Origin of the sequence: Brenneria sp. g21c3 (assembly GCF_040240345.1) — a bacterium.
Lineage (GTDB): Bacteria > Pseudomonadota > Gammaproteobacteria > Enterobacterales > Enterobacteriaceae > Brenneria.
This window is the reverse complement of the sequence record NZ_JBEIAB010000004.1, coordinates 288,358-346,028: the sequence shown is the minus strand read 5'-3', so window position 1 is coordinate 346,028 and position 57,671 is coordinate 288,358. Positions and strand designations below refer to the sequence as shown.

Below are 57,671 nucleotides of genomic sequence, written 5' to 3'. Positions count from 1 at the left end.
GGGACGATCCGCCGCCCGAACCCTTGCGCCGACGGATCGTCGAAGTTAACCAGCGCCAGCGGCGCGGGCAAATCGGCATGGCGCAAAATGGCGTGACGGGCATCGTCGACAAACACCAGCCGCACCTGCGCATCCGCCAGCAGATAGCTCAGCGTGTCCGTCGGCACTTTGATATTCAGCGGCACCGCCACCAGACCGGCGCGCATAATGCCGAAATACGCCGCCAGATATTCGGCCCGGTTCAGCGAGGCGATGCCCACCGCGCTGCCGCGCGGCAAACCGAGATCGGTGAGAAAACGCGCCACGCCGCCCGCCAGCAAATCGATTTGCCGATGGCTCCAGGTGCGCGGCGCGGCCTCGTCACGTAAATCGATGATGGCGTCACGTTGCAAATCGCTTTGACGATCGATAAGGTCGCCAAGATTTTTAATATCGGAAGTCATGATAATTCCTTACCCGGCCGTGGCCTGAAGCTTAAGCATGAATGTCAATGAGCGGGAAATGACAGGCGACCCGACGCCGATCGCCGCAATCGCGCAGTGGCGGCCGCTCCGAGCGGCAACGCTCGCCGGCATGGGAACAACGGGTGTGAAACGGGCATCCGCCCGGAGGCGACAGCGGACTGGGCAATTCGCCCGTCAGCAGATTTTGCGCCCGCGCGGCGCGGGGATCGGCCACCGGCGCGGCGGAGAGCAAGGCAAAGGTGTAAGGATGCGCCGGATTGGCCCAAATTTGCCCGGTGGGGCCGCTTTCCACAATCCGACCCAGATACATCACCAGAATACGATCGGCGATGTACTCCACCACCGACAGGTCGTGGGAAATAAACAGGTAGGCCACGCCGGTTCGCTGTTGCAGGTCGCGCATCAGATTGATGACCTGGGCGCGCACCGACACATCCAGCGCCGAGACCGGCTCGTCGCAGATGATCACTTTAGGTTCCAGAATCAGCGCCCGGGCAATGCCGATACGCTGGCGCTGCCCGCCGGAAAATTCATGCGGATAACGCGATGCCGCCGCGGCCGGCAGCCCTACCAGTTCCAACAGCTCGCCGACCCGCCGGCGAATGGCCGCCTTATCCCAGCCGGCCACCTCCAGCGGCCGGCCGATGCTTTTACCGATGCGCTGACGCGGATTCAACGAACCTTGCGGATCCTGAAACATCATCTGAATGTCCGCGCGATACGGCAGCAGCGCCTTGCGGCTCAGATGGGTGATATCGTCGCCGTTGACCCTGATCTGTCCGCCGCTGCTGGCGATAAGCCGCATCACCGCTTTACCCAACGTGGATTTGCCGCAACCGGACTCGCCCACCAGCCCGACGGTTTCGCCGGGCCACAGAGACAGATCGACCCCCGCGAGGGCGTAAACCAATCCCTGACCGGTGGGATAACTCACCTGTAAATTTTGTACCTCAAGCACCGCATTCACGCGCGCCGTCCTCCATTCGCCAGACGAAGCACCGCCGTCGAAGCGTCCTGTTGCGCCGCCCAGCAGGACGCCTGATGATCGCGGCGTAAAGTTTCCAGCGCCGGCCGTTGCCGCCGACACTGGGCCGAAACGTGCAGGCAGCGATCGGCGAAAGCGCATCCCGCCGGCAGTTCGCTCAACGCCGGCACTCTGCCGGGAATATCCAGCAGCCGCTGGTTCGGCTGGCCGGATGTGGGCGTGGCGCGCAACAATCCCTGGGTATAGGGATGCAGAGGATGGTCGAACAGCTCCAGCACCGGCGCTTCTTCGACTTTTTTCCCGGCATACATCACCGCCACGCGCTGGGCCATCGCCGCCACCACGCCTAAATCATGAGTAATCAACATTAACGCCATGCCGGTATCGGCCTGAAGTTCACGCAGCAGCGCGAGGATCTGCGCCTGAATGGTGACATCCAGCGCCGTGGTCGGCTCATCGGCAATCAGGACGGCCGGTTTACAGGCAATGGCGATGGCAATCATCACCCGCTGCGACATCCCGCCGGAAAGACGGTGAGGATATTCGAGCATGCGTCGGGACGCATCCGGGATATGCACCTGTTCCAGTAATTCAGTGCCGCGCCGCCACGCCTCGCGCCGCGACAACCCCAGATGCACCCGCAACACTTCGCTCAATTGGTCGCCGACGGTTTTCACCGGATTAAGCGAACTCATCGGATCCTGAAAAATCATCGCCAGCCGACGGCCGCGCAGCCGCCGCATTTTCCCCTCGCTCAACGTCGCGAGATTCTGCCGTTCAAACCAGATCTCTCCCCCGCCGATGCAGACCGCCGGCGCGGGCAGCAAACGCATCAGCGCCAGCGCGGTCAGCGATTTGCCGCAGCCGGACTCGCCGACCACCGCCAGCGTTTCGCCCGCATGCAGCGTGAGCGACACATCGTCCAGCGCCGTGACGCGCTGCCGTCTGTCGACGATATCCACCGTCAGATTATTGACTTCCAGCACCGTATTCATGGGCGGTCCCGCAGCTTCGGGTTCAGCGCATCGTTCAGCCCGTCGCCCAACAGGTTCAGCGCCAGCACCGCCAGCATAATCGCCACGCCGGGTACCGCGCAGATATACCAGGAAGAGCGGATAAGCGTGCGGCCTTCGCCCACCAGCCGTCCCCAACTGGCCAGATTAGGGTCGCCGAGGCCGAGAAATGAGATGACCGACTCATAAAGAATCGCGCCGGCGACCACCAGCGAGGAAAGCACGATCACCGGCGGCATCACGTTGGGCAGGATTTCGCCCACAATGATTCGGCTGTTGCTCATGCCGCAGGCGCGGCAGGCCTGCACAAACTCGCGCTCCTTCACCGAGAGGAATTCGGCGCGGGTCAGTCGGGCAATGGGTTGCCAGGAAACCAGACCGACCGCGACGATAATATTGGCGAGATGGGGACCGAGGATCGCCACCACCGTCAGCACGAATACCACGTTGGGAATGATCTGGAATAACTCGGCGATACGCATCAGCACTTCATCCACCCAACCGCCGAACCAGGCGGCGCTGGCGCCGACCGCCACGCCGAGGGTGGTCGCCACCAGACTGGCCGTCAGGCCGATCATCAGCGTGGCGCGGCTGCCGTGGACAATCAGCGCGGCGATGTCGCGGCCGAGGGAATCGGTACCCAGCGGATAGCGGGCATCGGTGAACGGCCAGATTTCCGGCATCGCGACGATGCGCAACGGCGCGACCGGATAGATCCAGTCGGCGATCAGGGCGGCGACCAGAATCGCCAGCACGATAAACGCCCCGAAGACCGCGCCCCGGTTGCGGCAAAAATGGCGCAGAAATTGCCGGCTCGGCGCGCCTTCGGCGGCTAATGGCGTACTCACAGACATTATCATTCAGCTCCGAATCCGCGGATCCAGACGGAAATAAATCGCGTCGACCAGGATATTAATCACAATCACCACCAGCGAACTGAGCACCAGAACCCCCAGCACCACGGGATAGTTGCGGCTCATCACGCTGTCGAACAGCACCTGACCGATGCCGGGCCAACTGAACACCGACTCCACCACAATGCTGCCGCCCAGCACGGTGCCAAGCTGTAACCCGAACAGCGTCACCACCGGCAGCAGCGCGTTGCGCATGATATGCCCGACCACGACCCGCAGGCGGCCCAATCCCCGGCCGCGCGCCGAGCGCACAAAATCCATCTGCGCCACTTCCAGCATTGAGGCCCGCATGACGCGCGCGTAAGTCGCCGCGTAAAACAGGCCGAGCGTCAGCGCGGGCAGCACCAGATGGTGGAGAATATCAAGGCAATGCCCCCAGAGCGTCTCGTCCGTGCCGATCTCCTCCATACCGCCCACCGGAAACCAGCCGAGCTTAACGGCAAACAGGATAATCATCATGATGCCGAGCCAGAAACTCGGCGCGGCGAAGCACAGGACCGACAGCGCGGAAATAAGCGAATCCCACAGGCTGTTCACCCGCACCGCCGCCAACACGCCGGCGCTGATGCCCACCAGCAACGCCACGGCAATACTGGCCAGCATCAGGATCAGCGTCGCCGGCAAATGCGCGAGGATCACCTCCAGCACCGGCAAGTTCTGACGATAGGAAAAGCCCAGATCCAGGCGCGCCACCGCGCCGATATATTTCAACAGTTGCAGCCAGGCCGGCTGGTCGAGGCCGTAAAGCGCGCGCAAACGTTCGATCATCGCCGGGTCGGTGACCTGCTGCTCGGCGGTCATCACATCCAGCAGATCGCCGGGAACCGACTTCATCAGGATGAAATTGATGATAATCACCCCGAGCAACAGCGGAATGCCCTGTAACAAACGACGAAAAATCATCCGCGCCATACCGCTACTCCGCCAGCCAGACGTCATTGAGCGAGTGGCCCTGCACATTGGCCGCGGTGGTGAAATTACGCACGTTTTTACGCGCCAGCGTATAGGACTGCATTTCCACCAACGGCACGATCGGCACTTCGGTACTGGCCAGACGGGCAAACTGCTGGATCAGCGTCCGCCGCCGGTTTTCATCGGTTTCGATGGTGATATTCTCGACCAGCGCGTCCATCTCCGGGTTGCTATAACCGGTAGCGTTGCGGAACGCCCCGCCCTTGACGATGCCGTCGGTGGTGAAAAATTGGGTTACCGTCGGCACCGGCTCTATCGGCGCGGTAAAGTTGGAAACGGCGATATCGTAATCGTAATCGTTGTAAATGCGTTTTAACGCCGTCGCACGGTCGACGGAGTCCAGACGCACGGTGATATTGATGTCTTCCAGCGCCTGTTTAAGGTACTGGCCGATTTTGGCGTTCTCCTCGAACCAGGCCGCCGCCAGCAAATTGACGGTAAAGCGGCTGCCGTTCCTGACCGGCAGTCCGGCGGCGTCGAGCAGCGCGGCGGCCTTTTTGACGTCGAACTCATATTTCGGCACGTCTTCGGTGTAAAACAGGGCGTTGCTGCTGAAAATCGGCGCCAGCGCCGGTTTGCCGCGGCCGAAATAGATGGTGTTGACGATAAACTGGCGATCGATGGCGTGCAGAATGGCCTGGCGGACTTCACGGCGCTTAACATGTTCGCGACGCTGATTAAATTCAACCGTCGCCGCCCAGGCGCTGTTTTCGTAACCGCGGGTATCCAGCACCACCTGTCCGCCCTTGACCAGACGATCGACTTCGCGCGCCGGCACCGGATTGGAATAGCCCAGCCCCAGTTGTCCGGTTTCCAGCGCCGCGGTACGCGACGCCGCATCTCCCCACCAGCGCACCAGCAGCTTATCCAGATAGGGTTGGTTGGGCGACCAGTAATTGTCGTTGCGGCGGTAGGCCACGTAGCTGCCGCGCTCCCATTTATCAAATATCCAGGGGCCGGTACCCACCGGGCGGTTATTGAGCGGATTGGTCAGTATGTCCTTGCCGGCATAGAGATGTTTAGGCACCACCAGTTGATACTGTCCCGCCAGAATCGACTTGAGGAAAAACGCCGGCACCGGGGTAGTAAAGTTAAGCGTAACGGTGAACGGATCGACGGCCGTGGCGCCGCTCAACGATTTCAGCGCGATACCGGCCGAAATGGCTTTCCAGTGTTCCAGCACGTTAAACACCACGTCGTCAGCGGTAAAATCGGCGCCGTCATGCCATTTCACGCCCTGTCGTAGTTTAATCTCATAGCTTTTGAAATCGGCGGACGGCGTCACCGATTCGGCCAGCTCCGGCTGAAAATTCAGATCGTTGTCGAGTTTGAGCAGTCGTTCCAGAATTTTGGTGGAGGTCTGGAAAGGCGAAGACCCGCCGCCGCCGGGTACAAACAGCGCCTGCGGCTCCAGTCCGCCCCAGGAGATCACCAGCGTGCCGCCGCGGCGCGGCGCAAGCGCGGCGCTTTCTTCGGCAAAGGCGTCGCCGATCAGGCGAAAACCCGTCACCTGCGACGACAGCGCGGCGAAAGAGCCGCCCACCCCGAGGATACGCAGGAAATTACGGCGGGAAAAACGGTCGGTCATGATAACACTCCTGTTGATGCGGTTCCGGTGGCGTAACTTGCCCGACCGATGGCCAGCAAGATATTTTGTTCGTTATAAACATCCACATCGGCGACGCCGACGCTGCGGCCATGACGCCGCACGCGCGCGACCACCCGCAGCGAGGTATGCACCGCCGGGCGCAGATAATCCACGCGAAAATTAATGGTGGGCAGCCCGCTACCGACGATCATGGCCAGCGCGAAGTCGCCGACGGTATCGATAATCGACGCCAGCGGGCCGCCGTGCCACTGCCCGCTGCCCGCGATGCGTTCAAATTCGGCGCGCATCGGCACCGTGACCGTCAGCGTTTGCTGGTCGTAATCCACCGATTCGATCTGTAAATTCAGCCAATCGATGAAAGGCGAGGCGCGAAATTTCTCTTCAATTTGCGCCTGACTGAGTCTTGTGCTCATACCACCACCACCTTGCCGATAACCCGACGCTGTTCCAGCGAGGCCAGCGCCTCCGCCCCCTGCTCCAGCGGCCATTGACGATCGATCGGCACCTGGAGTTTTTTCTCCCGCACCAGCGTCAGCAGGCGGTGCAGATCCTCGCGTTCCCAGCCGTTGGAGCCGCGAATTTGCAATTCATAGGTCCAGATGTAGCGAATATCTTCGGCGGGATTGAAACCGGCGGTGGCGCCGCAGGTCAGCAAACGCCCGCCCACGCGCAGGCAACGCAGCGATTTCACCCAGGTGTCGCCGCCGGTGAAATTCACCACCACATCGACGCCGCCGGGGTGCGGCGCATTGCGCTGACGCGCCGGTTTGCCGTAGTGCTGGAACACATGCTTCATAAAATCCTCTTCGGTATAGAGAATGGTATGATCCGCCCCCAGTCGGCGCAGACGTTCGGCCTTTTCCTCACTGCCGACGCAAGCTATCACCTCCGCGCCCGCCAGCTTCGCCAACTGTACGCAGCAGACGCCCACGCCGCCGCTGGCGCCCAGAATCAAGACCTTCTCTCCCGGCCCGACCTGGCCGATGGTGGCGATCAGACGTAACGCGGTGCCATAGGCCACCGGCAACGCGGCCGCTTCGGCAAAGCCGATATCGTCGGGCAAGGCGATCAGTTGGTGGGCCGGCACCCGGCATAATTCAGCCAGACCGCCGTGCGTGGTTTCCCCGATCAGCCCGCCGTCAACCCGATTGATCGGATCCACCACCACCCGATCGCCGATCCGCCAGTCCTGTACCTCTTCGCCCAGCGCGATAATTTCCCCGGCGACATCCAGGCCGATAATAATCGGGAACGGCAAATGAATCCCCGGCATGCCGCGGCGGGTAAAAACATCATGATAATTCAGCGAAGAGGCCCGAACGCGCAATAACACCTCGTTCTTAGCGGGAATGGGATCAGGGAAATCGTATTCAACACGCAACTTATCGTTGTCGCCGTGTTCACGTAACACGATGGCTTTCATAGATTTTTATCCGACAATAGCAGCGATAAATTCAAACCGTCCGTAAGCGCGGCGCGCCGTTAAACGCATCCCGCGCTGCGACCCAACAGCTATCGTTCGAACGGGCCTCGGGGAAAACCCCCGGTTGTTGCAGGCAACGGGAACGGGCGGTCGGCGCGGCAGGGATAGCAAGCGGCCGGAGCGCAGAGCGCGATGCCCTCCGAACGTTAACGGAAAACCCAAACCTTGAAACCGGGGAGAAGCTGCATCGGGTTGTCGTGCGGCATGAATAACAACATGATCGACTACCGGGGTTAAACCACGCATAGACTTATCTCTTACTCGTCCGTCTCCTGTGAACAGGTAATCAACCTAGCGAATATCACCGACGATCCAAAACGACAATTAGTGAATAGTTTGTGCGCTAATTGTATATAGTGAATTAAATACGGAGGTTATCGTCACAATAGAAATAATTTCGTATGTTAGTAACAGCGTAGCGCCGCCAGGCAACCGGCGCGGCGCTATTGAATTGATAACCCCCTCTTCCGCTTTCCGGGCGCCGGCAAGCGATAATGAAGGCTGTCGCGGACTAGCGCTTATGCTGTTCACTGGCGGCAATACGCCAGTTGAGCAACGGCGTTACCGACATGCCATGCACCACGACGCTGGCGACGATCAAGGTAAAGGCCATATCGGCCATTCTTGTGACCTCGGCGCCGGCCAGCCCGTGCGTATAGCCCCAGGCGATGTAGTTAATGCTGCCGATTCCGCGAATGCCCAGCCACCCCAGCATCAGGCGCTGTTCAAGCGGCGCCTTTACGCCGAGAGTGGCAATCCATACCGACAGCGGGCGGATAACCAGAAACAGCAAAGCCGCGATCAGCAAACCGGCCGGCTCCCAATGTTGCGCCAGCGTAATGCCCAGTACGATAATGATGGCCGCGGCGAACAGTCTTTCCACCATATCGCCAAACGACAGCGCATCGCCCACCACCAACCCCACCGAACTGGTGGGATTGGCGGCGCCCGACTCGTGGCGGACATGGAAATTGACCAGCACCTCAGCCGGAGGCCGGTTATCGCTGTCGTCAAATTGATCGGCGGGCTGACGATTGACCGCACGCACTTCCGCCCGCCGCAGCCCGACGCCGGCGGCGAACGCCGCAAGAAAACCCGACGCATCCAGCGACTGCGCCGCGGCATAGCTCAGGGCAATCAGCGCCAGCGCCAGAAAGTCGTTCGGCGTAACATCCTGATGGGTATGCCGCAGATGCATGGCATACTGGCCGACAAAGCGCCCCATGGCAAAACCGATGCCCAGCCCCGCGCCGACGGCCCACAGCACATCCACCAGCGCCCAGCGGCCGAACGCCGCCAGTGATATCTCGCCATTGCCGGCCAGCAGCATAACCGCCAGCATCAGCAGCGGCAGCGCGCTGCCGTCGTTCATGCCCGCCTCGCTGGACAGCGAAACGCGCAGGTTGTCATTATCGTTGGCGTCGTTGACCGAGATTAAGCTGGCCAGCACCGGGTCGGTCGGCGCGACGATGGCGCCGAACGCCAGCGACAGCGGCCAGGCGAAGCCGGCCAAAAAATGCGCCGCCAGCGTCACGCCGGCCACCGTCAGCAGCATGCCGGGAAACGCCAGCCGCAAACCGATGCGCCACCCCTGGCTTTTTAGCGGCAACCTGAGCTTGAGGCCGGTAATAAACAGCGAAGCCGCCATGGCGATTTCAGTGATATTTTTTGCCAGCTCCGCATGCGCGGCGATATCCACCTGAAGCAGATTCAACACCCATGGCCCGCACGCCACCCCCACCAGCAGGTAGATGGCGAACACCGTTATCGGGCCGCGCTTAATCCAACCCGACGCCAGCGAGATTAATAGTAATAAACCGCCCGTCACAGCCGTCCAGCCAAGAAAATCCATTCTTACTCCTCTTTTTTATCTATCTACTCTGGTATGTAGGATAGCTAACGGAGGAGAGTTCTGTGCTAAAGCCGTGCTCGCATCACAGGCAGGGGCTCATGCCGCCATCCACACGCAGGATAGTACCGGTGATAAACGCAGCCTGCTGACTGGCGAGAAACGCCGCCGCTGCGCCAAACTCCGCCGGTTGTCCATAACGTCCGAGCGGAATGGCCGCCTGGCTCTTCGCTTTCACCGTCGCTACCGGTATGCCCTCGCGCTCGGCGCGGGCGGCATCCAGTTGATCAACGCGGGCGGTGGCGATACGCCCCGGCACCAGTACGTTAACGGTAATACCGCTGGCGGCCACTTCGCCGGCCAGCGTCTTCGACCAACCCGACAGCGCCATTCGCAGCGTATTGGAAACAGCCAGATTGGCGATCGGCGTTACTACGCCCGACGATGAACTGGTGATAATGCGTCCCCAGCCCGCAGCGCGCATATCCGGCAGCACGCTATCCGTCAGGTGAATCAGCGATCCCACCATGGCGGTGAATTCCTCCTGCCACCTGGCCGGCGCTACGCCGCTGGCGCCCGACGGCGCCGGCCCGCCGGAGTTATTGATCAGTATGCCGATCGGCCCCAGCGTCCGACGGATATCCGTCAGCACCGCATCAAAGGACGCCGGCCGGGTTAAATCCAGCGGCCAGGCCCGCGCCTTGCCGCCCGCTTGTTCAATCAGCCTGACCGTTTCCGCCAGTTTCTGCGGCGTGCGGCCGGTCACCGCCACCATCACGCCTTCGGCGGCGAGCGCCTGAGCAATTGCCCGTCCCAATCCGCTGCCGGCGCCGCATACCAGCGCCACTTTGCCTGCAATCATTAAATCCATACCGCTCCCCTTTTTGACATTCCGTGGCGTACAGCTCTTTGCCAAAACGCTTGCGCTCAGCGCAGCTCATGTTGAATAACGTTTTTTATCTGTTCGATGAAATCGACCACCAGGCGATTTTGCGTTCCCTGTTTACGCGTCACGATGCAGATGGAAACCGGCACCGCTATCTCGAACGGGACGACGGCGACGTCTTTCCATTCCTGATGCAACGCCGTCACCGAATCCACAATCGCCATCCCCACCCCCGCCTGGCTGAGCATGGCGGCGCTGTTGGTATAGCGAACCTCCACGTCGGGCTCGTAGTTGACGCCGCACTGGCGAAACGCATATGCCAGCAGCAATCCCAGCGCCGACTCAATGTTCAGGCCGATGTAGCCATGCTTGCGGACATGCTCCACCCGGATGGTCGGCATGCCGTACAGCGGATGACCCCGAGGCACCAGACACATCATATTGCCGTGCTTGATCGTCTCTACATTCACCGCCGGGTGGTCGTCCAGCCCCAGAACCAGCCCGACGTCGGCGACGCCGATCTCCACCGCCTGTAAAACCTGATCAAGCCCCACCACATCAAAATGTACTTTTACCCCGCGCCGGTTGACCAGCAGTTGGCGCAGCGCATGCGGCACCAGCGAAAACCCCAGCGGCGGCGTCCCCAAAATGCGCAAAATGCCCGCATTGCCGCTGCGCAGAGAGCGGATTCGACTCTCCGTCGAACGGATCATCATAAAAATCGGCCCCACCTCTTTATAAAGCAGGTGCGCATCCTCCGTCGGCTGCAAACGGCGGTTGATGCGATCGAAAAGCGGAAAACCGAGCTGCCCCTCCAGCTGTTTGATGCCGCCGGAAACGGCAGGCTGCGAAATACCCAGTTCGCAGGCGGCGTCCACCGTCGTCTGGGTGCGCATCACCGCGCCGAAAATCTCCAGCAAACGCAGATTGATATCGTTTTTACGCTCAATTTTCACCGCATTCCCCGTCGGACAGTATGGCCGTCAACGCCAACCCCACCGCCGCCTGCGTCGGGTCGATCACCGGCACGCCAAGCCGCTCCTGGAGAAAACGGCGCTGACGCGACAAACCGGCGCAGCCGAGAATCAGTACGTCAGCGCCATCCTGCTCGATCAACTGGCGGCCGACGGCGACCAGTTTGCGGCTTACATCCTGACCCGACGCCGATTCGGCCACGCTGATATTCAGCGGGCGTTCCCCGGCCAGCCGCGCCTCCAGCCCCAGTCGGCGGATATACGCCAGATGACGGGCGACCGATTGCGACTGAATCGCCAGTACGCCAAAACGGCGTCCCAGCGTCAGCGCCACCGACAGCGCCGACGCCTGAATGCCCCACACCGGTACCTCGGCCGCGCGGCGACAGGCGTCGATGGCCGGGTCCGAATAACAGGCCAGCACCACGGCGGAAACCTCGCGCCGGGCGGCGATTTCCGCCAGCAACAGCGGCGCCACCGCATCAATATCCGCCTGACTTTCGATGCCGGCGGGCGCCTGCGCCAGGGTTATGCACTCAATCTCCGGCCCGGCGGGCAGGCGGAAGGCCGCGGTGGCGGCGCGCAGTCCTGCGGTCACCGCGGGATTGCTGTTGGGATTAATGACAAGAATCGGTAAAGGCCGCGTCATGCGCCCTCCCGCTTTAACACCGGCGCCAGATCGGCGCCGAAGTTGAGCGCCGGATCCAGCTCCGGCGTATAGACGCCGGGCATGCCGGTGCAATCCGGCGGACGCCGGTGAACAAAGCGGCCGCGGCCGGCGGCGGCGCGCAGTTCACCGTCGACGACCACCGTTTCGCCGCGGCTGATGACCCGGACCGGGCAGCCGCGCAGGGTCATGCCCTCAAACGGCGTGTAGTCCATGTTGTCATGCTGATCGGCGAGCGTCACACGGCGCGTCACATTCGGATCCCACAGCGCCAGATCCGCATCCGCGCCGATGGCGATGGCGCCTTTTTGCGGAAACATCCCCAGCGTTTTCGCGGCGTTAGTCGAGGTCAGCGCGACGAACTGCTGCGGCGTGATCCGCCCTTTCATCACCCCCTCGCTGAACAACAGCGGCATCCTGAGGCCAATGCCGGGCATACCGTTGGCGATCTGGCGGAAGGTGGCGTCCGGGCCGTGGAAAAATTTACCGCTGGCGTCAAAACGGTAAGGCGCGTGATCGGAGGAAAAGAAGTCAAAGGTGCCGGCCTGCAAATGACGCCATAGCCCCTGCTGGGCGGCCGTATCGCGCACCGGCGGGCTGCACATGAATTTCGCGCCTTCCCGCCCTTCCCGATCGAGATCCTGCCGGGTCAGGAAGAGATACTGCGGGCAGGTTTCGCTGTAAATCCTGGCGCCGGCAAGACGCGCGCGGGCGATAATATCCGCGCCTTCGACGGTGGACACATGCACCACCAGCAGCGGGGCGCCGACGAACGCCGCCAGTTGGGTCACCCGGCCGATCGCCTCGATTTCCGCCGCCGCCGGATGGCTGATCGCGTGATAGCGCGGCGCCGTATAGCCGCGATCCAGCAGGCGTCGGCTCATCCATTTTATGATGTCGTTGTTTTCCGCATGCACCATCGCCAGCGCGCCGTGCTCCGCCGCCAGCGTAAGCAGGTTGAGAATGTCGCCGTCATTCATTTTCACCGCGTCATAGGTCATAAAAAACTTAAACGACGGCACGCCGCGCGCCACCGCCCTGGGTAAATCATCCGCCAGCGGCACCGACGGGTCGGTGATGATCAGGTGCCACGAGTAATCCAGCACCGCCTTCGGCGCGGCGCGATCGTGGTAAACCTCCAGCACATCCTCCAGCCGCTGCCCCTTCATCTGAGCGGCGAAAGGCACGATGGTGGTATTGCCCCCGAACGCCGCCGACACCGTACCGCTGTAATAATCATCGGCGCTCATCAGCCCTGACGAGGACTCCTGCGCGATATGGCAATGTCCTTCAATGCCGCCGGGCATCACCCACAGACCGTCGGCATCAATCGTCTCGCGCCCCTCGCTCAGGGCGCCCAGCGCCGCAATGCGGCCGTCTTTGATGCCGATATCGGCCGTGTAGTCGTCGGCGGCGGTAATGATGCGTCCGCCGCGGATAATCAAATCAAACATCGGAGACCTCCTTCACTATTCCGCACGTCCGTCGGCAAGCGGGATGGACGATCGCCGCCGCGCCGCCAGACGCCGCATCAAACGCTGCAACTGTTGTTCATCTTCCGGCGAAAGCCGCGCGCCCGGCGCGCGCAGACGCGCCGAGGCAAAGATGCCGCGCCGGCGGAGAATCCCTTTGCGGATGGCTAAACCGACGCCCGGCTGCTGCTCATAACTGAGCAGCGGCAAATGGTCGTCAAACAGATCCTGCGCGCCGTCCACGTCGCCCTGCTGGTGACGCCGCACCACCTCCACCAGCATTTCCGGCCAGGCGTAGCCGGTCATGGCGCCGTCCGCGCCGCGCTGTAGCTCAAGGGGTAAATAGAGTCCGCCGTTGCCGGTCAGGATGGAGAGCGCGGTATCGTCCGCCGCCAGTTGACGGCGGATAGCGCTGATTTTGTTCAGGCCGGGGCAATCTTCATGTTTAAGCATCACAATCTGCGGCAGTTCGCGCGTCAGACGGACGATCAGCTCGGCGCTGACGTGTACGCCGGTCATCTGCGGAAAATCCTGAAAACAGATCGGGATATCCGGCCCCAGCGCCGCGCACGCCTGCTTCATGTAACCGAATACCGCCTCATCGGTTTTCAATCCCGCCGCCGGTGCCACCATGACCCCGGCGCATCCGCGCGCCATGGCGGCCTCGGCCAGAACCGCCATATTGGCGATGCCCGCGGCGGAAACGCCGGCGATCACCGGCAGCGCACCCGCCACCCCGTCAAGAAAGGCGTCGATAACGCTCAATTTTTCGGCCTGCGTGAGTTTCTGCGCTTCCCCCATCATGCCAAGCACCGTGATGCCGCTGACCTGCGCATGTTGATACAGTGCGATCAGCCGCGACAGACTCGGGTAATCGATTCGCTCCTGCTCGTCGAACGGCGTCGGCGCGATCGCGAACACCCCCGCCATATGCCGGTTTATACGATGTTGCATTTCGCCAGCTCCTTTTCCACTTCGGCCGGAATTTCGACGCCGGTTTGTTCGACGATCAGCCGATAATGCTCGGTGCGGCGATGGCGTTTAAAATCGAATACCGTCTCTTTACCGAAACGGCTTTCATCGAAATCGCACGCCGCGACGATCAGTTCATCGCCCTGGGTTTTCGCCTCGGCCAGCACAAAACCGTTGGGGTCGATAATCACGCTGCCGCCAATCAGCTCGTGGCCGTCCTCAACGCCGGCCTTGGCCACCCCCACCACATAGGTGCTGTTCTGATAGGCGCCGGCCTGCATCGACAGCAGGGAATGAAACAACCGCTTGTCATCGGCCTCATCCTGGCGCTGCGCGTTGAACGCCGGCGTGTTGTAGCCGATGGTCACCAGCTCTACGCCCTGTAGCCCCAGTACGCGATAAGTTTCCGGCCAGCGCCGATCGTTGCAAATCGCCATCCCCATAATGCCGCCAAGATTGGAAAAGACGTTGAATCCGAGATCTCCCGGTTCGAAATAGTATTTTTCCAGATGCTGAAACGCGCGTTCGGGATCGTAGGCGTCGTGGCCCGGCAGATGCACCTTGCGGTATTTGGCGATGATGTCGCCGTTACGGTCGGTCATCAGCGAGGTGTTGAAGTGCCTGCCATCCGGCGTGGACTCCGCATAACCGAAAGTGATGGCCATCTGGTAGTCCCGCGCGCGCTCAAACAGCGGCAGCGTCGCCCGGTTGGGCATCTCCGATTCAAACCAGCGCGCGATTTCCCCCGGCTCTTCGCTGTACCAGCGCGGGAAAAAGGTGGTTAACGCCAGTTCCGGAAAGACCAGCAGATCGCAAGAGGCCGCCTGCGCCTGATCCATCAGCGCCAGCATTCTTTCCACTACCGACTCGCGGCTGTCCTTTTTCTGGATCGCGCCCAATTGCGCGCCGCCGACAATACATTTTCTCATATTCGTTTCCTGTCCTATTCTTCAACACGCCGCTCAAAGCGGCTGATCAACCTGACCAGAGGCCAAATCATTACCAGATAGAATCCCGCCGCCAGCACCAGCGGCGAGGCGTTATACGTCAGGGAACGCGCCATATCGGCGGCGTACAGTATTTCCGCAAGCGATACCACGCTGGCCAGCGAGGTTAACTTGATCACTTCGATGGTGTTGGATATCAGGTCCGGCAGAACGTTACGCACCGCCTGCGGCAACACCACCCACAGCAGCGTCTGCACGGCATTGAGCCCGGTGCTGCGCGCGGCTTCGCGCTGACCGCGCCCCACCGACTGAATGCCGGCGCGCAATACTTCGCCGTAGTAGGCGGCGTTATTGAGCATGAAGGCCAGCGCGACCGCCTGCATTGGCGATAAATGCAGGCCGGCGAACGGCAGACCGGAATAAATAAGAATCAGCAGCACCAGCGGCGGTACGGCGCGGAACAGATCGGTGAAAATCATCGCGGCGATGCGCAGCGGGCGGCATGACGACAGGCTGGCCAATGCGGTCAGCAAACCGGCCGCACAGCCAACCGGGATCACCAGCAGGCAAAGCTGAAGCGTCACCCACAGGCCAGCAAGCAGCATCGGAAAACAGGCCTGCATCACCTCGATATTCAGGAATTGCTCCAACAATATCTCCATTAACGCGTCCCCCAGGCGAAACGTTGTTCAAGCCAGCGGCCGAAAATCACCACCGGCACAAACAGCAGCAGATAGGCCAGAGTACCCAGCAGCAACGGGGTGGCGCTGCCGGTGACCGACTGCGCCGACGTGGCTTGATAAAGGATTTCCGGCACGCTGACCGCCGACCCCAGCGCGGTATTTTTGCTGATGGCGATGGCCCGGTTGGTCAACGGCGGGATCGTCAGGCGGATGGCCTGCGGCAGAACAATGTGCCAAAGCGTGGCGCCGAAACCGAAACCGGTGGCGCGCGCCGCCTGCCACTGCCCTTTATGCACCGACAGCAGGCCGGCCCAGAAAATCTCTTCCGCAAACGCGCCCAGCACCAGCGATAACACCAGCCAGACCGTGATAAAACCGGGCAGATCGACGCCGACGTTCGGCAGACCGAAATAGACCAGCAGGATCAGCACCAGCGGCGGCAGCGAGCGCAGCAGGTCGGCATACAGCACAATCAATACATTCAGCGTACGCACCCGACAGATGCGCAGACAGGCCAATGCCAGCCCGAGCAGAATGCCGCTTATCACCACCAGTACCGCCAACTGCAAAGTCACCAGCATGCCCTGAGCAACCAGCGGCGCATACTCGCGCATGATCGGCGCGTTGAAAAACACCGAGAGAAAACGATCCAACGCAGAAACCGGCGTATCCATCGTTCATCCTCCCAGACGGTTGACGAAAGCGCGCAGCCGCTCGTGGCGCGGATAGTGGAAAATTTGCGCCGGCGGCCCCTGTTCGACGATCACGCCGCCGTCCATAAAGACCACCCGATCCGCCGCTTCGGCGGCAAAGCGCATTTCATGGCTAACCACCAGCATGGTCATGCCGTCGCGTTTCAGTTCGAGCATCACGTTCAGTACGTCCGCCACCAATTCAGGATCCAGCGCGCTGGTCGGCTCATCAAACAGCATGACTTCCGGTTTCAGCGCCAATGCGCGGGCGATAGCGACGCGCTGCTGCTGACCGCCGGACAGATCCGTGGCGCGGCTGGACGCTTTATGCCCCAGCCCCACCTGCTCCAGATGGTGCATAGCGATTTGCCGCGCCTCGGCGGCGGATTTTTTTTGCACCTTGCGCAACGCCAACGTGACGTTATTCAACACATCCAAATGCGGATACAGATTGAACGACTGAAAAACCATGCCGATACGCTGACGAACGTGGTTGATTTGCCGGGCGCGCAGCGCGATATCGTCGCCGCGCAGCAATATCGCGCCGGATTCAGGCCGCTCCAGCAAATTACAGCAGCGCAGCAGCGTGCTCTTACCCGAGCCGGAAGGCCCAATCAGAAACACCAGCTCTTTCTCCGCCACTTTCAGATCGATGCCTTTCAGCACCTCGGTGTCGCCGTACGATTTATATAACCCGGCAATCTCGAGTATCGGCCGTCGAATCATGGCCGCGTGCCCCCGGTCCCGGCGTCGGCGGCCTGACACGCCAACGGATGAGGCGTATCTTCATAACCCGGCAGTCCCGGCGGTCCATAGCCCGGCATGGGCGTCACCGCCGCGCTGCCCGCCGCGGGCGTCAGGCCGAACCATTTTTCAGACAGACGGCTGATGGTGCCGTCGATTTTCAGGCATTCGATAATGCTATCCACCTGATTGCGGGTTGCCGAATCATCCTTTCTGAATGCCATGCCCCAGACATTATTGGTGGAATAGGTATAGGAAAGCGCGATGCGCGGATTCTTTTTTACCGCCCAGGCACCGGGGGTAATGCCGGTTATCGCGGCGAAAGCTTTATTAGAAACAACAGCCTGAATCGCATCGGTATTGGTACCGTAATTGACAACCCGCCATTGATATTCATCGGCCAGTTTACGCGCCCATATATCATATTCAGCGCCCTTATTTACCGCTAACGTTTTATTTCTGAATCCATCGAGAGAAGTAATTTTCGGCGTGTCTTTTTTGACTACAAATTGAAAGTCACTATTATAATACCCCTCGCTAAACAGTACGTTTTCAGCGCGTTCACGAGTAACAGTGACTGGCGCGACAATAAAATCATATGTTCCAGCCTGCATCGCGGGAATAAGACCGGAAAACTGCGCGGCAATAATATTTATTTGCCGCCCCATTTTTTTGGCCACCTCATTGGCCAAATCCACATTGAATCCTTCTATCCCCCCGCCCATTTTCGGCATAGCATGCGGCGCAAAAGTCCCATCCAGAGCGACTTTGAGAGGAGGCAGCTCATCTGCCTTCGCATAAGAAAAGAAACATACGCCAGCCATCATCAGACTCACTATTTTTATATTTATTTTCATTATTCCGCCCTCAGTGAATGTTCATCGCCCTGGTTTTTCATCTGGTGAAAGCATTGTCCAACAGATGAGTTATCAGTTATAAAGCAAAAAAAAACAGAAACAATATCAGAACTTATTAAAAATAACGCATTAATATAACCTGTATTTATAGTCAGGAACAAAAATACAGCGCCGACTGCACTATCGGGAATCAAATGTTTTACTCTTGCACCAGAAATAAAAAATAGCCTTGAATTAAAGCGGAGGAATGCAACAAAAAAGTGCATATCGATAAAAAACGACAAGAGAAATTAAATAAAAAAAACGAAATCCATTAATATTTCATATGGCTCGAAAGATCGTCAATTATCGTTAATATATTTCAATCCTTGGACAAATAGACAGGAAAAATATGACCTTAAACGTTAATATTTCAGCATCTGGCCCGCGCTGATTTCCTGCATGCCAATCGCCCGGCCGACAGAGGCAACGCCGCCCGGCACTAATGAGAATCATTTGCAACTTAAGCCCAAGCTTCTATCATTAGATTTTCCCTGTCTGACGAAATGCCATGACCGATAAGATCCTGGAAACGCCCTGCTGCATTGTCGGCGGCGGCCCGGCCGGACTGATGCTCGGCTATCTGCTGGCGCGCGCCGACATTCCCGTGCTGGTGCTGGAAAAGCATGCCGATTTTCTGCGGGATTTCCGCGGCGATACCATCCATCCGTCAACATTGGAGATTATGGCGCGCCTGGGGCTGCTTGAAGCATTGCTGCGACTGCCGCATCAACGGGTCGAGACGCTTGTTGGGGAATTTAACGGCCGGAAGATCACCCTGGCCGACTTCCGGCGCCTGCCCTCCCCGTGTCGATTTATGGCGCTGATGCCGCAGTGGGATTTCCTCAATTTTCTGGCGGAACAGGGCCAATCGTTAGCGGGATTCCAGCTGTTGCGCGCCACGCAGGTCGTGAACACGATTCGGGAAAATGGCGCGGTAACGGGCGTGGAAGCGTTGGACGTCAATGGCGACAAGCTGCTGATCCGCGCCGGACTGGTTATCGCCGCCGACGGCCGCCAGTCGGTGGTGCGCCAGACGGCGGGCCTGACCGGCCGCAGCTTCGGCATGCCGCGGGACGTGGTATGGATGAAATTGCCGAAAGCGGCCGACGACGAAAACTGGGCCAGCGGACACGGCGGCCCCAGGAACAACGTTATCATGCTGGATCGGGGCGACTACTGGCAATGCGGCTACAGTATCGCCAAAGGCGCCTTTCCCGCTATCAGACGGCAAGGTCTGCCTGCGCTGTTGCAACAGGTCGCGGCGGTCTCCCCATTCGGCGTCGAACGGCTGGCGCGGGCCGTTGCCGACTGGACGCAAGTTAAATTGCTGGATATTCGCATCGACCGGCTGGATCGCTGGGCGGCGGCGGGCGTTTTGTGCATCGGCGATGCGGCTCACGCCATGTCCCCCATCGGCGGCGTCGGCGTAAATCTGGCTATTCAGGATGCGGTGGCCGCCGCCAATATTCTGGCCGAACCGCTGGCGCGCGGGCCGGTCGGCCTGCATATATTGAATCGTGTGCAACGGCGACGCGAATTTCCCACCCGCGTTATCCAGCGGCTGCAAATCATGATGACCGGCAAAGGGAAAACCTCATCCCGCGCCGCACGACGGCCGCCGGCGTTCGCGCGCTGGCTGATTCGCCAGCCCTGGCTGCCGCACCTGAGCGGCCGCATCATCGGCCTGGGCGTGCGCCGCGAGCTACCTCGCCAGCCGCGTTGATTCAGGCGGCCGTTTTTCACGCATTCTGACGCTCATACGCTACGGCGCTAAAAGAGATTTAGCGCCGCCTAAACTTTGCTATTTAAATAATTTTTGCACAAATTCGATATAGGCCGGGCGCCAGACATCCATTTCATGCCCCAGATTCGGATATTGGGTATAGCTGAAGCGTACCCCCTTCTCTTCCAGCAGGGTTTTAAGCCCGGCAATGTCTTTACCCGTGATGTTGTCGGTTTCGCCAATCACCACCGTAAAGTCGCGCAACTGCTGATTAATCTGTTGCGGGCGATCGAGCTGCGCCGATACGGCGGCATTCGGCACCGTTTCCGTCGTCACGCCGCTGAACGTCGCCAGCCAGCCGAAATGATCCAGATGGGTGATACCCGACACCAGCGCCTGATAACCGCCTTGCGACAATCCGGCCAGCGCCCTGCCGTCCGCATCCTGTCGGACATTAAAATGCTGATTAATCGTGGGAATAATGTCATGGATAAGCTCCCTGTCCGCCGCCAGCGCATTACGGGGATAGAAGACTTTACGTCTTTCCTGAGGAGGAAAATCCTCCGGCACGGCATCCGCGATATCCGTTTCAGTATCGGGGATCACGACCAGCATCGGCGCAATTTTTTTCTCCGCCAGCAGGTTATCCATAATCTGCGGGATCCGGCCCTGTACGACCGCCGATGCGCCGGTATCGCCAAAGCCGTGATAGAAATAGAGAACAGGCAATGGTTTCGATGATTCGCTATATCCCGGCGGCGTCCAGACGTACATTTGCCGCTCAGACTTAAGCGCGGCCGCATGATATGTCACTGTGCGCAAATCGCCATGAGGAACGGCGCGCACATCGAGAATGCTGCCCGGAACCAGAATCAGACTGGTATTCACCTGACGTTGCGGCTTGGTGAACGCACTGCCGGTATCAATCGAGCGAAAACCATCAACGCTGAAAAAATACTCATACAAATTAGGTTGTTGCGGCGGCAACTGGAAAGACCAGATCCCCGACTCATCTTTAGTCATGGCGTGAGAGACCAGGCTCTCCGGCGTCGCGCCGGTGAAGACGCTGACTTTATTTGCCGCCGGCGCGAACAAACGAAACGTAATGCTATTATCGGGATTTACCGCCGTCACGTACTGCTTAACCGGCACATTGGCTGTAGGAACGGCGGGAAAATCAGCAGGCAACGCAGATACGCGCAGGGATACCGCTGCGAATATCCCTGCGGCGAGTAACGATAGATTGGTTTTTTTCATTTTTATCTGTCCGCTTTAATCGGTGAGAGGGTAACGCGGTCAACGTCAGGTCAAAACCTACAACGCCGAATGCCCAATTGACCAAACATTCAGCATCTGGAAGAGTATGATATATAAAGGTCTTGCCATCCATGCCGGACAAGTCCATAATAGCGCCCATCCCAACCGCTGGGATAAAAAATAGCATTTTAATCAAAAGGTTAGTTGACGGAAGATAATTCCGTTGAGCGAAACCTACCCTGTACGACCGTAGCTCAGTTGGTTAGAGCACCACCTTGACATGGTGGGGGTCGGTGGTTCGAGTCCACTCGGTCGTACCAATTCAAGTTTTATCGGCTTTTATTACAGCTCGCCAATCCTTCTATTACGCTACAATAAATTCCCCCATATTCGATACGCTTTCAGTCTGTTTGCTGAACGCCCCCCGGCTTTTCCACTTTATTTTTATCACGATATTCAGAGACTTTGTCGCATCAGCCGCTCAGGCCGTCAGCGTTGCGCCGCCATCCACCACCAGATCCTGCATGGTGATATGGCTGGCAAGATCGGAAGCGAGAAAAATCACGGTATTGGCGATCTCTTCCGGCCGGGCAATTTTCCCCAACGGGATCCCCAGTTTGTAGAGGTGGGGAAAACCAGCGATGGTACTCCGTTCCGCGTCGTCGCTGCGCCACATGCCGCGCAGCATCGGCGTATCGGTCGAACCGGGCGACACGAGGTTACAGCGCACGCCATAGGGCGCCAGTTCCAGCCCGGCGCAGTGGGTCAGGCTGGTCAACGCCGCCTTAGAAGCGCAATAAGCCGCCATTTGCATACGCGGAACGTGGGCGGCGTTAGAACCAATAGTGACGATGGCGCCCCGGCGACGCCGTTTAAAATGCGGGAACAGCGCTTTAAAAAGGTAAAATGCCCCGGAGGCGTTGACATTGATACACTGATGCCAGTCATCGGCACTCAACGCCTCAATATCCCCCAGACGCAGGATCCCCGCTGCGTTGACCAGCACGTCGAGATCCGCTTTGGCCAACTGCCGGCGGCATATGGCTTCCACCTGTTCCATGTCGCTAATATCCAGCGTTAAACAGACATACGGGTAATCCCGGTGCTGGAACGTACGATCGAATCCAATGACTTGCGCGCCGAATGCGGCAAACCGCCGGGCAGTGCATTCGCCAATACCGCTTGCCGCGCCGGTGACCCACACGGTCTGTCCGCTAAAATCAAACCGCCGGGATTGTATTTCATTCATCACTGCCTCCTATTTACCTGTCTGCGCTAAAATAGAAAGCGCGCTTTAATCCCCTGCCTGGTTAACGTCAGGCGGATTTTGTCCCTGTTAACTCCACCGAGCGAACCACACGTCCGGCACGAGCCGCAACGTATTTCAGTGCCATCAGATGCTCCTGAAGCGAAAAATCGGCAATAGCGTCTCCCACCAGAAATGGCTTGATATCGCGCATAAAAGCATCGATCGCGGTCACCATGCAGCCGATATGCCCGTAGATACCGCAGATGATGAGCTGATCTTTGCCCGTATCTTTCATCATCGCTTCAAGAGAAGAGCGGTGAAATGCGCTATAGCGCCATTTCACCAACACGGTGTCATGTTCATCCGGCGCCAACGCGGCGACGATCCGTTGTTTTTCCGGATGATTATTCAAGCCGGCTCCCCACATGTCGTTCAGCAGCGCGCGATCGGCCGGACTTTGCTCTATGGGCTGAGCGGTATAGACCAGCGGAATTCCTCGTGCCTTACAACTGAGCCGCAACGCCGCGATATTTTCAATCAATTGTTGCACCAGCTGACTATCCGTCGCGTAAAAATTCACGAAATAATCCTGCATATCGTGAATCAGCAGCACCGCGCGCTCGGGGTCGAATGACCAGGTCACCTTATTGTCGGGAAAATCCTGGATGCACGGCATGGAATAAGACGCAATTGAAGGGATTGCCATAACAGAATCCTTTATAGAGGGTTCAGACCAAATGCGTTCAGCATCGTGTTCAATTTAGCCGCGGTTTCTGCCCATTCCTCATCGGGAAGCGAGGCTGCAACAATGCCCGCGCCGGCAAACAGGCGAGCTTTAGTGTGTTGAATGGTGCCGCAGCGAATGACAATTGCCCATTCACCATCGCCGTTGGCATCACACCAGCCGACAATCCCGCTGAACACGCCCCGATCATGCGGTTCCAGATCAGCGATCAATTGGCGCGCCTTATGCGTGGGAAAACCACACAGCGCGGGCGTGGGATGTAGTCGACAGGCTATCTGAAGCGCCGTCATCTCGGGATTAGCCAATTTACCGCTAATGGCCGTGGACAAGTGCCACATCGATGCGGTGGTCATCAATGAAGGCTCTGACGGAATGGTTAGCGAAGAGCAAAGCGGCGTCATGCGCTGGCGAACGTCATCCACCACCAGCTTATGCTCGTGCTTGTTTTTATCAGAATGCAGTAAGCCCTGTCCGTTCAGATAATCGAGGTGCGCATCACTCATTCGGCATGCCGACCCCGCCAGCGGGTTCGATACGATGCTGTTGCCCTGTTTGCACAGCAGTAATTCCGGGCTTGCGCCCAGGAGCACCTGACCACCTGGTAACGGTAGGGAAAAGTGATAGCCGCCCGCATCCTGTACCAACAGATTATTAAAGATCCTTTGCGCCGCGATAGGGTGCGAGAACTCAATTTCCAGAATGCGCGACAGCACTGCTTTACTCAACTCTCCCCGGCGAAAACGCTCGACGGCTTCCGCTACCATAAATTTGAATCGACATTCATCCGGGAGGCTAGTCACTTTTAATGCTTCAGGCACGTCATCAGTTTGCCTGCGGGCAAGCGCGATGAGTTTGGATTTCGTCGTAAAGGTACAACTATCAGGAACATAGAGACTGGAAGGTTGGCCTTTATCAAATGGGATTGCGCCAACAACGACGGGGAGCACCTGCCCTGCCTGACGAGCCCGCTGAAAAGTCTGCGCGATAGCAGGGCTGAGTATGTCCTCTTGCGAGTCGCATATGCAAGCGGGGACAGAAATGCGCTCAAATAAGCCGGAGGTAAAAAGGCAGCAATGTGCCGATGCATACAAAAACGTGGACTGTTCCGAGTAATTCAAGCCAGTAGATGTTTCCGTTTCCGTAATTAATGTATCCACAAGATTACCCCTGCGCTTACATATTAAAAGGAATGGTTATCATAATCATTATTGTTTTCATTTCAGGCGACTAAATTATACCGCACAAACATCATTGGTCAACATTTAATCAATTTAGATATTTATATAAAAAACAATCACATAATTTATCATTGAAAAATTTGTCGACCACATCACACAATAAAACCCCTTATTTATATAAATCAATTAATTAGGAATAAACGTTTCAACCAGCAATAAGCATCATTTTTCCCTTAATGCGTAAGGTGCGTCGGCTTATGCAATATTTTTATAATCATTTCTGCACGCTAACCGACCATGGATAAATCTGTCGTGTACGGAGGATGGGTTATCAACCTATGTTATCGATTGCCTGATGATCATATTTCCGCATTCGTATGCAGTCTCCTACATCATGATTAATACCTCGAAACGGCATAACAGGATGACTATCCAATTTAAAAACAAGTCCCTCCCCTCATGGCCTATCATGGTTTTTCTAAAGAATGGGCTATTTCTAATTGCTCATTTATCACATAGTTAATATCATTTCTGGTCGTTAAAGGATTTATAAGAACAGCTCTTAATAACACTAACTTCTGCGTTCCATACTTGGCAATCGGTCGAGTGGTGCGTGAGACAAACGAATTCCCTTTGGCTCTTTGCGCTTTTTGTAATAACTTATTAAACTCGTTGATATGAAAATTATCCTCATGACTTAGTTTTTTTCGCCTGTAGATTTTTGGAACATAGCGATATGTCAATATATTTATAATAGGAGATGAAGTTAGTTCAAACGAATCATTGTCGTTTATAACATCGGCCATGAATCCGGCATTCTGCATCGCCAACTTGAAGATTTCCCGATAGCCATTTCTGCCAATAATATTCAGGCAGGCATGTAAATATAATGTGTTGGCAGGTCTGGTTCCTTCCAATGTATATCTCCCCTGATCCAATGATTTTTCTCTTGCCGCATAAGGTGCATGATGAGCAATTTTCTTTGACAGCGCTGGATCTCTGAACAAGAGCAACCCACAGCCTATGGGCATCATCAGCTGTTTGTGACCATCAATGGTTACTGAGTCAGCAAGTTCTATACCCGATAAAATTTTATCTTTATATTGGCTTAGTAAAAAACCGCCTCCCCAGGCGGCATCAATATGAACATAAATATTTTTTTCCTCGCCTAATCGACATATTTCAACCAAAGGGTCGATACTTCCAAAATCGGTTGAGCCAGCAATACCGATCAGTGCAATAACGTTTTTACCACTTTCCTCGCACTCAATGATTTTATTCTTCAGATCCGCTGGGGAGATGCTGTTATCTTTATCTACCGGTAACTTTATTAAATTCAACCCTAAAATTTCGGCCGCTTTATCAAAGGAATAATGCATTAATTCAGAACCGATAACCACCTGGTCTATGTATTCTATACGGTTACCTTCCCTTGCCCTGACATTCCGACACGCCGCCCATAATGCACTTATATTTGCGAGCGTTCCGCCACTCGTAAAAATCCCCAAAGCACCCGTGAAATCTTGCGAAAAAGCATCGTAAAACGCTTGATTAAAGCCAAATAATTCTTTATGAATCAATGATAAAGACTGTCTTTCCAGGATAGTCAAACCTCTGCTGGTTTCCATTTTCACCATATTTTGATTGAGAGATTGAATAAGCCTGCCGACTTCAGGAATAAAATGGGGGACAGGACATGTCATATGACCAAGGTATCTGGCAGAAGCCAAATGAGAACTGTCCGGAACAATCTGACTTTCAAGATAATCAAAGTATGTTTTGAAAGTGACGCCAACATCCGGGATGTTGAATGAAGAATATCTATTGATTAATGCCTCCCGGTTAAAAGGCGAGCATTTATCGGTGCTTGTTAAAAAGCGTTGGATACCCTTATCTATTCGGCTTGATAAATAATCATTTGGTCCAGAAAACAACTCCCGAACAGAGGAAAATTGTTTTTCAACAAGAGTTTCATTTTCATCAGACTCACCAATTGATTCAAACATATCATCCTCACTTTATCTATTCATTGATATTCCGATCCATCAGAAGCGCTTTTTAATGATGAAAAATCAACTGTCGGATGATTTTTCATCATGAAGAGGAACGGATGAAAGAGCTTTAGTCGGATCAATATCAGGGAAAATGGACAACAAAGATGAGAGCGTATCCAGGATAAACTTAATCAAGCCGTCCCCAACTTTGTTCTTAATATATACAGCACCGATAAAAAGACCGCTTTGATTGGAATGAACAATAAATTCTATATCCGTATCAAAAGCAAATACAATATTATGTTCCATTTTGCTTTCTAACTTAATCCGTAACGCTCCCGGAAGATACTCTTGCTTTAGAATATTCTCATTAAACACCAATGACACATTAAAAAACGGATGGCTATCAGATTTACGTTTAACATTCATTTCATTAACAATCGATTCAAAAGGAACATGTTGCCATGAAAAATCCTGAGTAATCTGTTGATGCGTTTCGGACAACACATCTGAAAGTGATTGGTTAATATTAAAATCACATTTTAATACTACTGGATTAATGAAATTCCCTAGCGCATTAGCAAAATCAGAATAGAGTCGATGAGAAGTATAAGCTCCAAAAATAATGTCTCCGCCTGTTCTCGCTCTACCTAGAGCCATTTGTAATGCTAAAGAGAAAACAACAAAAAGAGTTGTATTATGTGACCGAGCGAACGTATTCAGTGCTTGCAAATGCTTTATTGGCACCTGTTGAGAGATAAAACCGCTGGTTCTATCAGAGGAATCGGCATTCAAAAATGGCAGCTCTAAGGGTTTGTAATCATTTAGCCTCTGTACCCAGTATGTCAACCCCTGGTTCAATCCTTCGTGGTACTCCCGACTATTCTCCCAGCAAGCATAGTCAAAAAAATCGACATTGATTTTATTTAAACGCTTATTTTCATATATACTCATTAATTCATTCAAAAAGATATCACAAGAAACGCCATCAAAAATCATATGATGTATTGTGAGATAAAAATAATACTCCTTTTCGGAGATCTTAACTAACATAATATAAGATAATGGACTATTGAGTATATTTATCACCCGGTTAAATTCATTTTCCTCCAATTCGCTCAAACGTAATTCTTTATCTCTATCAGGAAGTATCGATAGATCATGAAATTGAAGGGGAATATGATGAATACCTGACTGTATCAGCGGTTCTCCCATTTCACTCAAGGAAATATTGGAAGAAAAAATACGGTGTCTTTCCATCAGTTTAGAAACAGCCAGATTAAACTCCGGCAATGCTAAATCTCCGAATATATGAAAGGAAAACGGCATATTATAATTACCGGAAAAACCACTCAAAACGGATTGATTCCAAATATCTTTCTGAGCATAAGATAGCGGTATGGGATTTCCATCATACCTATATTTTGGACTATACTGAGAAGCCAACTTATTTTTCTTGCTATTTATATAAATAACCATATCAGAAAAAACCGGGTTTTGTAACAACCCACTAACATCAACCTCTGTTTCTATTTGCTCGTGAATAAAAATACTTAGTCTGATGAGCAATAGAGAATTCCCGCCTGAAGCAAAAAAATTACTACTGCCAGTTGGATAAATTGATAGTAGTTGGCGCCATATCTCAGCCAACGTCTGTTCAGTTTCATTAATAAAATCATTCATTAGGCCTTCCTGATTAATAATATTGCAACCGTTAATAGACATTACTAATTAGATAAAAACCACATCAGCCCTGAACATTACTTATTAATTTTTTTATTTTAATATTTGGGTTTTTCACTAGCTCATCCAATAAAAATATATATTTTTTCATTAGATATTCGGCATCGACATCAGAAGTCCTTGCATTGTCATACTTCATTTTAAATTGAATACTATTATTTTTTGGCCAGCATGACAGCTCATATATCAATCGAACATCATCACCGTCAATATCAAAACCAGTCATCTCACAATTACCTAAAGAAAATTCATCGTGATTGGATGGCTGCATAACGAAACAGACCTGGCAAAGCTGATTAATCCCCTCGCCAAAGCCACTTTTACCCATTTTTTCTGCTATTTTTGCAAATGATAAAGCCTGATATTTAATCATCTTCTTGTGTTCATTATTCACATCATGAATCACTTCATAAAATGATAGGTTAGAATTATACTTAGCGTGAAAGATAGGGTTGCTAATAAAACAACCCAGCATATCATGAGTTTGGATATTTTCACGTCCAAAGTTTGATGTTCCAATAAAGAAATCATCTTTGAAAAATACTGATGCAAGTGTAATTTGAAAAGCACTTAACAAAATAATAAAATGCGTTGTTTGTTGTTCTTGCACCAGTTTGTGAATCAGCTCAAATGTAGATGCCGTCACCTCGGACTGTAATGACTTTGCTATTGGCGCAGTGGAATAATCGAAAGGAATTAATGCTTCGCCTCCAGATAACTTGCTTAGCCAAAAAGCACAACTATCATCTTCATGAGCATTAATAAACGCCCTATTCCAAACCGCATAATCCCCATAACAGATACTTTTTTCATTTCGGCTTATAGGCGTTGAGCAATTCGAATTGTATAATTCCTGTAGTTCATTAAAAAAGATAGGTATCGACCATCCGTCAAAAATAGCATGATGAAAATTAAAAACCAATGCATATCCTCCTTCCTTAATTGGCAATATATGCACTCGCCACCCATATTCTTTTGATAAGTCAAAAGAATACTTCACAATTTCTTTTGTCACGTAATCCAACTCTGCTTTATCTATAGGATTTTCATAAAAAACAGGAATATCTTTCTCTAAATCTGTATGTTGGGTAATACCAGCAGAGGTTAAAGAAAAAACACAGGCCAATACGAAATGCCGGTTTCTTAGACACGCCAAAGCCTGATGGAGCATGTCAATATCCAAATTATCGTCACAATAAAAACCTAATGAGATTCTAAACCTGACTTTACCTGATGATATTTTCTCACCTAACCATATATCTTCCTGGCTAAATGATAAAGGATATTCAGTCAATTCAAGCGGACGAATGATGTTATCTGATTTTGAATTTGATGTCAGATTATTAACTATGTTGGCTTGCTCATGAAGTTTTAGATAGGTGAATAAATCAGGCAAGGACACAGTAACATCAAAGGTTTTCTGTATTTTCGCCAACAGCCTGATTAATAATAATGAATCACCGCCCAGCGCAAAAAAATTATCATCCGGATTTTCTGGCCTCTGACCCAACAACTCTCCCCACAACCCGGCCAACCGCGACTCTATGCGACTTAAGGGTCTTATCCCATTTCCCTGCTCTTCTGCCGTGTCGCCTGTCGATATAAAACGCCTTGTCTTTTCCAGTAATGCCTGCATATCCACTTTGGCATTCGCCGTTAACGGCAGCGCGTACAGTTGCAGCCAAATCCCAGGCACCATCGCCGCGCTCAACTCTGCCTTCGCGCGTCGATATAACTCGTCATTATTCAATCTCGCCTGACCCGGATACAGCAACAGCGCGGCCGTCAGACTCCCTTCATACAGATACACCAGGGCGCGTGAAATCTCCGGCCACGTTTCCAGCCTGGCCCTGACCTCCCCGGCCTCTACCCGATTGCCCCTGACCTTTAACTGACCGTCCTGCCGACCGACAAATTCAATTCGACCATCCGGATGATAAAAACCTAAATCCCCCGTTCGGTATAAGCGCTCCCCACTCTCCGGATGCGTAATAAACCGCGCTTGCGTACGCGCTTCGTCATTAAGATAGCCCCTGGCCAGTGAGATGCCGCCGCAATACATTTCACCTACCGCCCAGTCCGGAACATCCTCCAGTGACGCATTGAGTATCCTGTAGGTACAGTTCGCAATTGGACGGCCATAGGGGACACTTGACCAGCCTTCTTCCTCTGTAATCGCCTGCGCGATGTTCCACATCGTCGTTTCGGTCGGCCCGCCCACGCTGTAGAGCGCTGTTTGCTCCGAGCTCGCCCCCCTGACCCGCTCCGCCAGCGTTAACGGTATCCAATCGCCGCCCAGCAAAACGACCTGCAAGCTGGCGAAATGATATTTTTTATGGTCACTCCACGTTAACAGCATCTCCATCATCGCCGGCACGGAGACCCAGCTATTAACCCGGTGTTCATTTATTAGCGTCGACCACGCTTCCGGGTTTTTTCTCTCCGCCTCATCCGGCAGCACCAGCAGGCCGCCGCTCACCATGCCCCCTAATACATCGAATACCGACATATCATGATGTAATGCCGAAACCCCCATAATGACCAGATTATCTATCGCGCCAAACAGAACCCTGCGGCTGTAATCGATAGCATTAAGCACGCCGCGGGACTCAATCATGACCCCTTTCGGTATCCCCGTCGTACCTGAGGTGTATATCACGTAGACCAGGTCATCTTCGGCACTGCGGTATCCGGGCAAGTCCGGCGCCGCCGGCACGGCTCCTTCCGTAATTAATGCGCGCTGTTCATCCAAATCCAGCAGGCTCACACCGGCGACATCGTTCAGCCTGTGCCGGGTGCTTCCATCGACGATCACCACGGCAGGCCGGGCATCGGATAAGATAGTCCGCAATCTTTCCGCCGGCTGCTCTATGTCTAACGGCAAATACGCCGCGCCGGACGCCAGCACGCCCCAGACAGAAACGATCTGAAGACGGCTTTTCGGCAGCAAGATCGCAACAATGGCCTGGGGTGCGCCAGGCTTAAATTGTCGGCTCAAATGCCAACCCAGGCGGCTGCTTTGTTCATAGAGCGTTTGATAATCAAGTTGCCCGTCGCCGGCAATGACAGCCGTTTTGCCGGACTGATTAGGCTGGGCCAGCCGTTCTGCCAATTGTCTATACAGCGGCCGCGAATCATATTTCTTGTGGATTCCATTGCCCGGGTTACGCCTGGCCAATTGAGCTTTAGGTAAATTAAAAACGTGATTTTGTTGTAGATAATTTTCCGCATTTTCTTGTGATAAGATCAGCAGTATGGTTTTATATGTATCGAACATAGACACGACCATCTGCTCAGGGAATCTTTCTTGTACATAATCCCAATTAACAGATAATTTATTATTTGAAATATGATACTGACAGTCTAACCAAACCTGTGGCGTTTGAGACAATGAAAAAATCATATCTCCAAACCAACTTTTTTCATTTTCACTCGACTTGTTCAAACTTTCCGGAGAAGAGGTGAATACAATAGGCATCGCGCCAAATTTTGATGTCCCTGACAACTTCATTATTTCTCTTAAAATTTTTACCCCTGAAATTATCCCATACTCCATCTCTTGCCATAGTTGCTTTTGAATGCCTATTATTCTTTCTTTCAAGGAAGGATATATTGTCAAGTCCATACTAAGTAAGGTAAAGGTTGCAAACTCGCCTATCACATCATTAATTTGATGATGAATTTGCGGACGATTAAATCTTGGTATATTAAGCGTGAATTGCTTACTCGCCGACCAATAACTGAGAACCTCTGCAAACATTCCCAATAATAGCCCATTGGTGGTCACGCCCAGTGATGCCGCTATATTAAATAATTTCTTCGTTTCATCTGGGCCAAACTGATGATCAATTCGAGTAAAACATCCTTTCCCACTATATTGAGCAAGTGGTAATTTAGGCGCATCAAAAAGATCCGGGATCCTGTTTTTCCAATGAGCTAAAGCCGATTGGTATTCGCCCGTTTTTTCTTGCGCTTTCAACCAAAAAATATACTCTCTAAACGAGTATTCCAACGGCTCCAGAACAGTTTCTGGAGAAATGTACAGTTGATTTAGCTCAGAAAAAAGGATATATAAACTTCGACCATCAATACACCATATATCCAAACTAATGATCACCCGACTGATATGATTCATCTTGAAGATACAGATTGAAAACTGTGGCCAATTTGAGATATCCGCTTTTCGTTGAGCATACTGATTACGAGCTGCTAATAAGACGGTGTCTTGTTCTGAAGCTGGTAACACTGAAATATCTTCAAAAGCGATGTCATACGGCGGTATCTCAGAAAGTATTTTTTGATTACCATCGTTCAATGCGACGACCCGTAACATGTCATGCCGCCGAAGTAATCGCTGCCAGGCATTTTTAAACTTATCTAAACAAAGATCTTTCACATCAATTTCAAAGTACACATGCATCGCGCTGGTATCATTGGATAGTTCATCTTGCCTGCCAATCCAATATGCCTGCTGCATATCCGACATAGGGAAAATAATCTCAACGCTTTCCTCATGCAAGGATTCACATGAATTATCAATAGAATCAATATGTTGTACTTCACCTTTGTTTTTCATAAGATTTCCACTCTATAAAACTGATTCGTGATAAATACATCATATAAGTGATACCGTAAATTTGGGATGCCTGTATATAAATCATCTTTTTTCTGAAACTCTGCAATAACTCATTTATAAAAGTTAATTTTTATAGCGAATAGAATCCCACCCTCTCATTTTCAATCATCGGTTAGTTTTAATTCCTCAAATATATAGTCAACTAATAAATCAATAGTCGGGTAACCTATCAAAATACCGATATCAATATCGATTGATAAATTTTTCTGAATGTATATCTGATAAGCAATAATACTCATTGAATTCCCACCTTGCTCAAACATACTGATATCAGTACGCACTTTCCTTTGTAAGATATCTTGCATACCCTTGATCAATAGATTTAATATTTCTTTCCTATTTTTTTGTAATGCCAGCCTATCCATACCGGTACGTTCTTTAACATTCACTTCCAATAGTTGACTTTCAGAAGATTGGTCGTCATTCGAATTATCTTTTTTCAGTAGATTAACCGATTGAAACAACGGTAAAACGCTCAATTTTTTTTCTGGCGTATTAATAATAGCCTTTAAAACTTGAATATATGAATAAAGTAAAGCATCAATGCTCTTCTTCGTAAAAAGTCTATCAGAGTAATCAACAACCAGTTTCATACTTCTTTTATATTCAAATAAAAACATGCTAATATCAAATCTTACTTTTTTCTTTAGGTGATTATTAGGTATAAAAATTTCTAATGGAACGTCACCAAAATCAACATCGTCCGTTAAATTTTGATGAGTACAAATAACCTGAACTACCGGGTGATAAAAAGGAGTTCTTGGGTGATTTATCTGTTGTACGATCTTATTAAAAGAAAATTTTTGATGTTTGATAGATTCAGATATCGATAATATCAACCTATCAAAGTTATCAGCTAGTGATTCATCTAAATTAACCATACCTCTTAATGGAAGAATGTCACTAAAAAAATCAATAACATCATCTAATTTCTTATCATATCTCCCTGATATCCCCCCGCCTACCAGTATATCAGTTTGATTACACCAATAAGATAACGTCATCATAAAGGCACTGACAAATACGTGATATTTCCCAACTTTCCTTTCAATTGCCAATTTATTGACATCTTGGAATAGGTTATTATCCAGATCAGCACAGATTGTTGATCCGGATAAATCAATATTTTTTTCTCTCTCGTTATCCAATGGTAAATCCAGGCACTGTGGAATACCTTCCAGATGGCTATGCCAAAATTCACTTAACCGCTGAAATTCTTCTTTAAGTATTGAGCTATTATTCATGAGATCAACATAATCAATCCCCTGAAATGCTAAGGGTTCAAGCTCAACATCATTATATAATTTATTCAAATCTCTGAAAAAAACTCTGAGTGACCACCCATCCAGGATAATATGATGAGCTGATAAGATTAATATCTGTTTAACTTCATGGTTGTTGGGCGACTGTACCTTGCTGTCTAAAAGCATTATTTTTATTAAAGGAGGTGTAGTTAGATCGAACTCGTTTCCAATCAAGCGGTTATATTCAATTACTGATGACTCCATCACGTCATCACACATTTTATATTCAAGATTAATTAACCCATAGGAATTAATCATCTTTTTAGGGATATTATCTACTATGCTAAAAGATGTTCTAAAAACCTCATGCCGTTCAGCCAACCGATTGAGCGCATTTTGTAATCTTTGTGGATTGATGTCGCCCATAACAAGATACATCATGCCAAGATTGTTGGATAAATTGTGATTGCGGCTTATCTTGCTAATGTACCAGGTACCTAGCTGATTATCTGATAAGGAATGATACCCAGTTCTACCTATCGATACCCAGTTAGCATCTAAAGTAGAAGGAAGGCTTTGAATTAATTCAGCTTGTTCCGCAATCGTAGGTCGGTTAAAAATATCCACCAGCGAAAGCTCCACCTTAAAATACGTTCTCAAACGATTTTGCAAACGAGTTGCCAAAATAGAATGGCCACCAAGCATAAAGAAATTTTGGTCTCTACTGATCCCAGTATCAATTTCCAGCAATTCCTGCCAAACAGATTCAATATTTTTTTCCAGAGTAGTTTTTGGCATAATAAAATCACGACTTTCCATTGATGAGTAATGATCAGCCAACTCTTTTGAAACCGCTTTTCTGTTCACCTTCCCCCCTTGCAGTTTGGGGATCGAATCAGCCTTTAATAAAATGCTGGGCATAGAAGATCGAGGTAATTTAAAACGCAACTGATTGTAGATATGGTCTGCCGTCATATTCTTATTTGTTACAATAAGTATGCCAAGAACCTTATCTCCTCTGTGGGTCATGACGCTGGCCGAGCAAGCGGAGATAACACCTTCGCAACTCAGTACAACATCATCTATAGCTCGTAAATCAATTCTTACTCCTCGAATTTTAATTTGATCATCTGTTCTGCCTAAAATAACCAAATCGCCAAACTGATTTATAAAACCAACGTCACCTGTTTTAAACCACCGCCTATCACCTTCTTCAAAAAAATTCTGTTGCTGTTCGATAGATGAAATAGCATAGCCATTTGTAAGAATAGCCCCGCCAACATATATTTCCCCGATGAATCCATATGGCAAAATGATTCCATCTTGATTAACAACTCTTGCGAAAGTATTACTAAACAGCGTACCAACAGGTATCAGGCCAATCTCATCACCTTTAACCTCATAGGTAGTAATATCCGCACTCATTTCAGATGAGCCATAAATATTAATAAGCCTGGCCATTGGAATATATTTATTTACTCGCAATGATAAAGAGAAAGATAAGATTTCCCCACTGGAAAAAATCAATCTCAACTCTGGTAATAATGTTTTATCCCGTTCTAATTCCCCACATATTTCGGATAAAAACGTGGGCGTCAAAGTAACATTAGTAACGTTATTCGTGCGAATGAAATCAATTAGCTTCCGCGGATCTTTTCGGGTATCATCATCCGCAATAATTGACGGAACGCCCATGATTAGTGGTGTAAATAATTCTGCATAAATATCAACAAAACTAACTGATGTCTTGAGAATACACTTATCTTTTTTATTATTTGGATAGATTTTTCCGATCCAGTAAATACGATTCAACAGTCCAAATCTATGACCCTCAACAGCTTTTGAGGTTCCAGTAGAACCTGAAGTGTAAGTTAGATAGATAAGTTCCGTTTCTAACGAAGCAAAATGCCTGGTAATAATGCTTGTGTCCACTTTATCTATCAAAAAGACTCGTCCATTAGGCGGGAGATAGCCTTCCTTAGCAAGAACTAATCTTGATTGGGACTTCTCAATTAACTCGCCTATCCGTTCTCGCGAATCACTGGTATCAAGCAACAGCAGAGTACCACCCGCCTTTAGTACGGCCAATGCAGAAATGACAAGAGATATGCTATAAGGTACCAAGATACTGACCCTGTCCTTTGGCCGAACGCCTTCCCGAATAAGTTCATAGGCCAGACTGTTACTGTAGCAAGCTAAGTCAGCATAAGAATAATTAATCCCTTGATCAGTGAAAATAATTTCATCAGGACACGCCTGAACTTTCTTATCAAACAGCTCACTGATTGGTATATTTTCAAAAGAAACTGTTGGCCCGTTTATAACTGACGGCCTGTAGCCATCAGGAAATAATGACAGCGTTCGAAGAGGGGTGGATGAGTTAATACTATAAATTGTTGTCAATAAATATTGAAATGTATCTGATATCGCCAGCGCTAATCTGTCGCCCACTTTATTTTTTTCATAATTAACTTCGCATAACAGACTATTTTCAACGGGATACACCCAAAACTCTATATCAGTGCGGTGTGACCTCATCCCTCGATCGCTTCCTGCCTCCAGTTTAATACAGATATTATCTTGCTGATATTCACGCTCAAGAACATTATCATTAAAAATCAGGGCCACATCAAAAAAAGGATGCTGACCGGCTTCTCGTGCTGGATTACATCTTTCAACGACCGCCTCAAATGGAATATGCTGCCAGGAAAAATCCTGGATGATCTGTTTATGACTGTCGGATATTGTTTCAGCAATGGAACGATCGATATCGAAATCAAACCGTAGGGGTAATGCATTAATAAAGTATCCTATTGTATGGCTAAACTCATCATGAACTCTATTTGATACATATGTACCAAATACAACGTCGCCATTGGTCCTGAATCTTGCTAAAACTATTTGCAACACTACTGAAAATACGGTAAATAATGTTGTGCTATGCTTCTTAGCCAATTCTTTTAAGCGCTGCACATCTTGGTCAGAAAACTGGTGAAATATTGAACCATTTATTGCGTCATTTGAGTTTGGTGCTAAATAAGGTAATTCTAGCGGTTCAAAACCATTCATTCTGCTTTGCCAATAATCCAGTCCAGGTATTAGATTTTCTTTGTATGTCGAACTATTCACCCATTTAGCATAATCCAGATAGTCCAGTGTTAATGGAGACAACGGTTTATCCGTGTAAACATCCATAAGCTCCCGGATAAATACATCGCAAGAAACACCATCAAAAATGATATGGTGGATCGTCATGTAAAAATAATGCTCTTCGCCAGACAGCCTAGCTAAATGTAAATAAACCAATGGCGTTTTCTGCAAATCTATACTTCGCTCATATTCAATATTAGCAATATTGATTAATTTTTTCTTTTTGATGCCAAGCGGAAAATGAGAAAGATCAGAAAACTGTAAATAGACAGCGTTGGAATTGGATTTAACAAATACGTCACCACCCCCCCATTCATCGGGGACAATATTGCAGCCAAATAAACGATGTCGGTTAATAACCTGTGAAACTGCATACTCAAACTTCACCGTATCCAGTTCTCCCCGGATACTAAAGCACAGTGGGATATTGTACTTCCCCTTTGCACATGATGCATCCAACTCGATTTGAAACCACAATCCTTTTTGTGAAAAAGATAATGGAATCAAGTCTTCATCACTTATATCAGGCCGCACTATTAAATCTAAATTAGGATTAAGTTCTTTATCTTTTAAAATATCTGCTTGTTCATGTATTTTCAAATGAGTTAATAAATCGGGCAAGGACACAGTAACATCAAAGGTTTTCTGTATTTTCGCCAACAGCCTGATTAATAATAATGAATCACCGCCCAGCGCAAAAAAATTATCATCCGGATTTTCTGGCCGCTGACCCAACAACTCTCCCCACAACCCGGCCAACCGCGACTCTATGCGACTTAAGGGCCTTATCCCATTTCCCTGCTCTTCTGCCGTGTCGCCTGTCGATATAAAACGCCTTGTCTTTTCCAGTAATGCCTGCATATCCACTTTGGCATTCGTCGTCAACGGCAGCGCGTACAGTTGCAGCCAAATCCCAGGCACCATCGCCGCGCTCAACTCTGCCTTCGCGCGTCGATATAACTCGTCATTATTCAATCTCGCCTGACCCGGATACAGCAACAGCGCGGCCGTCAGACTCCCTTCATACAGATACACCAGGGCGCGTGAAATCTCCGGCCACGTTTCCAGCCTGGCCCTGACCTCCCCGGCCTCTACCCGATTGCCCCTGACCTTTAACTGACCGTCCTGCCGACCGACAAATTCAATTCGACCATCCGGATGATAAAAACCTAAATCCCCCGTTCGGTATAAGCGCTCCCCACTCTCCGGATGCGTAATAAACCGCGCTTGCGTACGCGCTTCGTCATTAAGATAGCCCCTGGCCAGTGAGATGCCGCCGCAATACATTTCACCTACCGCCCAGTCCGGAACATCCTCCAGTGACGCATTGAGTATCCTGTAGGTACAGTTCGCAATTGGACGGCCATAGGGGACACTTGACCAGCCTTCTTCCTCTGTAATCGCCTGCGCGATGTTCCACATCGTCGTTTCGGTCGGCCCGCCCACGCTGTAGAGCGCTGTTTGCTCCGAGCTCGCCCCCCTGACCCGCTCCGCCAGCGTTAACGGTATCCAATCGCCGCCCAGCAAAACGACCTGCAAGCTGGCGAAATGATATTTTTTATGGTCACTCCACGTTAACAGCATCTCCATCATCGCCGGCACGGAGACCCAGCTATTAACCCGGTGTTCATTTATTAGCGTCGACCACGCTTCCGGGTTTTTTCTCTCCGCCTCATCCGGCAGCACCAGCAGGCCGCCGCTCACCATGCCCCCTAATACATCGAATACCGACATATCATGATGTAATGCCGAAACCCCCATAATGACCAGATTATCTATCGCGCCAAACAGAACCCTGCGGCTGTAATCGATAGCATTAAGCACGCCGCGGGACTCAATCATGACCCCTTTCGGTATCCCCGTCGTACCTGAGGTGTATATCACGTAGACCAGGTCATCTTCGGCACTGCGGTATCCGGGCAAGTCCGGCGCCGCCGGCACGGCTCCTTCCGTAATTAATGCGCGCTGTTCATCCAAATCCAGCAGGCTCACACCGGCGACATCGTTCAGCCTGTGCCGGGTGCTTCCATCGACAATCACCACGGCAGGCCGGGCATCGGATAAGATAGTCCGCAATCTTTCCGCCGGCTGCTCTATGTCTAACGGCAAATACGCCGCACCGGACGCCAGCACGCCCCAGACAGAAACGATCTGAAGACGGCTTTTCGGCAGCAAGATCGCAATAATGGCCTGGGGTGCGCCAGGCTTAAATTGTCGGCTCAAATGCCAACCCAGGCGGCTGCTTTGTTCATAGAGCGTTTGATAATCAAGTTGCCCGTCGCCGGCGATGACAGCCGCTTTGCCGGACTGATTAGGCTGGGCCAGCCGTTCTGCCAATTGTCGATACAGCGGCCGCGAATCATATTTCTTGTGGATTCCATTGCCCGGGTTACGCCTGGCCAATTGAGCTTTAGGTAAGGACGCATTATTACTAGCTGATTTGTTTTTTGGATAATTAAACATTTTTTTCGCCCTCACGTAGAATTCTCCATAGCTCGTGACATAAGTTCCTGGGCGTCCGCGATGTCATAAACTCAAGCATGCCAATAGAAATATTGAGCGATTTTCGTAAATCGGCTTGTATTTGAATAGCAACCAGAGAAGTCCCGCCTAATAAGAAAAAGTCATCATCAGCGCTGATTTTTTTACACCCCAGGTTTTTTTGCCACTGAATACAGATCAAATTAAGTAAATTCTCTTGGGTTAGACTGGCAACATCTATGCTTTCGTCAGGGCGTTGCTGGAGAACGCTTGCGTTATTTTTATCACCATCACCCATGCCGGCGTCAGCATCCCGGTTAAACCAATAACTATTTTTTTGAAATGGATAGCCGGGGAATGGTACTTTGTACAGCCGTTTAGGATATAATCCAGATTCTTTAGGGACAAATCCATATTGATATAATGTTATCACTGAATTTAAAAAATGACTTATCTCATCAGATGATTCTTTAGGCGCAGCAACAAACTCTATTTTCTTTAGCTTTAATAAAGTAGCCAATGCCGATGCCGGGCCTATTTCTAAAGCAATATTAAATACGCCATCCTGCATGGCTGTTGTCAATGCATCATCAAATAACGTAGGAGAAAGCAAATGTTGAATCCAATAATCAATATTCGGCGGCGTAGTCAACACGCCTCCCGTCACCGTACTATACATTGGTAATTGCGGTGTGCGAATGTGCTCCCAGTTAAAATGATTAAGTCGTTTTCTAAATTCACAGGCGACATCGTAAAGTACCGGAGAATGAAAAGAGTGAGTTACATTTAACGTTAAACTAGCAATTCCCTCATCGGCACATTGGCGACTATATTGAGCTATCTCGCCTTTAGCGCCCGATATCACCAGGATATTTTTTGCATTATAGGCTGCAATCACTAAACCGTTGGTAAGCATTGGCATGCTTTCTTCTTCTGCAAAAACGACCAGCATCCCGCCTTTCCCTACGGGAACTATTTCAAATGACTCACCTCTTATTCTAGATAACGTTAATGCCTCTTCTAAAGACAGAGCACCAGCAATACATGCGGCGGCAATCTCACCAATACTATGCCCTATAACACAGTTGATAGATAACCCCATAGATTGCCATAACTTTGTTTTTGCATACTGAAACATAAAAATAGCGGGTTGTAGAATCGATGGTTTGCTTAAATCCCAGAAATCGGCGTTTTTCGGCCAAATATTTTTTGATAGTTCAACACCTAATATAGACTTACATTCATCAATAGCCTGTCGAAAAGCCGCGAACTCATGATATAAATAGCGTCCCATTTTTTGGGTGAAATTACCGCCTTGACCAGTGAAAAACAAGCAGTAGCCAGGTTCATCAACAATCGCTTTAGGCGGGGAAAAAAGGATGGATTCCAGGCCGTCCTCATCGGGAATAATACAAGCGGAGCGAAATTCAAAATGTTCTCTGCCTATGAGTGATGTATAGGCCACAGCAGAGGCCATTGATTTATTGCTGATAATAAAATTTTTAATTTGACGGGCTAATTGATTGACTTGCCACTCACTTTTGGCAGAAACAAACACTATCGCATTTTTTTGATGACATTTTGAATATTCTTTTTCGCTTTCAGGGGCTTCCTCAAGAAGAACATGAACATTTGTACCGCCAAATCCAAATGAACTTAATGCGGCTCTACGTGGTCTTATGCCGTTACTTGTCCAGGGGATAACCTCTTTATTAACCATAAACTGAGAAGGGTTTAACTTAATGTGCGGATTTAACACCTCAAAGTTGGCCAAGGGAGGAATTGCATTATTTTTAAACGACAAAACGATTTTAAGTAATCCCGACAACCCTGAGCATGAAGATGTGTGACCAATATTTGCTTTAACCGAACCCAATACCAGCGGATTCTCTCTATCCACTCCATAGATTCTTTTTAACGCTGTTATTTCCACCGGGTCGCCTAGCTTGGTCCCGGTACCATGCAATTCAACATAGTCAATATCATTAGGCGACAAGCCTGAACGTGTAAAAGCCGTATTGATAGCTTTGCTCTGGCCTACTATGCCTGGTGCCATGAAGTCTTGTTTTTGATTACCATCGTTATTGATACCAATGCCGCGTATCAGTCCCCAAATATGATCCTTATCCGATAGAGCATCCGGCAGGCGTTTCAACACGACTGAAACCACAGCGCTGCCTACAACAATTCCACTTGCTTTTTCGTCTAAAGGCCGGCATATCCCATCTTGAGAATACATAAGACCGGGCTGATATAAATATCCATTTCCTTCAATTTCTAATCTGGCAGCTGAAACTAAAGCAACATCACAATGGTTAAGTTGTAGATTTTGATACGCAACAGACAGCGCTGACAACCCTGTAGAGCAGGCGGTTTGAATATTTAATACGGGGCCAGTAAATCCTAGTTTGTACGCAATCCAGTTAGCCAGGAAATCCTGACCATTTTGTGTAAAAATTTCCAGAAGCTGGGGGGAATCAATGCTTCCTGCTAAAAAATCCGGTATTAATTTATTAAGTAGATATTCTGAAAAATCTTTTCCAGAAAAAACCCCGACATTATAATTTTTCCCCAATTTTCCTGGGGAATAACCTGCGTTTTCTATCGCATGCCAGACAGACTCAAGAACTTTCCGGTTTTGAGGATCAAAAACTTTCGCCATTTGTGGACTAATGCAAAAAAAATCGGCATCAAAACAATCAACGTCATCAATTTTTATCGTTTTAGGTACATAATTAGGGTTATTTATTAACTTTCCATTAACTCCGGCTTTAATCAACGCCTCACGAGTAAGTGCAGTACTCAGCTCTCTTCCATTGATTAAGTGGTGCCAAAACTGCTCTAAATCAATCGACTGAGGAAATACACCATCAATGCCTACAATTGCAATTGTCGTTTCTTGAGCAGAATTTCCCATAATACAGTCACCCTTATGATCTACATAAAAAAGTAAATGAAGAGTAGTGCTAGCTAAGATCAAGCAATTAAATTCAAGCAATAAGGTCTCACTCAGGAGTGAGGCGTCGTCATATGATTGCACCCCGGCTGGAAATATCGCATTAGCCTATCTGCCAGAAACGATGGGGGTAATTTTGGGTATATCAGGTAGATATCCATCGTAATTCATTGTTATGCCAACGTCTTTATAACTATCAACGTCGCGGCCGTGATGGATATACAATCGATATACGGCTCATCGATCATTCCCTATATGCAAATAGCATCAAAATATCCGCAGTTTTGTGACCAACCCCACACATATGATAATACAACTCAAAATAAAAACGATAACGATTCGCATTGACAATGGTATATAGGTTACCTAAGATAATCAACATGCTTTAATTAACATTGTTTTTTTCTATCAAAAAAACGGTGCGCTTTTGCAGCGGACGGTGCGGTAGCTTTGTAGCTTGAAAACTGAAGATTTGCATAAGAGATTGATGTCTAAGAAAAGTAATCACTCGAAAAGTTAGCTGATAAAGATATAAAAAAAGAAGCTGTTCAGTCCGGGAGTTTCCTGCTGATTCAGGGTGACGGTCGTAAAAATTGTTTCTTACCGCCAATCGCGATAGAACTATTAATATAGTCGAAGTAATTATTATCAAAAGATATTTTTCCATCGTACAAATAGCTCCGTACTTGCGGCGAGGCCCTATCCATACGCTGATTTTATTAAGATAAGGCGGCTTGTTACCTCACTGCCAGCCCCCGTTGAGCGGCGATATTTTACCATTGAGTATCAAGGTCGCAGCCTTCATGATGGAAGCGGTCATCGTAAGGAATTAGCCAACGAACATACCACACTCACTTATTTTAATTAAAAAACATGAAAAATAAAATTTTCCCTATCAATACGAAAAGTACAGGATTAATCGATATGTACTGCTTACCGTCTGCGGGTAGCAGTGCCTCCATGTATTTCGATTGGGTAAATTACGCACCTGAATGGCTCAATATATGCCCTGTTGAATATTCCGGTCACGGTACTCGTGTTAGTGAATCTCTAATTTATGATCCAAATATTGTTACGAATGAAATCACTGACGCAATTCTAACTAAAAATCATAAAAAATTTATTTTATTCGGCCATAGCCTTGGAACAGCGTTGACATGGCGTATTGTTAAAGAATTACAAGAACGAGGCCAAGAAAGCAGATTAGGAATGATCATAATCAGTGGTCGTAGAGAAACAGGCACGTTGAGTAATGAACGCAGAAAGCGACATTTATTACCGAGAAAAGAATTTATCACGGAGGTTTCAAAATATGCAGGATTACCTCAAGAGTTGTTAGATCAAAATGATATTTTAGATTTTTTCTTACCAATACTGAGGAATGATTTTCATTTAAATGATTTTCTTATGGATGATGCGCCAGTGTTCACTCACTGTCCATTAATAACCATAGCCGGAGATAGCGATCCAGATATTCCTTCACCGGAAATGATGACTAAATGGGCTAAGTATAGCAAAACGTGGCTCGGACATTACTCTATCTCTGGCGGTCATTTCTACTTAAATGAAAGTGAAAATACAAAAAGAATAATAGAAATTATATCCTCACACTCACACTTTATATTCAAGTAAAAATTATCACCCACAAATTCATCAAGCGTTTAATCATAGTAAAAACACAATAAACCGTCATCAGTTATCAATTGTTCCATGGAGGAAAAGACATGTATACGTTTGAAAAAAAATTCACAGCAACACTAAAAATATCTTTTTTCATTACATTATTTTCACCAATACCTCTTTATGCCAATGACGCAAACGACAATACAGACAGTATCGATGAAGAATCCGATACGATTATTGTAACAGCGCCGAAGACCTCGCTTCCTGCCGGAGTTGTTAATCGTGAGGCCAACGTGGGTATCTTAGGCGATCTCGACTATATGGATAATCCATACAGTGTGACTAGTTATACTAATGATGCTATTGAAAAGCAACAGGTGCGAAGCGTTGCCGGATTTATTAATAAATATGATGCCTCAATCAATACATTAGGAAGTGATTCCTATGCGATAGATTCAATGACGGTTCGAGGCATCTTCGTGAGTCCCATTGGCACCAGCATCAATGGATTACCGGGCATGGCCGGCTATCATAAAATTCCTTCCAATGGTATCGACTCCATTCAGGTGACCAAAGGCCCCTCGGCAATGCTCAAGGGCGCCTCAATTACCAGCTCGGTTGGCGGTGACATAAACTTAACCACCAAACGAGCCGACCATGAACCTCTTAATGAATTCGGTTTATCTTACCTATCACGAGAGCGCTTCGGATTTAATACTGATATAGGTCGCCGATTCGGGTCGAACAACGAATGGGGTATCCGTTTTAATTCTGACTATCGAGATGGTGACGGTATTAGAAAAAAACAAGAAGAAACAGTAGCATTGAATGCGTTAGCCCTTGATTACAATGGTGAACGATTCAGAGCATCAATAGATGCTATGTTAAATAACGCGAATCAGACGGCTAACCGAGGGGTGTTAATGAGCGATGCCACTCAAGCCGTAACAAGTATTGATGGCAAACTCCCCTCGGCCCCTAATGGAAAAATAAATTTTGACCAGCGTTGGATTAAACAAAAAGTTAGAGATCGTATGGTTATGGGGCGTATTGAAACGGATTTAACTGATTTAACGACGGCTTATGGCAGCATTGGTTATTCAACGAACTTATTGACCACGCCAAATATGGGCAATTGGTTCGTCACCAAAAGTATGGATCCGAATGCAGAGATCGGTAGCTTTAAACCTGGTTCAATCTCTGACTTTAAAACCAAACGTAAAACGGTGAGTAGTGAGTTAGGCACTACCGGTCTTTATTATTTAGGCAACACAACTCACAAATGGGCCATAGCGGGTACACTATCTCAATACAGAGAAAATGTGGGTACCTCATTATATCGTGCGCCAGCAAGTTGCCAAAATTCTACAATATATTTCGTTCAGGACTGTGAGTTTGACATTAGCGGTTCTTCTCCTCTCGCTGTGATCAAAAACAAAATTAACAGCAGATTTGCCAGTGTCGCCATCGCAGATACGATTACCTTTTGGGATGACAAGATTCAGACCACGCTAGGAGTACGTCGACAAGAAATCAAGAACAAAACGAACGCAAATGGAAATTTGACCGAAAAACGACAAACTGCATTAACGCCATCAGTCGGCTTTGTCTTTAAACCGGCAGTTGGCCTTTCTATTTACGGAAACTATATTGAAGCGCTTACGCAAGGAGATATAGCGCCAACCACTGCCAAAAACACAGGTGAGTTGATGAGCCCGTATAAGAGTAAACAGAAAGAGTTTGGCATTAAAAAAGAATTTGGCGCTTATCTGGCATCCGTCGCAGTTTTTGAAATAGAAAAGGCAAGTGGTCTACTCGATTATGATAGCTTAATATATTCCTCAGTTGGAAAAAGACAAAATCGAGGAGTAGAGTTCAATTTATTTGGCGAACCTATCGAGGGTTTACGTCTAACCTCAAGCACATCATGGATTAAGTCAAAACGCATTGATTATGATAAGACCTCTTTTAGTAATGCAGACGTTTTCCCTGCGCCTAAATTTTCCAGTAAACTAAATGTAGAATGGGATATACCCCAAACGAATAAATTAACCCTCCTGGGCAGTGTTATTCATACAGGCAAAGCGACTATCGACGGCCAGGATTTTTACACAGGAGAAATAGTCCCCACCAAGGTTCCCTCATGGACACGCGTCGACCTTGGATTAGCTATCTCATCAAAAAAAATCCTGGGCAAAGAAACAAAGCTATCATTTATGGTTGAGAATGTATTTAATAAACGTTATTGGAGTGTCGGTGATTATAATGACAGCAATGTGGTCATACTCGATCATGCGGAACCAAGAACCTTTTTGCTTACCCTGACAACCAAATTTTAACCGGCTGATAAATATTTATGGCGATCACGAATAGATATCAGCGAATGAACTTCACCTGCTTGCTTATCACGGTTTTTTTAGACCAAGTCGGCATTTCTCTGATTTACCCTATTATTCCTTCTTTACTAGAATCTATCACAGGAAATTCCCTGGTCGGTAATTCTGTGATAGGTGGTTGGCTCATTGCTGCTTACGCACTCATGCAGTTTATATTTGCCCCTATAATGGGGGCTATATCCGATCGATTTGGCCGTAAGATTGTACTGATTATCTGCTTTATTGCCTTTTCTATAGACTATCTTCTTTATGCTATTGCAAATGATTTATTTTTATTGTTTTTAGCAAGGGTTATCGCAGGTATCGCTGGTTCTTCAATTGTAGTTTCATTGGCTGGCATTGCTGACATTAGTAATAAAGGAAACAAGACGAAAAACTATGCCTATATATTCGCAACGATGAGTCTGGGCCTGATACTTGGCCCGACCATTACGTCTTTTGCCGTTCAATATAACATTCGAGCCCCTTTTTATATCGCATTTATTTTAAGCTTATTTAGCGTATTGTTTATAATTTTGTTTTTTAAAGAAACGTTGCCCTGTAAAAACAGACGTCCATTTTCACCGCAAAACCCCATCAGTTCCCTAATGTATTTCAAAAAATATAATGGGATGATAAATCTATTTATTGTGCAATTTTTATTTGTAATGGCCATTCAGGTACCCATTACGCTGTGGTCATTTTTTACTAAGTATCGTTTTAATTGGAATGATAGTGAGGTTTCAAACTCATTTATAGTATTGGGTATAATTAGTTTCATTGTGCAAATCTACTTAGTAAAAAAACTATACCCTATCATGGGTAATAAAAAAATCGCTTATCTTGGTTTCGGTTCCTTTGCTTTTGGCTTGGTTTTGATAGCATTATCTGCACATAGTTGGCTATTTTATATTGCGCTATTTTTTTATGGCCTTGCTGGCATCAGTAATTCTGCAATAACCAGTATTTACTCTTCAAAAGTTTCAGTATCTGAACAAGGTCAGTTGATGGGTATAATAGAGTCCATAAGTAGTATCTGCGCCATTGTCGGCCCTTTATTTGCTGTCTATCTTTTCCGTTTCTCTGTCGATTTAAAACTTCCCCTCAGCGATGGATATTCTTTTATTCTTTCCGCTATCGTTGTTATCTTTTGTTTATACTTTTTAAATCGCATATTTTCTAATGAAGATAGTTAATTGGACCATTATTCATGATTGAAAAACTTTCAATAAATAATGATATATCATTGTTAGCATTAAGCAAAAAACTTATTCTCCTCACAGTTCCGATAGCCTTTACCTTCACCTTTATCATTCTTTCTGAAACAATTGATACTATTTACAGTAGTCAATATGATGTAACCACCCTGGCTGCAATCTCTATTGCTAAAGTGATAAGCGTTTTACCACTGGCCATTATTAATGGCATTGTTTATACGGCAGTGCCTCAATATACATATTTAAAACAACAAAACAGATCTGATGATATTTTTAATTTGATTATTGAGTTTTTGACTATTTCTTTTCTATTATGTTTTATTATCTCTTTTATATTCATATATTTCACGCCTTACGCCCTCAATCTAATAGGCGTAGATAAAACTATAATTCCCATGGTGCAAGATTATTTAATTTTCTTGCTACCCTATATATTAGGCATGATCGCATTCAATAATTTTTATTATTTTAGTGAATCGTATGGATTTCCTGTTTTTGCTACTTTCACTGTATTCATCAGCCTATGTATAAAAGGCTTATCCATTTATATTTTTGTATTTTCTGATTTTATCCAACAATCTTGGGGGATTTTGGGATTTGGATTAGCCTCAGTTTTATTTGCCTGGTCAAAATTTTTAATTTTACTACCCATTATACTACTATATAAAAACTTCAGAATCATTTGGAAAACCCCAATAAAAAGATTGAATCTTTCAATCATTCGGATGGTTAGAAACACGATAAAAGGTATACCCATATCATTATCATATCTCTCAGAATGGGCTGCTGTTGCTGTTATGGGACTGATGATAGCCAGATTAGGAATTAATGAAGCAGGCGCAAACGGCATTGTATATAGCGTCATCCCATTATCACTCGTGATTGTAACTGCATTAAGCAGGTCAATAGCTATTTTAGTAGCACAATACCAAGATCAGAAAGAACCATTAAAGCATACTATTTTGGCTGGCGTAATTCTTTCAATAATTTTTCTTAGTATCATCTGTATGTTGCTGCTTTATTTTTCACCTGAAATACTGGGGTTTTATAAAACAAACGACAGTCTTTTACAGATAATTTATAAAATTTATCCTTATATGATATGTGTTGTTTTTGGCTTAGGATTAAGCCATGTCTTTTGCTTTGCGTTGAAAGGCTTCAGCGACTTCTTCTTCGTTTTTATAATTTTATTTTCCACTTCATGGCTGTTATTTATTCCACTCGGCTATTTACTCAGTGAAACGGGCTATATTTTTCCAGCGCAGGGTATTCTTGGTTGGTGGTATGCTTTATTAATTTCAGTTTTTGCTTCTGCGATTCTTTCATTTGTTCGGCTATATATCGTTGTTAAAATAAGGCCTCAGGAATTATCACCCGACACTATTAAAATCAATGCCATTAATAATTAACTACTTTTTTAACAGAGGAAAAAATGCATAACAAGTATACACCTATTGAAAATGTTGATAAAAAAACAGATGTTATCGACCATATCAATGACGACCATATCTCAGAAATTTTAAGTATTGTTCGTGGATATACAAATTTCGAACAAATCGATTCGGTCAAACTTATTGATATTTTTGAAGAAGGAATGCTCATCGCAATCAATGCAAACAATGGTTCCGAAGAAAGATTTATCCCATTCTTGCTAAAAGGCGATCTGGAAGAAAACGTACTTTATCTTGCTTATAACGCAATGGTTAAGCTAGGAGAGTCGCCAATCAGCAGTAAAAAGCAGTACTTTGAAGTCATTGATACAGAAATGATTAGTCTTAATATGATTAGAATCATTGTAAAAAGCGCCGCTTCATTTCCCGAAAATCAGCCGGGCTACGCCTATCTTTTATCTTTAAAGAAACTGGAAAGCATCCCCAAAAAAATACGTAAAGATAGCGAAAAACTTTCAAAAATAAAGCAATGGCTTTATAAAGTATTTTTATGGAGAGTAAAAAACTTGTCTTCTCAGCAGCGCATGGAACGTATGCTGGCATTCGCCAAAAATACGCGTTACTACACACTGCGTAAAGCGAGAAAGAGCTCTACCGAATCTACTATTTTTGATATCGGCTATATAGATATTTTTCTTCATGGGGATACACCGGGAGGAATATGGGCTAAGAACCTAAAACAAGGCGATATCATTCATAGCATTTCAGAAATGCCAGAGCGTTGTGATGGTATAGATGATGGCCAGGTCGTTCTGATAGCAGATGAAACCTCATTACCAACAGTCGTAGCTTTGTTAGAAAATTGGCAAAACCCACTCAGTCCCTATGTGATTTCCATAACTCAAGATATTGCCGACCAAAAATATTTACCAGACTCAATAGTTCCTGATCCACAGAAATTATTTCGATTGCCGGCTCAGGATACAGGGCAAGAAGTCATCAAAATTTTGCAATCCATACCCAAAATTGATTCAGTTTGGGGGGCAATCGAGAATTTAGAATCCAGAGCAGTCAGAAAATATTTACGGGATGAACGAAATCTTAGAGGAAAACACAATCGTGTAAAAGCTTATTGGATAAAGACCTAATCTAAATAACTTAACTAGCACTCTTAACACAGTGTAATTCAACACTCTGAATCATTATAAATATTTATCTTTATAAAGAGGTATTTCAGATGGCCCCAAACAATAACTATCGGAAGTTCATCCCTTTTCCAAAGGATAGAGCCTTACTTTATAAGGCGTCTGGTTATTGGGTTGGCCAGACGCACACAGACTTTATTCAAGAAGCTTGCATCAGATATCCAAATAATATCGCAATCATTCAAGATGACCTATCGATAACTTATAAGGATTTTTATGAAAAAGTAGTAAAGTATGGAAGCTATCTTAAATGGAAGGGGATCAAAAAAGAAGATTTTATTATTTTACAATCTCCAAATACTGCTGCTTTTTTTGTTGCCCTATTTGGTATTTACTACGCAGGTGCAAGACCTATATTTGCGCTTGATGGACACGGAGCCCATGAAATCGAAAATATAGCAAAAAGTAGCGGAGCAATTGGCTACATTAGAATTATTAAAAACAGATCTATCAAAGACGATGTAACTTCAATCATTGATAAATTTATTGAAAGGAATGTACATCTTCTATATCAGCAAACTATTTACAGCGATGACAATATCGACTTTATGGTGCCGGTTTCAGAATTTAACTCAATCATCAGTCCAGAGTCAGTTGATTCCGAAAGTATCGCTTTTCTTCAGCTTTCTGGAGGAACAACAGGTATGCCTAAACTCATTCCCAGAACGCATGACGATTATTTATATTCGGTACGGGAAAGTGCGAAAGTAGCACAATTGCATCCCTTGTCCAAGCAGCTGATCGTACTCCCTATCTCTCATAATTTTACCATGAGCTCCCCTGGGTTTTTAGGGGCGCTCTATTCAGGAGCTACTATTGTGCTGGCTGAGAATGGCAGTCCTGATACTTGTTTCCCATTGATAGCGCACCACAAAATATCCCAAATATCTCTGGTACCCTCTCTTGCTATTCTTTGGTTAAACTCATCCTTGCTCGAAAGTTACGATTTGTCGAGCCTGGAGGTGATACAAGTTGGCGGTTCTGAGTTATTACCCAAGATCGCAGAGCGACTGATAAATACGCTGAACATCAAACTTCAACAAGTTTATGGCATGGCTGAAGGTCTGGTTAATTTTACTCACTTAAATGATGATCTTAACACAATCATTAATACCCAAGGCAAAAAGTTATCGCCAAGCGACGAAATATTAATCGTTGATAATGATGGAAATAAATTACCAACAAACAGCATTGGTAACATAATCACTCGAGGCCCTTATACAATTAACGGATATTATAACGCATCAGAAATAAATTTACTTTCCTTCACCAAAGAAGGTTTTTACATTACTGGGGATATTGGTTACTTAGATGAAGATTTAAATATAGTAGTCACAGGCAGAGCAAAAAATCAAATTAACAGGGCTGGAGAAAAAATATCCCCAAGCGAACTGGAAAACCTTATAATTTCTCATCCGTTAGTAAAAGATGTTTCAGTTGTTGGCGTTAAAGATGATCTTTTAGGTGAAAAAATAAAAGTTAAATTAATTTCTCTTGATAAAAACAGCGCTATATCATTGTCAGACATTCGAACATTCTTACTATCTAAAAATGTTGCTGAGTATAAGCTTCCTGACGAGATTGAATTAGTTACTTCCTTTCCACATACGCTTATTGGGAAAGTCAAGAGGTAAGAAATACCGCTATCACTTTTAAACTAATGCAATTATCTACTCTAGAATATATGGCTGATGAGGGTTGACATGGAAAACATTGTACGCGAAGAAATATCCAAAACATTAAATATTGACGCAAGTAGTATTAGCAAAGAAGATAACCTTATAGCGTATGGTCTTCATTCCCTAGCCATTATGCAATTAGTTGATTCATTCTCTAAAATATCGAATAAACGTTTAAAATACACCGAATTTATAACTTCGCCTACGATTGAAGGATGGACAAAAATTATCCAGGATAAAGAGTAAAGCGTGTCGCGGTTATCTATTAAAATTGTTTTTCACGTTATAAATGTATGTGAGAAATGATAATTTAAAAGGTAGAACAAATGAAAATTCCTGCTAGTGCTTTGAATCCTTTACAAATAGCCTACATTATTGGCAGAACTCATTATCTCCCTCTGGGAGGTGTAGGCATGCATGACTTTAGAGTCTTCAGAGGAAACCTTGATAGCATATTATTGCAAGAAAGCCTGACAATACTCGTTCAAAAACATGCTGCATTACGGACGCTGATTGATATTGACGAATTTACTCAATCTACTCGAGAAAAAGGGACCATCAATTTTACGGAAATTAATTTCCGCGATTTGTCATATGAAAATGCTACATTACAAGCCAATCAGTTCATAGACTCACATTCACATTATTTACATGACCTGGCGGATTCTCCATGGCATATTTGGCTTATTCTGCTACCCGAACATATTGGTTGTGACTATAACAGTATATTATTAACAAGTTTCGATGCGTTAATCTTAGATGGCTACTCTATCTCAATCCTACTAGAGGAATTATTTGACCATTATCACAATGCGTTATGCAATTCATATCAAATGGAAAGTGCAGTAATCGAGACAAACAAAAGTCAACAGTCAGAATTCGATTTTTATAAAAACAAACAGGAAGACGTTTTTTTTTGGCAAGAAAAAATAAGAACAATGACTAACACGTTGGATTTCCCCTGGAAAAGGGATCTCGAGTCGATTAAAACGTCGAAGTACGCCAGAAAAACAGTTTTTATTAAAAAACAGCATTGGGATGTTTTAAGATCAATAGCCACACAAGAATCCTTGCTACCCAATGCATTATTGAACAGTATTGTTCTCGAAGCGCTTGCGGAACAAAGCAATAGTAATCATATTTATGCGGCTATCCCCATATCGTTTTCCTTGTACCAAAATCAATTAAGTAATCATTCAACGGTTATACCCATTGGTTACCATAAGAGAGACGATAAATCTTTTTTTGAAAGCGCTCATGAAATTCAAAGAGACACATTGGATGCTTTGGAGCATGTTTCATTTTCAGGTATTGAAATTGCAAGACTAATTTGTGATCAAGTTAAAACCAGCATACCCTTTCCTATTGTTTTAACGAATGGCTTATCGTGGCGTCTCCCTCCCCACAGAGATTATATTGACTATTATTCCGGGCAGACACAAACGCCTCAGGTAGCTATGGACATCAGACTGTCTTTTTCTCACGCTAAAGAGCTAGTGATCGATATAGATTATGCTATCGAGGCAATAGATTTGAATGTAATTGATGTTTTGTTAACCTCAATTCAAGATCGAATCTGTCAATTTTCTTTACTGTAGCGATCTCCAATACTGGCAGCATTTCCCGATGCCTATGTTAGTACGATGGATGCCCTATACCGTTGGCGCGGTGAATCGGGAAAGAGAAAATTGACCTGCCCTGATCCGTCAAAACAGGCTAAATAACATACCCCAACCAACCTCCTACCCAACCTCGATAGTAATGGTGCCGGTCGCCTCATTGTAATGTAATTGAGTGCCGTATCTTCCACTTAAGCGAGTCAGATCCGCTGCGATTTCATGTCCTAATTCAGCTGAAGCTATCACCGGCAGACCACGGTCCAGCGAGCGTTCACGGTTCAGGCCAAGATCTATCGGTAATAATTCGAAGCGTAACGCGCCCGACTGGTAATCCATCAGCGCCAGGCAGTTTTTTGAAAAACGGGATTCGGCGTTAAAACCAACGAATTGACCCGCGCTGTTGATTGATCTGGCCCGATGCAAATCGGAAGGTCGGGCATCCAGGTCATGACCGTAAGCCGCATACATTTCAGGCGCAACGAGCGACTCCCCGGCTTCGAACTCCATCAGTAAACTGCCCAAATTATAGAAAATCGGCCGATTTTTATAAATTTCCACTCCGCGCAGGAAATGGGCGCCGTGACCGATAACCGCAGACGCGCCCGCGTCAATCGCGCTGCGGGCGAACGCTTCGATAAATGCCGGCGGATAAGGCGCATACCAGCCGTCGTTTTCACCTTCATGGGTGTGAAGACTGACCAGAGTCACATCCGAACGATGTACCGCATCGCGCACGCTTTTTAAAATCGCCTCATGATCGTCATCGTTCATATAAGTACGAACGTGCGCCACATCGCCGCGCTCTATCTGCACCGAACTCTCGAAAATAGAGCCGAATCTTAAATAATCCGGCCCTTGGTCGGCCATGACCTCAATGCGTTGACCTTCACGGTTGCTGTCTGCAATACCCAGTAACTCCGTGATTTGCCGCAACTGCCCGAATTCCGTATCCGGTAAGACATAGGCACGTCCCCAACGCAGCGGGTTGAGTCCGGGACGAGCGGCGACGTCGGCCCCGGCGACGCTGGCGGCAAAAACCTCTGAGCGAGTGGAACTTAATGCCACAACGCCGACCCTGCCGTTGGGTGTATCAAGGAAGCGCGCCGACCGGGCATCAGCAAGATTGCGGCCCACGCCGCAGTGGATCAATCCCCGCTGTTCAGCGGCCTCCAGGGTATCTACCACGCCTTGCGGGCCGAAATCGCCGGTGTGATTATTGGCAAAAGAAACCAGCTTGATATTGAGATCGACAAATTCATCCAATGTCGCAGGCTTTACCGACGTGATGTACCCTCTCCCCGCAGCAGGCGGCGTCTCTGGTTTCGGGCAGCAAAATTCCGCATTGGCAAAGACCGCATCCGCAGCGGAAAGCCGCTCGACAAGGCGTTTATCCAGCCGTTTGGCCAGATTACGGCTGGAAAAAAGTAAATCACCACAGGCGATAATCCGCATAGTATTCGTCTCTTTAAAATAATTTATTGACTGATAATGATTCTGATGGAGTTGACACGGCTAAGACTGGCGAATAAAGGCAAAGGCCTGATCCAGATCGGCAATCAGATCATTGGCATTTTCCAGACCTGCGTGAATTCGCAATAACGTGCCGGAATGCTTCTGGAGATGAACCGACCGCAGGGGATTAACCGGAAGGATCAGGCTTTCATAGCCGCCCCAGGAACTGCCGATACCGAAAAGCCGCAACGCATCCACCAACGCGCTGCGTTTTTCAGCCATTTCCGGCCGTAACTCGAAAGCGAACAGCCCGGAAGCGCCGGTGAAATCACGTTGCCATAATGCGTATCCTGGGTCGCCAGGCAACGCCGGATGGATCACCCGCGCCACTTCCGGCTGTCCGGCAATGAATTCCGCCAAGCGGATGCCCGTCTGCCAATGGCGTTCAAGGCGCAGAGGCATGGTACGCAGTCCCCGCAGCGCCAGATAGCAATCGTCTGGGCTGGCGATCAGCCCCAGTTCATGGGTGGTGGATTTTAGACGCGGATAGGTTGCCTCGGTCGCGGTGACGACGCCCATCATGACATCGGAGTGGCCGGCGATATATTTCGTCGCGGCCTGTACGGAAATATCCACCCCTTTAGCGAAGGGCTGGAAATAAAGCGGACTGGCCCAGGTATTATCCATAACGACCAGCGCATTATGACGATGCGCCACGTCGGCAATAGCGGGTATATCCTGCATTTCAAAGGTCAGCGAGCCAGGTGCTTCGGTGTAGACCAGCCGCGTTTCGGGCCGGAACAAAGATTCGATATCGGCGCCGGCCGCAGGGTCATAAAAATCGACATGAATCCGAAATCGTTGCATTAGCGAGCGCGCAACCTGCCGTAACGGACCATATACGTTATCGGGAATCAGTACATGCTCATCGGCTGAGACAAACGCGAGGATCGCCGTCGCGCAGGCCGACAAACCGGAAGGATAAACCAATGATTTATAACCGCCTTCCAGTTCGGCAATCGCTTCCTGTAGCGATTTGCTGGTCGGGGTGCCGTAACGGCCGTAGAACAGGTCGGGTTCATCGACAGAAGCCTGTTGCCGCAGTTTGCGATCCCATTCCTCCATTGAGTTGCAGACAGCCGTCGAGGTGCGATAAACCGGCGTATTAACAGCGCCGAGAAAATCTTCAGGATGGCGTCCGGCATGGATAACCTGAGTATCTAGTTTCATGGTAAGTCACGTTTTCGTTGAGAGTGGGTCAGCCCCTGTTCCTTTCAAGTCTGCCGTAACTCATCCCTAATTCAACAACTTTTTTCTCATTTGCATATATAACAACTTGATAATCTTTTTCGATATTCCTCACTCCCGGTTCATGATACAAGCGGTAAACAGCTAACCCGCCGCCTTATTCCATGACGAATTTTGCAGCCTCTCCCGCCACGAGTTTACCCAGCGCGTCAAGATCCTCGCTATGAATACGTACGCTTGGCCCGGACACCCCGACCGCGCCGACGACCAGCCCGTTCTGGTTGCGCAAAGGCGCGGCGGCGCCCCGAATGCCAAGATGGTACTCTTCATCATGCAGCGCATAACCCCGCTGTACGATATTCTGCAATTCGGCTTGAAAACGTTGCGGATCGGTAATGGTGCGGACAGTCTGGGCATGCAATTGCTCAGGTAATGGCGCATCCGCCAACGCCAGAAAAATACGGCCGATAGCGGTATACGCCAGCGGCGCCAGCGTACCGGGCCGGCTATCAACCCGCAGCGGATATTGAGACTCGATGGCATCCAGATACAGGACGTTCTCATCGGCCAGGATCGATAGATGCACCGCTTCGCCGGTCAGGGCGGACAAACGCTCCAACACCGGCCGGGCGCAGATCCGCAGGCTTTTTTGCGGACGGAGAATAGTTGGCTTGCCGGCCAGTTTGGGGCCAAGAATAAAACTGCGCCGCTCTCCGGCCTGAGCATATCCCGCCATAGCCAGCGTTTGCAGGAACCGCGAGGCGCTGCTCTTGTCGATGGCCAGACTCTCCGCCACATCGCCGGTTCGCACCTGCTGACGGTGAATCAGAAGATCCAGCACCGCCAGCCCCTTGGTCAGCGTCTTGAGTTCCCCCTTCACGCTCTCTGCATGAGCCAGTCCTTCCTCGGTTGACTTCTGTTGGACATTGCGGGTTTTCACGTTTCATTCCTCTTCGTTCGCGATGCTTATGTGAAATGTTGATATATATACAACTTAATGTAATGTTGATTTTATTGACACAAAAGAGCGAAAACTTCTAAATTCCTTGTACCAGAGGGAGGCTCAGGCCACCTCGTTCACCAAATAGCGCAGAGTAAAACTCCGCCAACCCAGGGTAAGTTGATTATATGTCAAAAACAACGCTAAATTCACTGATGATTCTAGGCGGCGGTTTGCTGGCGACCGCCTTTATTCCCAATCCGGCGCAGGCTAATGTTCTGGAAAAAATTGCCGATCGGGGCGTTATTTCGGTTTGCACCAATGTCAACAATCCCCCGCTG

At 48.6% G+C, this 57,671-nt stretch carries 40 protein-coding genes, 1 tRNA gene and 1 pseudogene (2 of these 42 only partly in view); 11 read left to right on the top strand and 31 right to left on the bottom strand.

The window, feature by feature from the left end:
* The 19 genes from ABRZ28_RS08900 to ABRZ28_RS08810 all read right to left on the bottom strand — a co-directional run.
* Positions 1 to 443: the beginning of a class I adenylate-forming enzyme family protein gene (locus ABRZ28_RS08900; protein WP_319603037.1), read on the bottom strand. Its footprint begins 1,114 nt before the window's first position; the window shows 443 of its 1,557 coding nt (coding positions 1–443); it begins with the start codon at positions 441 to 443; its stop codon lies off the left edge, out of view.
* Positions 444 to 474: 31 nt separating this feature from the next.
* The gene (locus ABRZ28_RS08895; protein WP_319603038.1) at positions 475 to 1,431 is read right to left on the bottom strand and encodes an ABC transporter ATP-binding protein; all 957 of its coding nucleotides are present in this window, start codon (positions 1,429 to 1,431) and stop codon (positions 475 to 477) included.
* A complete protein-coding gene (locus ABRZ28_RS08890; RefSeq protein WP_319603039.1) occupies positions 1,428 to 2,444 on the bottom strand; it encodes an ABC transporter ATP-binding protein in 1,017 nt (338 codons plus the stop codon). Before ABRZ28_RS08890 ends, ABRZ28_RS08895 begins: the two co-directional genes overlap by 4 nt.
* A complete protein-coding gene (locus tag ABRZ28_RS08885; RefSeq protein WP_330520062.1) occupies positions 2,441 to 3,310 on the bottom strand; it encodes an ABC transporter permease in 870 nt (289 codons plus the stop codon). The genes ABRZ28_RS08890 and ABRZ28_RS08885 overlap by 4 nt, the downstream gene beginning before the upstream one ends.
* Before the next feature lie 12 nt (positions 3,311 to 3,322).
* Positions 3,323 to 4,288, bottom strand: coding sequence for an ABC transporter permease (locus ABRZ28_RS08880; RefSeq protein ID WP_330520061.1), 966 nt, complete (start codon positions 4,286 to 4,288; stop codon positions 3,323 to 3,325).
* A gap of 4 nt (positions 4,289 to 4,292) precedes the next feature.
* Positions 4,293 to 5,936, bottom strand: a complete 1,644-nt coding sequence (locus tag ABRZ28_RS08875; RefSeq protein ID WP_330520060.1) for an ABC transporter substrate-binding protein — start codon at positions 5,934 to 5,936, stop codon at positions 4,293 to 4,295.
* Positions 5,933 to 6,370 carry a PaaI family thioesterase gene (locus ABRZ28_RS08870; protein ID WP_319603043.1) on the bottom strand — a complete coding sequence of 146 codons (438 nt, stop codon included), beginning with the start codon at positions 6,368 to 6,370 and terminating at the stop codon, positions 5,933 to 5,935. Before ABRZ28_RS08870 ends, ABRZ28_RS08875 begins: the two co-directional genes overlap by 4 nt.
* Positions 6,367 to 7,380 (bottom strand): quinone oxidoreductase family protein, encoded by a 1,014-nt coding sequence (locus tag ABRZ28_RS08865; protein WP_319603044.1) that lies wholly within the window; start codon positions 7,378 to 7,380, stop codon positions 6,367 to 6,369. Before ABRZ28_RS08865 ends, ABRZ28_RS08870 begins: the two co-directional genes overlap by 4 nt.
* 571 nt (positions 7,381 to 7,951) lie before the next feature.
* On the bottom strand, positions 7,952 to 9,292 hold the full coding sequence (locus ABRZ28_RS08860) for a cation:proton antiporter (RefSeq protein ID WP_330520059.1): 1,341 nt from the start codon (positions 9,290 to 9,292) through the stop codon (positions 7,952 to 7,954).
* 82 nt (positions 9,293 to 9,374) lie between these two features.
* Positions 9,375 to 10,160, bottom strand: coding sequence for an SDR family oxidoreductase (locus ABRZ28_RS08855; RefSeq protein ID WP_330520058.1), 786 nt, complete (start codon positions 10,158 to 10,160; stop codon positions 9,375 to 9,377).
* Between the two features lie 56 nt (positions 10,161 to 10,216).
* A complete protein-coding gene (locus tag ABRZ28_RS08850; protein ID WP_330520057.1) occupies positions 10,217 to 11,131 on the bottom strand; it encodes a LysR family transcriptional regulator in 915 nt (304 codons plus the stop codon).
* Positions 11,121 to 11,798, bottom strand: a complete 678-nt coding sequence (locus ABRZ28_RS08845; RefSeq protein ID WP_330520056.1) for an aspartate/glutamate racemase family protein — start codon at positions 11,796 to 11,798, stop codon at positions 11,121 to 11,123. The genes ABRZ28_RS08850 and ABRZ28_RS08845 overlap by 11 nt, the downstream gene beginning before the upstream one ends.
* On the bottom strand, positions 11,795 to 13,270 hold the full coding sequence (gene hydA / locus ABRZ28_RS08840; RefSeq protein ID WP_330520055.1) for a dihydropyrimidinase: 1,476 nt from the start codon (positions 13,268 to 13,270) through the stop codon (positions 11,795 to 11,797). The genes ABRZ28_RS08845 and hydA overlap by 4 nt, the downstream gene beginning before the upstream one ends.
* Before the next feature lie 15 nt (positions 13,271 to 13,285).
* On the bottom strand, positions 13,286 to 14,242 hold the full coding sequence (locus tag ABRZ28_RS08835; protein ID WP_330520054.1) for a dihydrodipicolinate synthase family protein: 957 nt from the start codon (positions 14,240 to 14,242) through the stop codon (positions 13,286 to 13,288).
* A complete protein-coding gene (locus ABRZ28_RS08830; protein ID WP_330520053.1) occupies positions 14,227 to 15,189 on the bottom strand; it encodes an N-carbamoyl-D-amino-acid hydrolase in 963 nt (320 codons plus the stop codon). The genes ABRZ28_RS08835 and ABRZ28_RS08830 overlap by 16 nt, the downstream gene beginning before the upstream one ends.
* 14 nt (positions 15,190 to 15,203) lie before the next feature.
* Positions 15,204 to 15,869 (bottom strand): amino acid ABC transporter permease, encoded by a 666-nt coding sequence (locus ABRZ28_RS08825; RefSeq protein WP_330520052.1) that lies wholly within the window; start codon positions 15,867 to 15,869, stop codon positions 15,204 to 15,206.
* Entirely contained in the window at positions 15,869 to 16,564 is a 696-nt protein-coding gene (locus ABRZ28_RS08820) for an amino acid ABC transporter permease (RefSeq protein ID WP_330520051.1), read from the bottom strand. Before ABRZ28_RS08820 ends, ABRZ28_RS08825 begins: the two co-directional genes overlap by 1 nt.
* A gap of 3 nt (positions 16,565 to 16,567) precedes the next feature.
* Complete coding sequence (locus ABRZ28_RS08815; protein ID WP_330520050.1) at positions 16,568 to 17,308, bottom strand: amino acid ABC transporter ATP-binding protein; 741 nt, start codon at positions 17,306 to 17,308, stop codon at positions 16,568 to 16,570.
* Entirely contained in the window at positions 17,305 to 18,183 is an 879-nt protein-coding gene (locus ABRZ28_RS08810; RefSeq protein ID WP_330520049.1) for a transporter substrate-binding domain-containing protein, read from the bottom strand. Before ABRZ28_RS08810 ends, ABRZ28_RS08815 begins: the two co-directional genes overlap by 4 nt.
* Before the next feature lie 550 nt (positions 18,184 to 18,733).
* On the opposite strand from ABRZ28_RS08810, the gene ABRZ28_RS08805 reads away from it, so the two are divergent.
* On the top strand, positions 18,734 to 19,948 hold the full coding sequence (locus tag ABRZ28_RS08805) for an FAD-dependent oxidoreductase (protein WP_330520048.1): 1,215 nt from the start codon (positions 18,734 to 18,736) through the stop codon (positions 19,946 to 19,948).
* A 78-nt stretch (positions 19,949 to 20,026) separates the two neighbouring features.
* Here the strand turns inward: ABRZ28_RS08805 and ABRZ28_RS08800 are convergent, their stop codons facing one another.
* Positions 20,027 to 21,205: an alpha/beta hydrolase-fold protein gene (locus tag ABRZ28_RS08800; protein ID WP_319603047.1), complete on the bottom strand. Its 1,179-nt coding sequence runs from the start codon at positions 21,203 to 21,205 to the stop codon at positions 20,027 to 20,029.
* Positions 21,206 to 21,448: 243 nt separating this feature from the next.
* Between ABRZ28_RS08800 and ABRZ28_RS08795 the strand changes: the two genes are divergently transcribed.
* Positions 21,449 to 21,525, top strand: a tRNA-Val gene (locus ABRZ28_RS08795).
* A 161-nt stretch (positions 21,526 to 21,686) separates the two neighbouring features.
* Here the strand turns inward: ABRZ28_RS08795 and dhbA are convergent.
* The 8 genes and pseudogenes from dhbA to ABRZ28_RS08755 all read right to left on the bottom strand — a co-directional run bounded on the left by dhbA (position 21,687) and on the right by ABRZ28_RS08755 (position 42,623).
* On the bottom strand, positions 21,687 to 22,454 hold the full coding sequence (dhbA, locus tag ABRZ28_RS08790; protein WP_330520047.1) for a 2,3-dihydro-2,3-dihydroxybenzoate dehydrogenase: 768 nt from the start codon (positions 22,452 to 22,454) through the stop codon (positions 21,687 to 21,689).
* 73 nt (positions 22,455 to 22,527) lie between these two features.
* Positions 22,528 to 23,160: pseudogene (locus ABRZ28_RS08785) on the bottom strand (isochorismatase family protein); the annotation flags it as partial.
* Positions 23,161 to 23,171: 11 nt separating this feature from the next.
* Positions 23,172 to 24,356, bottom strand: a complete 1,185-nt coding sequence (locus tag ABRZ28_RS08780) for an isochorismate synthase (RefSeq protein WP_330520046.1) — start codon at positions 24,354 to 24,356, stop codon at positions 23,172 to 23,174.
* A gap of 488 nt (positions 24,357 to 24,844) precedes the next feature.
* A complete protein-coding gene (locus tag ABRZ28_RS08775; RefSeq protein ID WP_330520045.1) occupies positions 24,845 to 26,383 on the bottom strand; it encodes an aminotransferase class V-fold PLP-dependent enzyme in 1,539 nt (512 codons plus the stop codon).
* Positions 26,384 to 26,449: 66 nt separating this feature from the next.
* Positions 26,450 to 28,054: a condensation domain-containing protein gene (locus ABRZ28_RS08770; RefSeq protein WP_330520044.1), complete on the bottom strand. Its 1,605-nt coding sequence runs from the start codon at positions 28,052 to 28,054 to the stop codon at positions 26,450 to 26,452.
* A gap of 64 nt (positions 28,055 to 28,118) precedes the next feature.
* Complete coding sequence (locus tag ABRZ28_RS08765; RefSeq protein WP_330520043.1) at positions 28,119 to 32,690, bottom strand: non-ribosomal peptide synthetase; 4,572 nt, start codon at positions 32,688 to 32,690, stop codon at positions 28,119 to 28,121.
* Between the two features lie 161 nt (positions 32,691 to 32,851).
* Entirely contained in the window at positions 32,852 to 39,607 is a 6,756-nt protein-coding gene (locus ABRZ28_RS08760; protein ID WP_330520042.1) for a non-ribosomal peptide synthetase, read from the bottom strand.
* Positions 39,600 to 42,623: a beta-ketoacyl synthase N-terminal-like domain-containing protein gene (locus ABRZ28_RS08755; RefSeq protein ID WP_330520041.1), complete on the bottom strand. Its 3,024-nt coding sequence runs from the start codon at positions 42,621 to 42,623 to the stop codon at positions 39,600 to 39,602. The genes ABRZ28_RS08760 and ABRZ28_RS08755 overlap by 8 nt, the downstream gene beginning before the upstream one ends.
* 831 nt (positions 42,624 to 43,454) lie before the next feature.
* On the opposite strand from ABRZ28_RS08755, the gene ABRZ28_RS08750 reads away from it, so the two are divergent.
* The 8 genes from ABRZ28_RS08750 to ABRZ28_RS08715 all read left to right on the top strand — a co-directional run bounded on the left by ABRZ28_RS08750 (position 43,455) and on the right by ABRZ28_RS08715 (position 53,669).
* The gene (locus tag ABRZ28_RS08750) at positions 43,455 to 44,213 is read left to right on the top strand and encodes a thioesterase II family protein (RefSeq protein ID WP_330520040.1); all 759 of its coding nucleotides are present in this window, start codon (positions 43,455 to 43,457) and stop codon (positions 44,211 to 44,213) included.
* 92 nt (positions 44,214 to 44,305) lie between these two features.
* Positions 44,306 to 46,543 (top strand): TonB-dependent receptor, encoded by a 2,238-nt coding sequence (locus ABRZ28_RS08745; RefSeq protein ID WP_330520039.1) that lies wholly within the window; start codon positions 44,306 to 44,308, stop codon positions 46,541 to 46,543.
* A 17-nt stretch (positions 46,544 to 46,560) separates the two neighbouring features.
* Positions 46,561 to 47,775: an MFS transporter gene (locus ABRZ28_RS08740; protein WP_330520038.1), complete on the top strand. Its 1,215-nt coding sequence runs from the start codon at positions 46,561 to 46,563 to the stop codon at positions 47,773 to 47,775.
* A 14-nt stretch (positions 47,776 to 47,789) separates the two neighbouring features.
* On the top strand, positions 47,790 to 49,205 hold the full coding sequence (locus tag ABRZ28_RS08735) for an MATE family efflux transporter (protein WP_330520037.1): 1,416 nt from the start codon (positions 47,790 to 47,792) through the stop codon (positions 49,203 to 49,205).
* 23 nt (positions 49,206 to 49,228) lie between these two features.
* A complete protein-coding gene (locus tag ABRZ28_RS08730; RefSeq protein ID WP_330520036.1) occupies positions 49,229 to 50,335 on the top strand; it encodes a siderophore-interacting protein in 1,107 nt (368 codons plus the stop codon).
* Between the two features lie 89 nt (positions 50,336 to 50,424).
* The gene (locus ABRZ28_RS08725) at positions 50,425 to 52,026 is read left to right on the top strand and encodes a (2,3-dihydroxybenzoyl)adenylate synthase (protein WP_330520035.1); all 1,602 of its coding nucleotides are present in this window, start codon (positions 50,425 to 50,427) and stop codon (positions 52,024 to 52,026) included.
* Positions 52,027 to 52,095: 69 nt separating this feature from the next.
* A complete protein-coding gene (locus ABRZ28_RS08720) occupies positions 52,096 to 52,317 on the top strand; it encodes a phosphopantetheine-binding protein (protein WP_330520034.1) in 222 nt (73 codons plus the stop codon).
* 80 nt (positions 52,318 to 52,397) lie between these two features.
* On the top strand, positions 52,398 to 53,669 hold the full coding sequence (locus ABRZ28_RS08715; RefSeq protein ID WP_330520033.1) for a condensation domain-containing protein: 1,272 nt from the start codon (positions 52,398 to 52,400) through the stop codon (positions 53,667 to 53,669).
* 144 nt (positions 53,670 to 53,813) lie between these two features.
* Here the strand turns inward: ABRZ28_RS08715 and ABRZ28_RS08710 are convergent, their stop codons facing one another.
* The 3 genes from ABRZ28_RS08710 to ABRZ28_RS08700 all read right to left on the bottom strand — a co-directional run bounded on the left by ABRZ28_RS08710 (position 53,814) and on the right by ABRZ28_RS08700 (position 57,330).
* On the bottom strand, positions 53,814 to 55,142 hold the full coding sequence (locus ABRZ28_RS08710; RefSeq protein WP_330520032.1) for a CapA family protein: 1,329 nt from the start codon (positions 55,140 to 55,142) through the stop codon (positions 53,814 to 53,816).
* Between the two features lie 60 nt (positions 55,143 to 55,202).
* On the bottom strand, positions 55,203 to 56,372 hold the full coding sequence (metC, locus tag ABRZ28_RS08705; protein WP_330520031.1) for a cystathionine beta-lyase: 1,170 nt from the start codon (positions 56,370 to 56,372) through the stop codon (positions 55,203 to 55,205).
* Between the two features lie 175 nt (positions 56,373 to 56,547).
* Positions 56,548 to 57,330 carry an IclR family transcriptional regulator gene (locus tag ABRZ28_RS08700; protein ID WP_330520030.1) on the bottom strand — a complete coding sequence of 261 codons (783 nt, stop codon included), beginning with the start codon at positions 57,328 to 57,330 and terminating at the stop codon, positions 56,548 to 56,550.
* Positions 57,331 to 57,518: 188 nt separating this feature from the next.
* Here ABRZ28_RS08700 and ABRZ28_RS08695 point away from each other — a divergent pair, with 188 nt between their 5' ends.
* Positions 57,519 to 57,671: the 5' end (the start) of a transporter substrate-binding domain-containing protein gene (locus tag ABRZ28_RS08695; protein ID WP_330520029.1), read on the top strand. The gene runs 693 nt beyond the window's last position; only the first 153 of its 846 coding nucleotides appear in the window; the start codon lies at positions 57,519 to 57,521; the stop codon falls past the right edge of the window.

Excerpts from the sequence above, each read along its gene's own strand:
- ABRZ28_RS08855 (WP_330520058.1), bottom strand. The coding sequence starts at position 10,160 with ATGGATTTAATGATTGCAGGCAAAGTGGCGCTGGTATGCGGCGCCGGC.
- ABRZ28_RS08720 (WP_330520034.1), top strand. The coding sequence starts at position 52,096 with ATGGAAAACATTGTACGCGAAGAAATATCCAAAACATTAAATATTGAC.
- ABRZ28_RS08765 (WP_330520043.1), bottom strand. The coding sequence starts at position 32,690 with ATGAAAAACAAAGGTGAAGTACAACATATTGATTCTATTGATAATTCA.
- ABRZ28_RS08825 (WP_330520052.1), bottom strand. The coding sequence starts at position 15,869 with ATGGAGATATTGTTGGAGCAATTCCTGAATATCGAGGTGATGCAGGCC.
- ABRZ28_RS08760 (WP_330520042.1), bottom strand. The coding sequence starts at position 39,607 with ATGTTTAATTATCCAAAAAACAAATCAGCTAGTAATAATGCGTCCTTA.
- ABRZ28_RS08745 (WP_330520039.1), top strand. The coding sequence starts at position 44,306 with ATGTATACGTTTGAAAAAAAATTCACAGCAACACTAAAAATATCTTTT.
- ABRZ28_RS08865 (WP_319603044.1), bottom strand. The coding sequence starts at position 7,380 with ATGAAAGCCATCGTGTTACGTGAACACGGCGACAACGATAAGTTGCGT.
- ABRZ28_RS08710 (WP_330520032.1), bottom strand. The coding sequence starts at position 55,142 with ATGCGGATTATCGCCTGTGGTGATTTACTTTTTTCCAGCCGTAATCTG.
- ABRZ28_RS08735 (WP_330520037.1), top strand. The coding sequence starts at position 47,790 with ATGATTGAAAAACTTTCAATAAATAATGATATATCATTGTTAGCATTA.
- ABRZ28_RS08815 (WP_330520050.1), bottom strand. The coding sequence starts at position 17,308 with ATGATTCGACGGCCGATACTCGAGATTGCCGGGTTATATAAATCGTAC.
- ABRZ28_RS08715 (WP_330520033.1), top strand. The coding sequence starts at position 52,398 with ATGAAAATTCCTGCTAGTGCTTTGAATCCTTTACAAATAGCCTACATT.
- ABRZ28_RS08875 (WP_330520060.1), bottom strand. The coding sequence starts at position 5,936 with ATGACCGACCGTTTTTCCCGCCGTAATTTCCTGCGTATCCTCGGGGTG.
- hydA (WP_330520055.1), bottom strand. The coding sequence starts at position 13,270 with ATGTTTGATTTGATTATCCGCGGCGGACGCATCATTACCGCCGCCGAC.
- ABRZ28_RS08805 (WP_330520048.1), top strand. The coding sequence starts at position 18,734 with ATGACCGATAAGATCCTGGAAACGCCCTGCTGCATTGTCGGCGGCGGC.
- ABRZ28_RS08860 (WP_330520059.1), bottom strand. The coding sequence starts at position 9,292 with ATGGATTTTCTTGGCTGGACGGCTGTGACGGGCGGTTTATTACTATTA.
- ABRZ28_RS08830 (WP_330520053.1), bottom strand. The coding sequence starts at position 15,189 with ATGAGAAAATGTATTGTCGGCGGCGCGCAATTGGGCGCGATCCAGAAA.
- ABRZ28_RS08775 (WP_330520045.1), bottom strand. The coding sequence starts at position 26,383 with ATGTTTGAATCAATTGGTGAGTCTGATGAAAATGAAACTCTTGTTGAA.
- ABRZ28_RS08725 (WP_330520035.1), top strand. The coding sequence starts at position 50,425 with ATGGCCCCAAACAATAACTATCGGAAGTTCATCCCTTTTCCAAAGGAT.
- ABRZ28_RS08730 (WP_330520036.1), top strand. The coding sequence starts at position 49,229 with ATGCATAACAAGTATACACCTATTGAAAATGTTGATAAAAAAACAGAT.
- dhbA (WP_330520047.1), bottom strand. The coding sequence starts at position 22,454 with ATGAATGAAATACAATCCCGGCGGTTTGATTTTAGCGGACAGACCGTG.
- ABRZ28_RS08890 (WP_319603039.1), bottom strand. The coding sequence starts at position 2,444 with ATGAATACGGTGCTGGAAGTCAATAATCTGACGGTGGATATCGTCGAC.
- ABRZ28_RS08770 (WP_330520044.1), bottom strand. The coding sequence starts at position 28,054 with ATGAATGATTTTATTAATGAAACTGAACAGACGTTGGCTGAGATATGG.
- ABRZ28_RS08880 (WP_330520061.1), bottom strand. The coding sequence starts at position 4,288 with ATGGCGCGGATGATTTTTCGTCGTTTGTTACAGGGCATTCCGCTGTTG.
- ABRZ28_RS08800 (WP_319603047.1), bottom strand. The coding sequence starts at position 21,205 with ATGAAAAAAACCAATCTATCGTTACTCGCCGCAGGGATATTCGCAGCG.
- ABRZ28_RS08870 (WP_319603043.1), bottom strand. The coding sequence starts at position 6,370 with ATGAGCACAAGACTCAGTCAGGCGCAAATTGAAGAGAAATTTCGCGCC.
- ABRZ28_RS08810 (WP_330520049.1), bottom strand. The coding sequence starts at position 18,183 with ATGAAAATAAATATAAAAATAGTGAGTCTGATGATGGCTGGCGTATGT.
- ABRZ28_RS08740 (WP_330520038.1), top strand. The coding sequence starts at position 46,561 with ATGGCGATCACGAATAGATATCAGCGAATGAACTTCACCTGCTTGCTT.
- ABRZ28_RS08820 (WP_330520051.1), bottom strand. The coding sequence starts at position 16,564 with ATGGATACGCCGGTTTCTGCGTTGGATCGTTTTCTCTCGGTGTTTTTC.
- ABRZ28_RS08750 (WP_330520040.1), top strand. The coding sequence starts at position 43,455 with ATGAAAAATAAAATTTTCCCTATCAATACGAAAAGTACAGGATTAATC.
- metC (WP_330520031.1), bottom strand. The coding sequence starts at position 56,372 with ATGAAACTAGATACTCAGGTTATCCATGCCGGACGCCATCCTGAAGAT.
- ABRZ28_RS08845 (WP_330520056.1), bottom strand. The coding sequence starts at position 11,798 with ATGACGCGGCCTTTACCGATTCTTGTCATTAATCCCAACAGCAATCCC.
- ABRZ28_RS08835 (WP_330520054.1), bottom strand. The coding sequence starts at position 14,242 with ATGCAACATCGTATAAACCGGCATATGGCGGGGGTGTTCGCGATCGCG.